Origin of the sequence: Psychrobacter sp. AOP5-GZ1-6 (assembly GCF_052376345.1) — a bacterium.
Taxonomy (GTDB): domain Bacteria; phylum Pseudomonadota; class Gammaproteobacteria; order Pseudomonadales; family Moraxellaceae; genus Psychrobacter.
Window position 1 is genome coordinate 1 of record NZ_JBQSVP010000004.1, and the last position, 57,671, is coordinate 57,671.

The following is a 57,671-nucleotide window of genomic DNA, read 5'->3' on the forward strand; positions in this document are numbered from 1 at the left end:
CTACCTGCAGTCAAACAATTCTAAAATAGATACAAAGCAGCCGACTGCAGATTGCATATCTAAGGAGAATAACACCGTAGCGGTTTGGTAGCTCACTGACTATACAAATTGATTTGGATTCATCAGTCTGCCATATTATGCTCAATTAATAATAACTGTCATAATAAGAACATATTGACTGTTCATGCTTGTTTTAGCATTACCCATCATATAACACCATAAGGATTACGCAATGTACGGCGTCTTAATGATTGATATCGATAGTACCTCACTGACGAATGAAGATGTTAGCCTAATCAAACAAGCACAAGTTGGCGGCGTTATTTTATTTGCCCGAAACGTCGCAGATGCCGCGCAAGTGCGAGCATTGTGTGACGATATACGCTATCACAATCCTGATATATTAATCGGTGTCGACCAAGAAGGTGGTCGGGTCGCTCGGCTACGTAATGGCTTTACGCCATTACCAGCGATGGGCAGACTGGGTGAGTTATTTAACCGAGACCCAAACCGTGCATTGAACTGTGCTTACGATTGTGGTTATTTGATGGCCACAGAAGTGTTGGCTGTTGGGGTGGATTTGAGCTTTGCTCCTGTGCTTGATAGAGATGGTATTAGTCAAGTGATTGGTGACCGTAGCTTTCATCAGGAGCCACAAGCCATTATTGCGTTGGCAACTCAGTTTATGCGCGGCATGAAAGCAGCGGGTATGGCAACTACAGGCAAGCACTTCCCTGGTCATGGCGCCATTGCTCCTGATTCACACGTAGCTGAAGCAGTAGATACACGTAGTTTGGACGAGATTATGCAGAGTGATATGCAGCCTTTTGCACAAACACTGCCATGGCTCGATGCTTTAATGCCTGCTCACGTTATTTTTTCGCAAGTCGATGACCAACCAGCAGGATTCTCCAAGATTTGGCTAAAAGACATTATCCGTGATCAACTCGATTTTAATGGCGTTTTATTCTCTGATGATTTATGTATGGCAGGTGCTCAAGCAGCAGGTGACGTCAGCGCACGTGTAAAAGCCGCTATTGAAGCAGGTTGTGATATCGCACTAGTTTGTAATGATCGAGTCGCCGCCCATGAAGCAGCTGAAGCGGCACAAGAGTTGCCCTACCCCAATCAAAATCGTATCAAAACCATGTGTGGCAATATTCCACTATGGCAAGGAGATCTGGAATCTACCTGCCAGCAATTTGAATATTGGCAACAAGCCAAACAGAATGTGACTCAAACCTTTTTTGACACAAAACCTGAGCCGCAAGCGACAAATAATCATGACAGTGCCAAAGACCCTACGGCATATAAGTAGGGCTTGTGAAATATCCATAAATAATAGAATGGCAAATATAAAAAAACAAAAACCGCACTTTTATAAAGTGCGATTTTTCCATCATGAACTATTTTCACTCAAAATATTATAGATTAGTTTGCTGTGTCTACATCCATATCTTGAGTAACATCATCACTATCTGGTAGCATGTCATCATTATCACTATCAAGAGGATTTAAATCTGGATCAAGCGACTCATTATTGATGGTCATGCCATCATTCGCACTGCTAGGCTCATCATTGACAACAAACTCAATGCGACGATTGTGAAAACGCCCTTGCTCAGTCGAGTTATCAGCGATAGGTTCTGACTCACCCATACCTCTCGTCGTAAGCTTATTGGTATCGACACCTTGCGATACTAAATATTCTTTGACGGCGTTGGCACGCTCACGAGACAGCTCATTATTATGATCATCCGATCCCTGACCATCTGTATGACCGATAATCATCAGCTTGATATCTGGCACTTCGGCGATAATTTTGGTGGCCTGATCAAGTAACTCTTTATTTACCTCCGGCAGCGTTGCGTCATCTACGGAAAAATTAATAATCTGAACACTTAATGCACGAGCCACATCACTTGGATCTGGATTGTCACCAAGATTTTTCATCGCATTAGTTGCAGCGAACAAACTACTCTCTATCTCATCTTTTAAGTCTAATGGCCTCTCAGCCTGCACTTTCATCGCTGGCGCCGCTGCTTTTAAGTCAGCTATTAGCTTGTCCAATGCTAACGCATCAGACGTATTGACAGTGATAGTGTCACCTTCAATAATCATACTAGCATTTGGTACACTTTTTAGAATAGGCAAAACAGTCGTAAGCTGAGCTGCTACTGGCATGTCTACCGTAAAATGATCATCAACATCAGCACGACACTTATTGGCTTCATCACCAAATGCAGCAGTGAGCGCAGCCATTACGTTGGTCTGTAGCGTTTCATCGCCCACACTCATACGACAAGCATACAATTCACTGTTTTCATCTGTGGCCACACGTAATGAAGCCGCTTCTACATTACTTGCACCTGCTATCTGTTGTGACATGGCTGGCGTGGCAACAGGCTCAGGGTTTTCTTGGCAACCACGCAGTAACGCCCAAGCCAATGCACTCAAAATAATCAAACCAATGATTGGCAATAGTGCTTTCAAAAACCCACCTTGTTGCTCTTCTTGCTGTGGCTGTGGTGCTGTAGTGGTACTGACCGTATCAGCAAGAGGTTCTTCAACTGCCGCTGTGCTAGCTGATATAGTTCCCAGTAATACAGTGCTTGCCCATGCAGGTATATGGTGTTGGTAGCTGGCAAGATTATCACTCAAAAATTGCGGCACAGGCGTACTACCTGCCAAACTTTTGATTTCATAAAAGGCAAGTGGTGCGGCCATCGCAATCAATCCACGAGAGGCTGTCGCATCGACATCATGCTTACCCGCCAACTCACGAGCAATTTGATCACGTTGTGAGCCATCGGTCCATACACGGTCATAAAATGCTTGGTCATCACGAGCGATATTTTCATCGGCAAAACGGTTATAAGTACTACTGTCCGCTAAGCGAGCCGCAAAAATAGCATAAAACTGTTCAAGTAAATTTTTCTTAGCTGGACTATGGTCATCTTCTAGTACTGCTGGGCTCACTGTTCTAGTCAAATGACTGGTAATATCCATAATATAACGCCCCTATTTATTAGTGTTTATCGATATAGTTAGACATCATGATGATATAAAGTAAAAGCTTTCATCTTACTTAAACCAACTATACATAAAATTTTCTAAACCAAATTCTATTTTCATTATTATAAAAGTATTAAGTCAGCATCAACAATCAACACGTTGTTGTGCAAATGATACGTTAGATAATATTTTGATTGTCAAACATCCTTATAAATAAAGTGATGTTGATAAGAGAATCTTATATCATCACCTTAAATCAACCACGGTTAGCCTAATCTTTTTATCAAATTGATTATTGTCTTACTTGCGCAGGTTCAGCAATAATCACGGTATTTGCCATTTCATCCACTTCTGATTCTGAAAAAGGACCTGGTGGTGGACTACTCGCCGGTACATTACTAGGAGTATTGTTAGTCGGCTCACTGCGAGTATTGTTGTCAAAACTGTTAGGATTAGGTACAGGTAACATGCGATCATCAGTATCATCATCTGCAGTTTGGAAATCTCTAGGCTCACTATCGTTATAGCCTTCAACATACTGATCATTTGGAGCTGTGCCCTCATTTCCAAATTGATCGTCCATGCCTGCCGTTTCATTATTATTGACGTTTTCAGGTAATGGCAATGGCGCCGTGCTTTCTATATTCATCGCTGGCACCAACGTGCGGATATCCGTAACCAGTCGTTGCAATAACATACTATCTGGCGCGGCCAACGTGAGACGATCATTCTGCAACTCTAAACGTGCAAATGGCACAGCCCTGAGCAGATTAAAAATATTAGGCAGCACCTCCGTAGGTAGGTTCGCCATACTGGTAGCGACGCCTTCCTGTACTGTTAGCTCACAATTACTCGCTTGTTGACCTAAACTGGTATTAAGTGCTTGTTGCAATGCATTCTGTAGCGCTTCATCGCCAACAACAGCACTACAGCTAGATAGCCCTCCACTGTTGTCCATTCCAACGTTGAGCTCGACTGGCGTCAATACTTCTACAGGTGGCATGGGTGCAGCAACGACAGGCTCTGGCACAACAGGCTCTACCGGTGGAACGTTATTAGGCCTAATTAATATGGCCCAAGCCGCCAGTGCTAACGCCATAATAGCTATTATTAATAATATTATTTTGACCAATAAATCATTGCGCTGACTGCGGGTACGTACTTTTCCTCGCGAATTGCTACCACTTTCTGCCAAATGATGATCTGAAGGATTGGCATGAATCGCATCAGTATTCATAGAAAAATCGTCTTCAGATGCTGGTATTTCATCATCTTCTGCCGTGGTATTTTCTATATCAAGCGATGTCGATGTGATAATTGAGCTTGTACCTGCACTGAACTCATCAGGCTTATCTAAAGAAGTAATTGAGGGATTGTCAGTTACTGGCACAGTAATGGTATCTGCGATGCTGCTTGAGGTAGATTGTTTGTCGCTGTCTTGATAAGCATTGATAACCTCTGCCGCCCATACTGGCAAATAATTACGTAACGCTGACTGCTCTCCTTGCAGGAATGCTGGTAAAAACTGGCCATTGGCCAATATTTTAAGCTCGCTATAAACCAATGGTGCTGAGTTTATAAGTAACTGTTCAGTAATCGAATCGTCAATATGATGTGTCGCTGCTAGCTCTTGGATGACAACCTGCTGCATATCATTTTCTGACCATAACTGTTTGAAAAGCGACTGGTCTGTAACTTCCTCTGTGCGAAGTAATTGCGAGTAAATCTCTGGCAACGCGAGGCGCGCTGCTAAAATGGCATAAAACTGCTCAAGTAGACTGACATAAGCCACGCTGTCCTTACTATCACACTCCCCTAATACAGCAGGAGTAACGGTTTTTTCTAATTGGTCGATAATACTCATAAATTATTGCCTCTTGCGGCCTTTGCTTTACATCTGAAAAAGAATGAGGTGGTCATTATTATTTTATATATAGTCAGAAAACCATAAACTGCTACAGTGCTACCTTTTCTAAAGGCACTACTTCTACAATCTGAAGCCGGCTGTCTTATGGCCATTTTAGAGTGCTGTGACTATATTAGAGCCAGTCATAAATCAGCAGTCATCGTTACGGTCATCATACGAAGCATTACGTACTATGTCTGACACATTGCTATATTATTGACTATAAAAGCATAAAAGTGCATTGTTTTGTCGCACAATAGTTTTTTCATAGCATCATAACTACTATTAGTATAACTTTGTTGTTAATATTAGCGCTCAATAATTCACTATTAATTATTTGTCACATCGCCATTTATAGTGCTGCTCCATATCAGGCGTAGCCTAAGGATTTCCCGTTGTTCGATCATACGACCCTGATTATTATCATTACCGTTATTGTCAGCTTATTAGCATGGCAAAACAAAACCTTGTTTAATCGACTAATTTTTTATCCACCAGCGGTAAACAACGGCCAATGGGATCGCTTTGTAACGCATGGCTTTATTCATGCTGACAGTATGCACCTGCTCTTTAATATGTTTACCTTGTATTTTTTTGGACGCGCGATTGAAGGGTTGTATCGGTCATTTTTATTTGGTTATGGCTTTGTGATTTTTTATGTATTGGCCATTATTGTTGCAATGATTCCAAGCTACCTGAAAAATAAAAAAAATGCCAGTTACTTGAGCCTTGGTGCTTCAGGCGGTGTGTCAGCTGTCTTATTTGCTTTTATTCTGCTCGCACCATGGGAAAAAATCTATTTGTTTGCCGTTGTTCCTATTCCAGCCATATTATTTGCTGTCGCTTATGTCGCTTATAGCATCTATGCAGATAAACGTGGTGGTTCAAACATTAATCACATGGCGCATATGTGGGGCGGTGCTTTTGGCGTAATAGCCACGATTATTCTAGATCCGCGCATATTGTTACATTTTATCAATGCTTTGTTGTCGCCTAGTCTTTAGCAGCCACTTTTTAAAATCATGATGCTCGAAAGTCATGATGCTCTCAAGTCATGATACTCTGATACTCTGATACTCTGAAATTCTGAAATTCTGAAATTCTGAAATTCTGAAATTCTGGCAGATAATGACCAACCCTATTGTATTGTTATAAACTACTCACTTTTTTTATATATTAAGATGTAATAGTTAATTATGATTATAGATGTTATCGGTGATATTCACGGTTATGCAGACAAGTTAGTCGGCCTACTACTACAATTAGGCTACGTGCATGATGGTACGTGCTTTATGCCGCCCGCAGGTCATCGTGCACTATTCATCGGTGATTTGGTCGACCGTGGTTCACAGCAGGTAGCGACACTAGAGATTGTCTTTGCCATGCTAGATGCTGGTGTGGCTGATGCGGTGATGGGTAATCATGAGTACAATGCACTGGCTTTTGCCACGCTCGATCCTGATAACCCTACTCAATATCTGCGCTCACACAATGAGGTGCATGTACGCCAGCATGAGGCATTTTTAGCAGAACTACCATTTGATTCCGAAGCTCATCAGTATTGGCTACAACGGTTGTATGAGATTCCATTGTGGATCGAAACTGATTATGCCTGCTTTGTACATGCTTGCTGGGATGTAGATAGTATGACGATGCTAAAACCATTATTGACTGATGCCAACTGCCTAACGCCACAAGGTTTAATCGCTACCGCCAAAGAAGACACCGCACAGTTCGATGCCTTAGAGCGAGTATTAAAAGGTGTAGAAACACCACTACCTGATGGTTTGGTGATGACTGATAAAGAAGGCACTAAACGCTCACGGGTACGGGTACGTTGGTGGCTTGATGAGTTAGAGTCACGCACACTGCATGAGATTGCACGTGCGCCTTCATCCGCCATGGCACAAATCCCCAAAGATGCGATGGCCGAAAACATCAACTTTGCCATAAAGACGCACAAACCTGTCTTTGTTGGTCATTACTGGTTAACGGGTATGCCTGAACCACTTAGCCAAAAGGTTGTCTGTACCGACTATTCAGCTGCAGTAGATAGCGGCTACCTTACTTGTTATCAGCTCGATACTCAGCAGCCTTTACCACTCAAACCTGAAAACTTCGTACAACATCGACATGATGAAAACATTGATATAGGTCGACAATCCCAATAAGATTGTTCATCTATAGTATTAAAAAGTAAACTTGGCTTTACGAAGACGGCAAAATTTTTGTATGATGGTCTTTTTGAGGATATCAAAGCATGAGCACCACATCAGCGACTGTTAACACTGTTGAACAAAACGGACCTATCACTTCTCCTGCTGGTCAACCAAAAGTTGGTATCATCATGGGTTCGCAATCTGATTGGGCAACTATGAGCGGTGCGGCACAACTACTCGCAGACTTTGATATTGCCTTTGAGTGCGAAGTAGTCTCAGCACATCGTACCCCTGATAGATTATTTGATTATGCCAAAAATGCAAAAGGTAAGGGCTTACAAGTGATCATCGCTGGTGCAGGTGGTGCTGCGCATCTACCCGGCATGTGCGCCAGCCAAACGCCGCTACCTGTCTTTGGTGTTCCTGTAAAATCATCGATGCTCAGCGGATGGGATAGCTTACTGTCTATCGTACAAATGCCAAAAGGTGTCGCTGTTGGGACATTAGCGATTGGTACAGCAGGGGCTTATAATGCTGCTTTGCTTGCGATTCAAGTTTTAGCCTTACACGATGAGACCATTGCGACTAAACTAGACAGCTTACGTGAGACGCAAACCGAAACCATTCTAGCCAGCCCAACACCCGGTATCATCAATAACTAATCATCAATAGCTAATTATTCTTAGCTCAAGCAAAGTGACCACCAAACTTATTCACTTGATATTTATTTTTAGATGGGTTTTACTTAATACTAAGATTTATTTAATACAAGGTGCATACAGTGCACCTTTTCCTATTTTAATACACCAATATTTTTTTACTCAAAGAGCTTACCATGACTACAGCAAACGCTTATCCCGTTACCCAAACCATTCGTACCATCGGTATTTTAGGCGGTGGTCAGCTTGGTATGATGCTTGCCGAAGCCGCCTTGCCGCTTGGTTATCAATGTGTTTTTTTAGAAGACAACGCTGACTGCCCTGCCAGCTTATATGGACGCGTCTTTCATAGTGAACAATTAGCAGCATTTATCGAAGCCGCTGATGTTTTTACTCTTGAGTTCGAAAACACACCGACATCTACTGTCGAACAGCTTACTGAGTTATCAAAATCTGGTAAAAAACATGGCATGTCTCCGCCGCTAATGGCTCTTGATATCGCACAAGACCGTCTCAAAGAAAAGCAGATGTTTAATGACCTTGATATCGCCACAGTACCTTTTATGGCTGTCAATTCTGAAGCAGAATTGCAGCAAGCATGTGACAAGCTGGGCTTGCCTATCGTCCTAAAAACCAGTCGCGGTGGTTATGATGGTAAAGGTCAGTTCGTCATCAAACAAGACAGCGATATCAAAGCTGCTTGGCAAGAATTAAAAGATGCGGTCACAGGTAAAGGCTCTCTGACACCAACGCCAGTACCATTGATTGCCGAAGGTTTTATTGACTTTAGCCGCGAGCTATCTATTATCGCTGTACGTGCACAAAGCGGTCAGGTTCGCTGTTATGATTTGGTCGAAAACCATCATCATCAAGGTGTTTTAGCCAAAACCCAAGCCCCTGCTGTTGGTACTAGCCATTTATTTAAGCAAGCTCAAGATGCCATTACCACTGTCATGAACCATCTAAACTATGTTGGTGTGATGGCGCTTGAGCTGTTTGTGACCAAAGATGCACGTGGTCATGACACGTTACTTGCCAATGAAATTGCCCCACGTGTCCATAACTCTGGGCACTGGAGTATCGAAGGCGCAATTACTAGCCAGTTCGAAAATCATATTCGGGCGGTGGTCAATCTGCCATTAGGTGATACAGACAATGTCCATCCAGCGATTATGCTCAATGTCTTGGGGCAATATCCTGACATCAGCGCCGTGCTAAATATCGATGGTGTACACTATCATAGCTATCATAAAGCCGAACGTAACGATCGTAAAATTGCGCATATTACTTTAATGCCCAATGATGTGGCAGATTTAGAACCGGCTCTAGCCAAGCTCGTCGCGACTCTACCCAATAAAATGGGACTTGAGAAAAAATCAGTGGCAGCTGATGAGCAGCCAATAACGTTAGATAATCATGAGCATGCTGATGCTGAAAAACCTGTGGAAAATGCTGAATCAAGCAATGAGACTGCCGCATCCGATAAGACTGTAGCGGCAAAAGAAAATAAGGCTAAGAAATAATGCAGATTTGGGTGGATGCAGACTCAGTACCATTGATCGCCAAAGATTTGATTATCAAAACAGCTGAACGCACACAAACCATGGCGATATTCGTTGCCAATCAGCCAATTAAACTGCGCAAGTCACCACTGCTCACTATGACAGTGGTGCCGTCAGGATTTGACAAAGCAGATGACTATATCGTTGAGCAAATACAACCGGGCGATCTGGCCATTACTAGCGACATACCTTTAGCCAACGATATATTGGACAAAGGTGGCATGGTTTTGACCACTCGCGGTGTGGTCTATGACAAAAACAATATTAAGCAAAAGCTTAATATGCGTGATTTTATGGACACCATGCGTGGTACTGGTGTACTAGAGCTACAAGAGATGAGCGGACAGAAGCCTTACGGTGATCGTGACAAAAAAGCCTTTGCCGATGGATTAAATAAACTGGTACGTTAACTTCTAACATTGTATTTCTTTCAATCTCTATACAGTCTATAACCAAACACTATGTAATCGGCACGCTTCATAACGAAGCGTGCCGATTTTTTTGTTAACCTATAATCAGTTTTTGATATTACTTTCGATATTTATTTTAAAAAATACAGTTTATACGAAAGACAACGCATATAAGAATAGGAATGATTATGAAAATTTTAGTAATTGGTGCAAGCGGTCGAGTGGGTACAGATTTGGTTAAGCAGTTATTGGCTGACAATCATCAAGTGATAGGTACTACTCGTCAAGATAAAAAACTATTTGACGATGAAAAATACAGTCAACTAGACCTAGACATTACTGCTGAAAAAGAAGACATTCAAACGCAAATAGACCAAAATATCGACGCCGTTTATTTTGTTGCAGGCTCTGGTGGTAAAGACGTTTTAGAAGTGGATCTGCATGGTGCAGTCAAAACCATCCAAGCAACGCAAGACAAAGGTATCAAACGTTATATCATGCTCAGCACGGTATTCTCATTAGATACCAGTAAATGGGATAGAATTGCCGACCTAAAAGAATACTATATCTGTAAACACTATGCTGACCAATGGTTAATCAACGACAGCACTTTGGACTACACCATAGTCCAAGCAGGCGCGCTGAAAGAGCGTGAGGCAACTGGCAAAATTACTATTAACAGTGATGACGCAGGTGAGAACTCAATTGAAGATGTCGCTGCTACCTTAGCCACTGTACTAAATGCTGACAACACCATCAAGCAAGTCTTTAGCATGAGCAATGGTGACACGGCTATTAACGATGCTATCGCACAGTTATAATCACTAAAGCAAAAAAAAGCGAGTAGGCCGAAAGGTTTACTCGCTTTTTTATGGCTGTTATTTGAGATTATATTATTAGATGAGTAATAATATTTAGCCTCTAAAGAGTAACTATTAGAGAGTAACTATGCCAAACCACTTGGGAAGGGGATGACTTCTTCTAGACTGCTAGCTCCTGTAATGACCATTAGCAGCCTATCTATACCAACTGCGATACCGCTACTAGGTACCAAATCATCAGACGCCGCTAGTAGATGCTCATCGATTGGCATTTGTGGTAGATTATGACGCTGACGCAACTCATTATCTTGCTCGAAGCGCGCTCTCAACGCTTGTCCATCTGCTAACTCGTCATAAGCGTTAGCAATCTCTACGCCATTAATATACAACTCAAAACGCTTGGCAATACGATTACCTTCTTTATCTAATGCCGTTTTTGCCAAAGCCGCCGTCGCTGGTGGGTACTCAATAATCAAGGTTGGTAAATCATGTCCCAAGTTGGGCTCGACTGCATGACTAAACAATAAGTCCAACCAACTTTGACGTCGATCTTCTTCAGTATCCACGGCTCTACTCGCCTCACTGTTAAAGTCGAAGCCTGTTAAACCCTTATCTTCTGCCACTGCTTGTAATGCGCCAAGACTGGCTGTCAGTGGATGTATACCGACGAAATCCATAAAGGCATCGACATAACGATAGTGACTCATCACTACAGAACTGCCATAAAGCACTTCTAATAACTCGCCAAGCTCAACTGCCATATCATCCAAACTATAATTTGGCTGATACCATTCGAGCATCGTAAATTCAATGTTATGCTGCACGCCTATTTCATTATTTCGAAAAACAGGACAAATCTGATAGATAGGTACCTGCCAGCTAGCCAATAAACGCTTCATCGAAAATTCAGGTGATGTGTGCAAATAATAGGTCTGTGGTTTGTCTTGATAAGTGACTTGTGCCGCGATTGACTGCAAAAAAGTATCGGTATTACCGGCTTGTGACAATAGCGGTGTCTGCACCTCTAACACTTGCTTTTTAGCAAAAAACTGACGGATATTGCCTATAAACCGCGCACGCTGCTGCGCCATAGATAATGCCATGGTCGGTGCGTAGCTAGGCTTAGAACTGATAGACTTAGAAGTAATAGGCTGCGCAGAAATGTTATTTGCTTGAGTCATTTGTGGTCTACTACGATTGATAAATAATCAGTTTGGTAATTGAGTGTTTGATTTTTAAAACTGCCATTCACGACGTAAATGATAATCACGTCTTAATCCATCAAAATCAGTACCATTTACCTGCCCATCGACCTCCTTACTTCTCAAGGAGGCATCGTCTTGCCTAATATCATAAAACTTTATTAGTCTGTCTGGATGCGCCTTTAATTCAGACCATAGAAATAAGTTAAGCGGTAGTAATGCCTGCATTGACTGAACAGGTGTGACTGCTAACTTTTCACATAGCGCATCATAAATAATTTGCGTACCACGCAGCTTACCTTCTAGCGTATAGCCAGCGATATGCGGTGTAGCAAAGATAAGCTTGGATAATAAAGGCTCTGCAATCTGAGGTTCATGCTCAAACACATCAAGCACTACTTGTCGCCCAGTACGCTCAATATCTGCTACCAGCGCATCCGCATTAATTACAGGTCCACGCGCACTATTAATGAGTATTGTATCAGCAGGCATCATGGCCAATGCGTCGGCATCAATGATATGCCGTGTTGGATAATTGCTACCTCCAGGATGCGCATCACCTTTCTCATTTGTCAGAGGTACATGCAAGCTAACCGCATCGCTTTGGCTGAGCACCTGCTCTAAACTCGCATTATTAAGCTTGGATTTTGGTAATAGTGGATCATAACCTAAGACTTGCCAGCCCAAATCACTGGCATACTGAGCAAGTGTACTCCCAATATTTCCCAAGCCAATAATACCAAGGGTCATAGGTTGTTGCCAATACTGTGGACGCAACGTTAGAACCGCTGTCAATACATATTGCGCGACAGAGTGTTTGCTACAACCTGAAGCATTGGCAAAAGTGATACGACGCTGCATTAGGTAATCTTGATCAACGTGATCGGTGCCGATGGTTGCAGAACCAACGAATTGCACACTATTGTTACCAGCCAACAATGCCTCATCTACTTGCGTCACCGAACGGATTAATAAAACATCAGGCTGCACTTCTGCAAGTAATGATGCATTGATATCTCGTCCAGCAACAGTGATGATATCTACAGCCTGCTCTGATGATTGAGCAAGTGTAGATGCGTTAAAAAACTTGTCCAAACTGGCGATATTGCTATCCGCCAAAATAGTAATATGTTTAATAGTATTTACCCTACCCTTCATGGTTTTGCCACATAATTAATAACATAGTCGAACAGCTATAGCTTTTCTATAGAAATAGCTTTATTTAGGTTCATTTACTGGTGGTGATGCTTGGCTATCGGACAACACCATCTCTTGTGGCGCAAATATTTCATTTTTATGCTGCGATATCCATTCACGCCAAACTGCAAGTCCGATGGCCAGTACCACAGGACCAATAAACAAGCCAACAAAGCCAAATGCTGTCAGACCACCTAGTACCCCAATAAAGATAATAATAAATGGGATTTTGGTCGCGCCGCTAATAACAATAGGACGGATTAGATTATCAACCCAGCTAATGATTAATACGCCCCATAATGCTAAGCCAATACCTTCTGCCGTATGCCCTTGACTCATCAACCAAATAGAGACACCGCCCCAAGCGAACGGCGTGCCAAATGGAATTAGTGCAATAATAAAGGTTAATATACTCAATAAAATAGGACTTGGTGCGCCAGAAAAATAATAACCAATGCCCGCAAGCATCGCCTGCGCTAATGCAGTTAGACCAATACCATATACTACAGCACGCGTGGTCGTACCCACAGAGTCGATATATCCATCAATTCGATTACCAATAATATTGCGTAATGCTTGGCGGATTTGGCGAATAAGACTGGTGCCATCACGATAGAAAAAGAATAACGTCATCAGCGCCATACCTAGCTTGGCAAGGCTACTAAACACCACATCAAATGCTACTTTTCCATAATATAAATGTGACTGCACCCAAACACGAAAGGCTTCTAGCGTTCCTTCAGGATTTTTATTAATTCTCCACAGTACATCTTTGACCTGCTGACCTACAATAGGTAAGTCCTTAATAGAGTCCGGCACATCTAAATAGCCAACTTTGATACGATATATCAAGTGACTGATTAAACTTAAAGCTTCTTGTTGTAGAATAAATACGCCAATAACAAGTGGGATACCTATCATTAAAGAGATACTCATCGTCATGATGGCAGCACTAAAATTGGGACTCAGCTTCACCTTTTCATAAAAAAAGTTATAAACTGGAAAAGTCACATACGCTAAAATAGCTGCCCATAGTGCTGGCACGATAAAAAACTGTATCACTTGAAAACACAATACAAACAGCACGACCAATAAAGTAATGGCCAATAAGCGCTGAATAATAAACTCTTTTGTCCAATTTTCAATCATAGCGTATAAACCAATTGCAGACAGCAAAGACCTATTATGACTCCGCTGACGAGTTTATAAATGTGAGATGGAGCGCAACTTATAGACCTTGTCTATTAGTGGCATCCATTAGCGAGGGTTATCAATCAACTAAATAAGAACATGCTTTAAAGCCTACTTTGCAAGTATTAAATCATAGAGTACCGTAACATATTTACCGACTACAATTTTGACCAAAGCAGGATAAACCATAAGTTATTATCAGCACTTATTATGCAATAAAATCCAGTAACTATATAACGCTATGTTGTAATCTTTACTTACAACTTTCTGCGCATTAGCCTACCAGACTAGAACACTAGCAGATAAAAATGAGTACATCGGTTTAATGTATAAAAACAATGCCCTAATAGCCCATTTTACATTGACATGCTATAGCAATATCTTGTGAGCTAATTCACTGGCGCGTTCTATTTGTAGCGACAATTGATGTTATACTAAAGCAATTATTTTAAGCTTTTCAATATAGTTAGGTCTGTATGGTCTTATTTATTTTAACCATTACACTGCCACCGATTTTATCAAACTATATGCCACAACCCTCTTTTATCGACCCTCTATAGACCATCATAAGATATAACCTTTAGAGTGGCTCCATAATTTTGGATATTATGCGTAAGCCTTCGTAAACACTGTATCTCGCAAGCGTTATGTAATAATTTATGCATCATTTAAGCTCATCATATAGATTCACTATTAGAACTCAATATGAAAAAGTGCTATTTTTAGTTAACTTCGGATGACTATGATTTTATTTTAAATCAATACTGACCCACCAAATTTTAAATAATATATCGATAGGAACAATAACAATGTCAAAAGACACTGATAATCCCAATATAAATCCCTCAACCGAGGCCAGTAAGACTAAGAAATCACAAGAAACCGTTACTTTTGCTTTGGCTCAGTCACATTTTTTGGTTGGTGATATCACTACCAATGCCGACAAAATGCGCTCATTAGCATTAGAAGCACGCGATCAAGGCGCGGATGTCATTATCTTCCCAGAGCTCGCACTATTGGGTTATCCTCCACAAGATTTGCTGCTACGCCCAAGCTTATCAGGTCGCGTCAAAAATGCTCTCTCTAGTTTAAGCGATATTGATGATATCGTGATGATTGTTGGCTATCCACATGTCGATCATCATGGCACATTCAACTCTGCTGCTATCCTACACAATGGTCATCAAAAAGGCTTTTACCATAAGCAAATCTTGCCAAACTATGGCGTTTTTGATGAACGTCGTTATTTTGATAAAGGTCGTAATCAAGTTCTATTTGACTATAAAGGTATCACCATCGGTCTACTGATTTGTGAAGACTTATGGGAAAAAGGCCCTGCTGCTGATCTCAAAAAGCAAGGTGCAGATCTAATCGTTAGTTTAAATGCATCTCCTTTTGAAATCGAAAAACAAGAAAATCGTAAAGCAATGCTTGCCAAGCGCAGCCGCGAAAACAACTTACCAATCATTTATGTCAACGCTGTTGGTGGCCAAGATGACTTGGTGTTTGACGGTGGCTCTATGGCAATACAGGCTGATGGCAGTGTTGCACACGAAGCTCCTCGCTTTATGAACCAGTTGACTCTAGCTACTTTAGACGTCAAAACAGCCCAGTTTGATAACCAAGATAAAGAACCGTTGACACTGAGCCGTGAGTCAGAGATGTATCAGGCGCTTGTTGTGGGCCTACGCGACTATGTCAACAACTCAGGATTCAAAGGCATCATCGTCGGTCTATCAGGTGGTATCGACTCAGCCTTAACGCTATGTATCGCCGTGGATGCTTTGGGTGCTGACAAGGTATATGCTGTGATGATGCCTTATGAATACACCTCTCAAATCAGCTTAGAAGACGCACAAGCGCAAGCACGTCGCTTGAATGTATCTTACACGGTTTGTCCTATATTTGATGCCGTAGAAGGCATCCGTCATACCCTAGCACCACTGTTCAATAAATCTCCTGCAGATACCACTGAAGAAAATATCCAAGCGCGTGCACGCGGTGTTGTCTTGATGGCATTATCCAATAAGTTTGGTCATTTAGTGATCACCACTGGTAACAAGTCCGAACTGGCGGTGGGTTACTCAACATTATATGGTGATATGGCAGGTGGTTTTGATGTACTAAAAGATGTTTATAAGTCACAGGTTTATAAATTAGCCAGTTATCGCAATCGTTTAGAAGACACTCCTGTCATCCCTGAGCGCGTCATCACCCGCCCACCATCAGCTGAACTGCGTCCAGATCAAAAAGATCAGGACAGTTTACCTGACTATGATGTACTAGATAATGTCCTCATGTCATACATCGATGAGGACATGGGCTATCAAGATATCGTTGATAAAGGTTTCGATGCTGCAATGGTCGCAAAGGTCATCCAGATGGTAGACAATAGCGAATACAAACGTTTGCAATCACCGATCGGCACCAAAATCAGCCACAAAGCTTTTGGACGTGAGCGCCGCTATCCATTAGTCAATAAATGGTCAATAAAAGGCTAAACAAGATTAAATATCAGTGCTTGTCCAATTTCTATTACCTGAAATTTGGGCAGCACTGATAGCTTACCTTTTTTATAGAAAACCGGATTGCTCTATGACTAGCTGGGTGCTTACCCAGCTTTTTTAGGTTCTATAAGTTGAATTTTTACAAACCATCATTTCCTTTTATCATTCACCACTTTCATTGTTAATTCCTATTTTTACCGAGTATGTCATGAGTTTGCTAACTGCTAGTATTTTTCTTATTTTATTGCTGGCCTTAAGTGCCTTTGTCTCTGCTGCTGAGATTGCCATCGCAGCAGGTCGCAAAATTAAGCTACAAATCATGGCAAAAGAAGGCGATGTCCGTGCACTTGACGTCCTAAAAATGCAGGACAGCCCTGGCAGTTTTATCACGGTCGTACAAGTAGTGTTGAACGCTGTGGCTATTTCGGCTGGTGCAATAGGAGAATCAGCTGTCAGCCCTTACTTACGAATATTGTTTAATAATGAAGCGGTGTCATCGGTTATATCATTTGTGTTGATTACCAGCTTATTTTCTCTACTTGCTGACTTGATGCCTAGACGATTGGCAATGTCAAACACTGAGACAATCGCTGTACGACTCGTACGACCCATGATGCTGTTAATTTTTATCTTTAAACCCGTCATCTGGATATTTGATGGTGCAGCTAATGTTCTCTTTAAAGTGCTTGGTATCTCAACCACACGTCAGGATGATATGACACCAGAAGATATTTATGCCGTGATGGATGCTGGTGCCGAAGCTGGTGTGCTTAAGAAACAAGAGCATCACCTGATAGCAAACATTTTTGATATGCAAGAGCGCACGGTCACCTCGGTGATGAACCCACGCGAAAATATTGTTTACTTTGATACCAAAACGAGCACTGAAAAAGTTGTCGAGGTTATGATTGATCAACCGCATAACAAATTTTTGGTCTGTCATGACGATGACTTAGAGCATATTGTTGGTTATGTCGAGTCACGCAGTTTTTTAGCATTGATTCTCAATCAGCAAGAAGTCAGTTTGACAAGCAAAGAGTTATTGATGCCTGCACTCTTCGTGCCTGATACCTTGTCTTTATTTGAAGTACTAGAGATGTTTAAATCCATGGGGGCTGACTTTGCCGTTATCGTTAACGAGTATGGACTAGTGGTAGGCGTCATCACACTCAAGGACGTAATGAGTATCGTCATGGGTGAGCTTGTGACTCTAGAAGAGCAGCCTATCGTCCAACGTACAGACAATTCATGGTTAATAGATGGTATGACACCCATTGAAGATGTTGTTCGCACTTTAGGCATTGTCAATCTGCCACGCAATCAAAACTACGAAACTATCAGTGGCTTTATGATGTATATGCTCCGCAAAATTCCAAAGAAAACAGATACTATTGAGTATGCCAATTATCGCTTTGAAATTATCGCCACCGATAATCTCAAAATCACTCAAATGCTAGTAACTATCATTGATGATGTTGTCTGATTAAAACAGCATTAAGTATGAGCAAGTAAATTAGGGCCTATCGTCATTTTAAAAATGCTGATAACGATGAGACCAATCACCGTCAAACAAGAAAATAGCGCAGATAATATTAGGGCGTATTGACCAGCTATTGGATGATGTTTAGCAATATCTAACCATTGTTGCTCTATTCAGATGACTATCGATTGAATTGAAGACCTGCCTTAGCCCATGAATCTATAAACACATTCTAGTTTAAGATCTTGCACCAAAGATAGCCGTACCAACACGTACCATCGTCGATCCATCAGCAATTGCTTCTTTCATATCACCACTCATACCCATGCTTAGTGTATCCCAAGCATTGATTTCTGGATGGTTTTGCTTAACCATTTCAAACAACTGCTTGGTACGAGAAAAAGCATCAGTATCTGCCTTAGCAGGAATAATCATTAATCCACGCAACTCTAGCCGCTCATATCCTTTGATGGTAGCAATCAATTCAGATAGCTGGTCTGGCAAACAGCCTGACTTACTTTCTTCGTTATCAATATTTAATTGAATCAAAACGTTCAATGGTGGTAACTCAGCGGGACGTTGGTCATTTAAACGCTTGGCAATAATGTCACGCTCTACTGTCTGCACCCAATCAAAATTTTCAGCAATATCACGGGTCTTATTACGCTGAATACTGCCAATATAGTGCCAAACAATATCTTGGCTTTCAGGTTTTGATGTTAGCGTGTTCATTTTTTCAATGGCTTCTTGTAGATAGTTCTCACCAAAATGACGCTGCCCTTGCTGCGCTAAGACAGCTATCATATCCGCAGGTTTTGTTTTAGAAACAGCCAATAACGTAACGCTCTTGGCTTGTTGTCCCGCATGATCACACGCTTGAGCCATTTGAGTACAGACTTGTCGCCAGTTCTCTATCAAACTTGGCTGATCAATATTGTTGTCACTCTTATTCATATAGCACTCTCAAAGATAATTTGATCATTTTTTAGTCAATGATTCTTAACGTTTTTTCCAATATCATTTATTAGGGCGTGTCCTCATTTAAAAAATGGTGATAAAAATGAGATAAATTGTAGTCAAACAAGGAAAATAGCGCAGATAATATCGAGATATTAGTCAGTTATTTGACGCTGTTTGGCAAGATTTAGCCGTTTTTAACCCATTTAGATGTCTATCGATTGAATTGAGGACACGCCCTAGTCAAGGTGAAACTTGTCACAAGTCTTCTTCAACATAGAACAATATCATAGCCACATCTACATCCATAAAATGTATGAATGGTTAATTTACATTTTCTTAGCCTAGTAGATGGTTAAATGTCGGTAGTCTTGTTATTATATTGTTACATGGTTTAACATATACTACTGAATAGAGTAGTAATGGTAAAAGCCTTGGCTTATTTTCTATTATCATAACTGATTTAAGATAAACCTCTTATTGGTTATTGACCACGCAATTTTATGCTCTTTTGTCCTACCCTTATTGATTGATAGGAATACCTAATTATGGCTGAAAAAAATAATTTAAGCATCGAAGATTTGCTGCGCTTTAGCGTTAAGCACAAAGCATCAGATTTACATATTTCAGCCGGTATGCCTGCTATGATTCGTGTCGATGGTGAAATGACACGCATTAATATGCCAGAGATGACCCATCAGGTCGTGCATCAGCTTATTTATGACATCATGAATGACAAGCAACGTGCTGACTTTGAAGAGTTTTATGAGACGGATTTTTCTTTTGAGATTCCTAACTTAGCACGCTTTCGGGTAAACGCTTTTAACCAAAACCGCGGCGCTGGAGCCGTATTTCGTACCATTCCTTCCAAAGTATTAACGATGGAAGATCTGGGTATGGGTGAAGTATTCAAACGCGTCTCAGATTTTAAGCGTGGTGTTGTATTGGTCACTGGTCCAACAGGTTCTGGTAAATCAACAACGCTAGCAGCCATGATTGATTATATCAACGAAAGCCGTAAAGAACATATTTTGACCATTGAAGACCCGATTGAATTTGTTCATGAATCCAAAAAGAGTCTGATTAACCAGCGTGAAGTTCATCGTGATACTTTAGGCTTCGAACCTGCATTACGTTCAGCACTACGTGAAGATCCAGATATTATTTTGGTTGGTGAGCTCCGTGATCTTGAAACCATTCGCTTGGCATTGACTGCGGCAGAAACTGGTCACTTGGTATTTGGTACCCTACACACCAGCTCAGCGGCTAAAACAATTGACCGTGTCATCGACGTATTCCCTGCAGAAGAAAAAGACATGATTCGTGCCATGTTATCAGAATCACTACAAGCGGTTATCTCGCAAACCCTACTAAAGCGTCAAGCAGGTGGCCGTATTGCTGCACACGAAATCATGCTAGGTACGCCCGCGATTCGTAACTTGATACGTGAAAACAAAATTGCTCAGATGTACTCTGCTATTCAGACAGGTGCAGGCGATGGTATGGTTACACTTGATCAGACGCTAAAAAATCTAGTATCCAAAGGTACTATCAGTAAAGACGTTGCTCGTCCGTACGCCAAACAGCCTGATGCATTCTTGTAGGCCTATTTTTATTATTCGTTATTAGCGATCTTTCAAACATGACTTTAGATCTTTTCTTAATCGATTTATATCCAGTACAGGTACGATATGGACATTGATAAACTATTACAGTTAATGATCAATAAAAATGGCTCTGACCTTTTTATTACCGCTGATGTAGCACCTTCCATGAAAGTAAATGGAAAAATTCTACCTGTCGGCAAAACCCCCTTGACCTCAGAGCAAACCATGCGCTTGGTGAAAGGTGTCATGACGCCAAGCCAAGTAAAAGAGTTTGAAGAAACAAATGAGTGTCAGTTTGCCATTGCTGATAAGGCACAGCAAGCACGATTTCGTGTCAGCGCCTTTATACAGCGTGATATGGCAGGAATGATTTTACGGAAAATCGAAAATAAAATCCCAACCGTCGAAGAACTGCGTTTACCACCAGCTTTAAAAGAACTGGCCATGAAAAAACGCGGTATTATTCTACTAGTGGGCGCAACGGGTACTGGTAAATCTACGACCCTAGCTGCCATGATAGGACACCGTAATCAAAACTCTCATGGTCATATTATTACCATCGAAGACCCTATTGAATTTGTCCATCAGCATCGCGGCTGTATTGTGACGCAGCGTGAAGTCGGTATTGATACTCACTCATTTGAAGCAGGGCTAAAAAATACCTTGCGCCAAGCACCGGATGTTATCTTGATTGGTGAGATTCGTAACCGTGAAGTTATGAGCTACGCCATTCAATATGCGGAAACAGGGCATTTAGTATTTGCAACCTTACATGCTAACAATGCTAACCAAGCCATTGATCGTATCATTCACTTCTTTGAAACCAATCGCCACAATCAGCTCTTCATGGATTTGTCACTTAACTTACAAGCTATTATCGCTCAGCAACTCATCCCAACACCTGATGGTAAAGGACGACGTGCAGCTATTGAGATTTTATTAAACTCACAGCTTATCAGTGATTATATTCGTAAAGGTGAAGTTCATGAAATTAAAGATGTCATGACACGCTCAAGAGATAGTGGCATGCAGACCTTCGACCAAGCCTTATTTGACTTGTATGAGCAAGGAGAAATTACTTATAAAGAAGCCATTCTTCATGCTGACTCTCCTAACGATTTGCGCCTAAAAATTAAGCTTAGTAGCAAAAATGGTACAGCCAATCTAGATGAAGGTGCCGATAGCTTATCATTAGATATCACGTAGATAGCTATCAATTAAATAATGCTTAGCTCAAATAAAAAAGCCCTCATTATGAATAATGAGGGCTTTTTTATTTGAGCTAATACTTTCAAGTAGCCATCAAAAATTGGAGATAACTATTGAAATATAACTACTTTACACTATCCTGACATTCCTGCTCATCACAGATACCGTATAGTACTAAGGAATGACCTGATAATTTAAAGCCATGCTCGGCGGCTACTTTTAATTGCTCTGCCTCAATTACCTCATTATGAAACTCTACGATTTTTCCACACACATCACAGACTAAGTGATCATGATGTCCTTCTTGGGTAATTTCAAATACCGACAAATTATTTTCAAAGTTGTGACGCTCGACGATTCCAGCTTGTTCAAACTGCGTTAGCACTCGGTAAACAGTCGCAAGCCCTACATCCTCACCTTGTTCTATCAACGCCTTATAGACCTCTTCTGCACTCATGTGATGCAACGCTGCACTTTCGAGTAGCTCTAAAATTTTGATACGAGGTAGCGTGACCTTTAATCCAGCTTTACGTAAATCTTGATTGGTAAAAGAAGCCATAATATCCCTTCTGACTGTGACAGTCTTAGCAAATAAAGAACCAAAAATATAAAATAAATAAGCATCAGCGGTTATTTTTATTGTATATAAAGCATTGGAACAATAACAAACTGACTTATTCTGAGTGAATTCCTAACTTATTATTCTGCAAACATTCTATCTGCAAGTATATGAATTTAAAATATAAATGATATCATTACTCAGTTAGCGTTTGGTAAATAATGTCGTAAGTGGTAGGAAATTGCAAGTAAATGACGTATCATTTGTCCAAGATTATCGGCCAAACGAGCACTAAGCAACTTTGGCTGCGCCTAATTCATTTCTTATGAGTCATCTTACCATGATAAAGACATTAACTTTTCGTTCGTTAAGCCTTACAAGCACATTACGCAAGATTGTCATCACCAGCATGCTTAGCGCTACTGTTGCTATGTCTGGCTGCTCATTATTGAGTGTTTATAAGATTGATTTGCCACAAGGCACTGCCATTACTCAGGCGCAAGCGCAAAACCTGCAAGTAGGTATGAGTCAAAATCAAGTACTCTATATCCTTGGTAGCCCAGCCATTAAAGACACCCTTGAGCCTAAACGTTGGGACTATATTTACGACTATAAAGCAGGGACAGAAGGCAGCCGCAATGGTATCGCTGACGTCAAAAATGCCAGTCAGCATTTAATTATTTATTTTGATGACAACGGTCTGGTCAGTCGCATCGAAGGCATAGAAAGTCTTCCAGCTTCATAAAAATAACAGCCAACTGGTTTTGCCAGCTAAGCACTTAACCTTGAGATTTATTCTTGCGCTGAGACATAGGATCAGCGCTTAGGCTACGATATACTTCGATACGGTCAAACGGCTGTAGGCGATAGCTGAGCGGTTGTTTTTGTGAATAAACACCTATATGCCAACGCCTCGCTGCCGGTGTAGCCACATCCATTACCTCATCACACCACCTGGCTAAATCTGGAAACTGAACCAACCAACCTGCTTGCTTCAGTGCCTCATACAAACTGGCATCATGATTAATTTGTAAAACTAAATAATGCTGACGCGTTTCATCTTCAGCATAGGCCAAATACACTGTCATCAGCTCAGACTGCCAAACCTCATTTTTAGTATCAATGCTATTTTTATCAACACTACTGCTTTCTGCTATTAGCTTATCCACTGCATCATCCAACCTATTAAAGCTAGCAACAATGAGACTGGTACTACCAAACGTATCGCTATCCGCCATAAGTTATAAAAGGCTTCATTGCCAAAGTTCAACGATTTTCTCAGATGACTGATTTTCATCTGCCAACCAGCAAATATTGATAACAATAATACTGTCACGCTACTAATAACGACCAAAATACTAACCAACCACATAGTTGGAATAGCAACTACTAACACTAATGCGAGCACTAAGGTTAAGCCTAAGCTGATCAACAACCCAAACTTATGCGCTAACTGTTGAGTACTATAGTGTAGCAAATAGCTAACCACGAATAGCACGCCTATCCAATATAGCAGCTTGCCAATCGGTGGCAACGCCACGCCACTGATAAACAGCGCAATCACCCCAACGGCCAACTGCAATATCCAAATCGGTAATACCAATCTGGTTGCACGATACTCACGCTTTGCATGACTGCGCACAGGATTTTGCGCATTATAACTGTCTACGTCTACCGCTGTGACCGTCTTTTTGGTTACTAGGTTTTGACCAAACCAGTATAAACCCGTTCCTGCGCCAACACTGACGAGTGCTAATGCGACTGCACGTGCCCATTCACTCAAACTGATATCGGTCATAGCAAAGTCAATATTGGGCAAACCACCTGCCACACCCAAGACCAAACCGACAACCATCAAACCCAATCCAATCGGCAAAGGTGCAACACCAAGTAAGCTTAACAGTAAAGCGATAACCATCAAACCTGCAGCAACTGCAAAATCAGGCACAGCCGGTGAGCTATTAAGTTCAGTCAATGCAGCCAATATACCAGTACTAGCACCAGATACGACTAATGCAGCAATAACAATAGAGACCAATGCTGCCAACCAGCCAAAACTCCGCCATATTGGACTGGCATCTGCTTCACGAGTCAGCTTTTGCATCCCAGCTAATGGCGCTTCGATACTACGGTAGGCCAACGCTATTTCAGCATAAACGACTGGCAATGATACCAACACCATTGCTAATAGCCAAAGTAACCAAAAATCAATCTCACCGATGGATGCAGGAGCAAACCAGCGAAACAAAAGTAACGGTAACAAGGCTGCGATAAAATAAGAAGCATAACGGATCATCATAATCTAAATCCAAACGATCTAACACCATTCACGAAGGTTGCAGCGACAAGCGACACAAGTATAAGTACCACACACATTAGACTGAACGAGTTTGGTACCGCTTATCGTACTTTTCGGACTTGGTATAAAGTGAATAACGACAACTTATAACGATATTGATCACCTATAAGCAAGCTTATGGCGATACTCTCTCTACAATATAAGGGGCAAACAGTTATAAAAAAACCCCGAAATCGGGGTTTAATAATCAAACAATGAAAGACATACAATTTAGTACTCAGTAATACCCTTTACAAAGTAAGTATTACGCTCTCATGTATAGCATTAATAAATTAATGAATAGCGCTGATATAATCTGACAAAATACGAATATCAGTATCTGATAGTTTCGATGCAACCGTCTGCATCATACCCATCTCACCTTCTTTCGCTGCATCATTGACCCGTTTTTGCTCATCACTATCGATATCATCAACACGACCAGCGGCACGGAAAAGTTTCAACTGAGTCGAGATATATGCTGCGTGTTGGCCACCAAGCTTTGGAAATGCAGCCCAAGTATTACCTGCCGCATCTGGACCGTGACAACCAGCACAACCGATGACACCACGCGATTTATCACCACCTAAAAATAATTTAGAGGCCTCTTCGTTGGTTACAGGATTACCATAACCTACGCCCCAAGGCGCTTGACTGGCATAATAACCTGCAACATTGGCCAAATCTTGCTGAGACAAAGCAGCAATTTGTGATTGCATGATGCCGTTTTTACGGTAACCCGTTTTAAAGTTGACTAACTGTTTGTAAAGATATTTTACGTTTTGGCCACCTAGGTTAGGCTGGGCAGGGACAACGCTAACACCCGTCAAACCATGGCAAGCAGCACAGACAGTTTCTGCGATTTCCTTACCAGCATTAACATCGTATTCAGGAACAACAATAGCAGCTTGTACGCTGAAACTTGCAACGCATAAGCTGGCAGCAGCGATTAACTTTTTCATTGATACAAATCCTACTAGCTCGGCGTAAGCATTATTAAGAGTGATTGCACTGATAAGACGCCTGATACAAACCGTCCTATAATTAGCACAGTAGGTATATAATTTAAGGTCTTGGACACAAACAGTCTGAAAGTACTTACTAACATCAGGGTTTATTTTCGATTATTATAGCAAGACTTTGTAGCATTTGCCTACTTAATCGTTACATCGTCAGTTTTTCTAACCATATGAGCTTCCAAGTAATCTGAGCAAACTCACCTCACTACAAAAAATAAAAAGCGCAAAAAGGTAAAAACCTAGCGCTTTTTATTTTTATAATCAAACTATCTCATTGAAACCACAAACCTACTATTCACTCATGTATTCAATAAGCTTGCGATAGTCGTCGTCACTGCAGTTGTCACACAGTCCACCCGCAGGCATTTGGATCATACCACCTTTAACGGAATTGATGAGCGTTGGCATGCTTTTTTGCTCGATAAGCTGCTGCCATTTAGCACTATCACCTTTTTTAATGGCATTTAGCGCCCCACTATCGTGACAGGCTGCACATGAGTTATCATAGGTAGTGGCAATATCAGCAGCATTAGCTCCTGTCATAATGATACTGCTTAATAATAATACAGCACTGCGACCTATTAAATGACAATAAGTCTTGCTTAAAAGTGTGGTGATTGAAGACATAGAACACCTCCTTTTGACATTTCTTAGTAAAGATTGTAACAATGTATGTCATTTAAATACAGATAAATATAGTTGAGCTTTGGTAATGCGTTTTCTGAGGACACTACTCACTTACGGTTATGATTTATTAACCTTAAAACCTTTTATGATTTATATAATGCTGCTAATCACAGTTATTTCAATAAGTAAGACCACTAATAGTATAGAATGGTCAGTAACGTAAAACGACTGCCTTCACATCTAATTAACTGAAAATTTACGACCATATTCAACTTTTTGAAGAGTAATGAGCCATTTATGAGTACCCCGTTTACAGACGTCGCCACCGAACATACATTGTTCAATACCAAATCCCGTCAAAAAATTCAACAAACTGAGTTTATGATGTCAGCACCTACTTTTCGTCTCTGTCCACCTGACATGGGGTTAGAGGTTGCCTTTGCTGGACGTTCAAACGCTGGCAAATCCTCTGCCATTAACGCTTTGACCAATCAGCGCCAATTGGCACGTTCGTCTAAGACACCTGGACGTACGCAGATGATTAACTTTTTTAGTATCGGTGATGCCGATAGACGCTTAGTTGATTTACCTGGTTATGGCTACGCAGCGGTGCCGCTTGAGATGAAAAAAGAATGGCAGGTTGAGCTAGAAGAATATTTGGTATCACGCACCAGCCTTGCAGGTTTGGTACTTATGACGGATATTCGTCATCCACTAAAATTCTTTGATGAGCAAATGCTACGTTGGGCCAATGATGGCGAACTACCTGTCCATATCTTGTTGACTAAAGCAGATAAGCTAAAGTACGGTGCATCTAAAAACGCCTTGCTAAATACTCGTAAAAGGCTAAAAGAACTTGGCTTGAATTGCACTATTCAACTATTTTCGGCATTAAGAAAAGAAGGTCTTGATGAATTAGCTGGTATTATGGGCAAATGGTATGAGTATCAGCTTGATGCAGACAAAATTATTGAGTCCTCTTTTGCCTTACTTGAAGGCGAAGAGCTAGAAGAGGCCATTGAAAAAGATAGCTCTCAAAAAGAAAACACTCAAAAACCAAGCAAATAGTTATTATAATCTTTCATAAAAAAAGGGCTTATCATCGTTATTTATGATAGGCCCTTTTTTGTTGTCATAGACAATCATATTGCCGCTGCACTCTCAAATCACTAAAACACTCAAACTGACATTATCCGCATAGAATCTCGGCCAGCGCTGCTGGTGTGTCGACCTGATAAGTAGGTTGCTGCGCGGCGAGCTCAGCACTAGAAGCTGTGCCGTAATTGACCGCTATACTGGTCATACCAAGTTGCGTTGCCATTTGAATATCATAAACACTGTCACCGATAAAAACCGCATCAGACACTTGTTGCTGCGTATTATCTAAAATATCTATCAGCATTTGCGGATCAGGTTTCGACCCTGCTTCATCAGCACAGCGCGTCATCACAAAATAATCATGGCTTTTAGAAGCATCTAATACCCGGTCTAAGCCTTTGCGCTTCTTGCCTGTAGCAACCGCCAGCTTTTTACCTTGCGCTTGCAAGGTCTGTAACATATTTTTTGTAGGAGCGAAAAGTGGCGTACTGTGGCTGTTGGCAACATAGTGATCTGCATAGCTTTGTTGAATGGCAAGCTTTTGTGATGTATCTGCCTCAGGATATAAAATATCAATCCCATTCATTAGACTAAGACCAATGATGTCTTTTACTTCTTTATCTGTCGTTTGGAATCCATGCGCCTCTCCTGCGATATGCATAGATTCAACGATTAAGCCGATGGAGTCCATCAGGGTTCCATCCCAATCAAAGATAACCAGTGTCTTATCTGATAAACGATGATTGATTGATAGCGGAGAAGTTGTAGCCGATGCTAGCGTACTGGCAGCAGATTGTTCACTCATGAATAAGCCTTAGCGAATAGCGATGATAAATAGCGCATATGAATGCGGATACAAAAACGTCACGGCGACTTATTAGAAAAATAAGAGTTCGTGACGTTTAAAGTTAATGCTCAAAAAATTTGGCTTGTCATTTTATTCGGGCAGTTTGGTTTGCTCTGGTAGCCAGTCTGCCATGTCATCTGGTAGTGGTGCGGTAATGGTTTCATAACCTGGGATATCTAAGCGCCACGCATGTAGACACAGACGATGAACACCTGACTTGTCATGCACGTTATATTTATCATCACCTAAGATTGCATGGCCAATATGAGCTAAATGCACACGTATTTGGTGAGTGCGCCCTGTCAGAGGTTTGGCTTCGATTAAGCTCACTGGCTGATCAGCAATCGTAAAACGATTATGAACGATAATATCTGTCTGGCTTTCTTTGGCTTGTGGGTCTTGCGCATCGACTTTGACTCGGCGTTCACCACTAGCGACTGTATAGCGTAATAATGACGCATCGATACGTTGTTCGTTTAGCGCAGGCTGCCCTTTTGCGATACATAAATAATGCTTTTGGATGGTTTTGTCTACCAGATGCTGCTGCAATGCCTTTAGCGCTGAACGCTTTTTAGAAATCATCAATAGACCCGACGTATCTTTATCAATGCGATGTATCAGCTCTAGGTATTTTTTACCAGTGACTTCACGCATGGCTTCAATAACACCAAAGTCCAAACCACTACCACCATGAACAGCAATACCAGAGGGTTTATTTAGCACTAATAAACCGTCATCTTCATAGACCACGCGCGCTAGTAGGCTTTTGGCAAACTCTTCACTAATAATGGGCTTTTCGCGGGTAGCGAGTACCACTGGCGCGATACGTACCACGTCTTCACGCTGTAGTCTATCATGCGCTTTACAGCGTTTATTATTAACCCGAACCTCATCAGAGCGAATCATTTTGTAGATATGCGATTTTGGTAAACCTTTCAACCGGTTCAGCAAAAAGTTATCCAAGCGTTGATCGTGCTGATGGCGAGTTACTTCGAGATAATTCACCTTGCCAAAGTTACTGATTTCGTCATCAGCGCTTTGCGGGCGTGTTTTGCTATTAAAAATAGCAGGTGCTTCGTGGATAGGTACATCTTCAGTCATTTTTGAGTTCGCATTTTTAGTTAGGTATTTACACAAAGATTTGCTATAGTTTAACATGTTGAACGACGATTAAGCAGAGACTGCGGCAATAATCATTGTTGTTTCAGAGAGTTCATTACCATTTTTGCTACTTGCTAGCAACAAGGTATAGGCTGTATGCCCTGCCAAGATTGTCCCTTTCATCTAATTTTCGGGCGCATTATGTATTTAGGACGATCATTTACAGATACTTCTAGATATTGCCCCATAAATTGAAAAACTGCACTGATGTTATTCAGTGCCACAAAATAAATAGTGACACTAACTAAATACCTTTGTGTTCGTAAATTCAACGCTTATAAAATTGGCAGAACGCCTTTTTATTAAGCTCGAATACTATTAAACGCAAATGACACTTAAACGCAAATGACACTAAATTGACTCACAACCTGCATGACAACGACTTTTTTGATAATTATTCATTATTTAATGACTGATTATCTGATGATTCTTTAGACAAGCATAGTTGAGCAAGTATGGGTGATTTAGTATTAGGGTCGATAAATATATCGATAGCTGCCCAAGTATTAGTGGTCAAACAGATAACGATAAGCAAGATATAAATACAGCACCACACCAATAGTTTGGTCATTTATTCTGTTTGCCAAGTACGCCCCGCTGATAATGAGAGCCGCGAGACCTAACTTTACAACTAAAACACCCAAGATATTATTGACGTTATACCAGTCAGAACGACAAATACAGAGTGACCAATTGCTTTACCTAGAGAAATAACTGCTGACCACTACTACTTAATCATAGTACTGATAACAGCGATATTATTGTTAGACTTTGAGAGATTGATTGCAACAGCCAGATTTTTTCGATATCAAGATGTTAAGTCAGTAACTGACCGTCGCCCACTCTTACAAAGTGCGCTGACATAGCTACCAACTAAACCTAATGATACTGAAACTTTAATCACAAGCTGGGCTATTAACATTTAGACCAAACCTATCAATAATAGGATATAAACACATAGCCTTACACCCTATAAAATTTATATTTACATTAGCACTGCTAAAAAATTTAGGTAAAAATAAGCCATTGAAAAGCCTACGTGCTTTCTTAAATACCTCAGTGACGTTCTACTGTTAACTAACATCTACAAATGCTAATTTAAAATACTAGCCACACTTGCCATTATGCTCTAAAGCCCATCTTGTCGTTGTTGTGCGTACTCATAGGATATAAATATGAAACGCATTTTGATCAACGCAACTCAAAACGAAGAGATTCGTGTCGCCTTATGTAAAGGCAATCATCTGTATGATTTCGACTTAGAAAATCGTACGCGTGAACAGAAAAAATCTAACATCTATAAAGGTCACGTAACTCGTGTCGAACCATCACTCGAAGCGGTTTTTGTAGAGTATGGCTCACAGCGCCAAGGGTTTTTGCCAATTCGCGAAATCTCTACCGAATATCTAAGCGGCAACCCACGTGATGAAAATATCAAAAAACTGATTAAAGAAGGCGACGAACTCATCGTTCAAGTCGAAAAAGAAGAGCGCGGCAATAAAGGCGCTGCCCTATCGACTTACGTATCATTAGCAGGACGTTATCTGGTATTGATGCCAAACAATCCTCGTGGCGGCGGTATCTCACGTCAAATCTCAGGCAAGCTACGTGAAGACATGAAACGCATGCTGGGTAATCTTGATTTACCCAAAGGCATGAGTGTCATCATTCGTACTGCAGGTATTGGTAAAACTCAAGAAGACTTGCAACACGATTTGAACCACTTGCTCAATATCTGGCAAGCCATCCAAGAACAAAACCAAAAATATCCATCACCGCGCTTGGTTCACCAAGAAGCAGGCGTCGTCACACGTGCTGTTCGTGACTATCTGCGTGATGACATTGCTGAGATTTGGATTGATAACGAAAACGCATACGTCGAAGCGGCAGGGTTTATCGATGCAGTGATGCCAAAACAAGCCGAAAAACTGCGCAAATATACCGATTATGAGCCAATGTTTTCGCGCTTTAATATCGAAAAACAAATCGAAACAGCTTATCAGCGTGAAGTTCGTTTGCCATCAGGTGGTTCAATCGTCATCGACCAGACTGAAGCACTAGTATCTATCGATATCAACTCAGCCAAGTCTACCAAAGGTTCAGATGTTGCTGAGACTGCTTACCATACCAATCTCGAAGCAGCCGATGAGATTGCTCGTCAGCTACGTTTGCGTGATATGGGTGGTTTGATTGTTATTGATTTTATTGACATGAATGACAACAAGCATCAAAAAGAAGTCGAAAAACGTCTCATTGATGCCACCAAGTACGATCGTGCCCGCGTACAGTTTGGTGATATTTCTAAGTTTGGTTTGATGGAGATGAGCCGTCAGCGTTTGCGTCCTTCATTAGAAGAGTCAACTGGCTATATCTGCCCACGTTGTCACGGTAACGGTATGATTCGTGATCTGCGCTCATTATCGCTATCGATCATGCGTCAAATCGAGCAAATCGCGCTAAAAGAACGTCAAGGTGAAGTACAAGCAGAAGTGCCAACTGACATCGCCGCATTCTTATTAAATGAAAAACGCGATAGCTTAGTCTATCTTGAACAGGACAGTGGTACTCGTATCACTATCTTGCCACATGCGCATTTAGAGTCACCAAACTTCAAACTGCACTTTAACCGTGACGGATTTGCTCCTTCAAGCTATGAGCGTATTACAGATACTCAGCAACAAGAACATAGCGATCTTGGCTACAACGTGGACTGGCAAACTGCTGAAAAAGAGCGCCCAGAACAGCAGCCAACTCGCCAGCCTCGCCAAACGGCAGCCAATAAAGCCACTAATAAACCAACCACAACGGTTGAGCACAGTAATGATCGTCGCAACAATAAAAGTGCTAGCAATGTTTCATCTGCACGTGCACCGCAAGCCAGTAAAAGCCAAAGCGTTGCAGCGCCAACGACTACTCCAGTAGCCACACAACCTGCAAAGGTTGAAATAACAGCCCAACCACAAGCAGTCGCCTGGTTATCCAACCTATTTGCTCAAGCGCCTCAAGCAACGACAACGACTAATGTCAGCAGTCGTGATGCAGCAGAAGCCATTGAAGCACTGGTGAATAACGGCGCACAAAGCTTAGGTTCATTTGGTCAAGTTGATAACAGTGCTTTGACTAATGCGGCAGATAACGCGCAAGCGACTCAGCAAGACCGTCATCAGACAAATGATAGTCAATCATCAAATAACAACACCAATAATCAACAGGCGCGTCGCAACTCAGACAACAACACTGAGGACGGTCATAACGAAGACAGAAGAAGACGTAAGCCTCGCAAGTCTAGATCATCTAAGCCGCGTCAAAGAAAAGAGCAGACAGATGAGACAAACAACAACACAGGCAAGGATACAGATAATAATACGTCAAATGATGCCGCAAACAACACTGAGGACAAACAATCTAGCAATCAAGACAAACGTCAACAGGGCAATAAACGCACGAACGATCGCAATCGTAACAGTCGTCAAGATAGCAATGCTCAAAACGGCAACCGTCAACACAGTAACCGTAATGCAAGCGAACGCAATGAGACTACTGATAAAGACAGCAGCCCAACAGATGAGCAAGCTCGTAATAAGCGTAAATCGCATAGCCAGCGCGGCTCACGTGGAAAGTTAGAGCGCGGTGAAACACTCACGGCTGATAATATCAAACAGCAAGCAGCTTCAGGTAATAATGGCAGCAAAAACCAAGCGAATACACGCCGCAATCAAAACCCTAACGAAGTGGTTCTACAGGTCAACGAAGCACCTGCTGCGCTTAAACCATCAGAAGTTGTGCATTTGTCTTTAGATGATAGTAAATCGACTCAGACAAAGTCTCAAGCTACTGAAAAGCAAAGCTCAACAGATGAGGTTGCGAAAGACAAGGTAGCAAAAGCGTCTAATGCTCAAGCGCAGTCTAATCACAGAAACACTAATAAAAAAGTGACTGATGATAAGGTTGCGGCTGAAAAAGCGACTGCTAACAACGCTGTAGAAATCAGTGAAGATAAGGTTGATAGCACGGCTAAAGACGATAGTCAGAACAATACCGTGAAAGCCAATGCTAATACTGATGTCAAGGAACCTGTTGCAGGTGAACCGTCCGTATCTAAAAGTGATAAGGACAGCGCATCTGACGACACTGTGAAGCCAGTAGTTGCCCAAGCAAATAGCACGCCAGTAGCAGATAAGCATCAGGAAGCTACTACTAAGGGTGATGATGAGGATGACAATGCTCAAAAGGCTGATAATAGCGTAAAATCTAGCAATGATAGTGACAATACCAAGAGCAAATCCGCACTTGATCTGACACATGAAGCATTGTTTGCCACACGTTATGTGACTGCTGAGAAGTTTGGTAAGGCCAGTAACGACCCTCGTGTTGTGCTTAGTCAACAGGCGCAATCACAGGTGATGCCAGAGCCTAAAGTCAACGAGCAAGCAGTAGCAAGCATACCTGCTATTCACGGTACGGTTGGCGAGTTTATTCGTGCAACGTTGCCAGAAGCACAGACTCGATTGACAGCAGATGGCGTGATTAATTGCTTTATCGAGACCGTTGCTTTACACATAGAGCAAGCACAACGTGCTGATAGTGATGCAAATGTGAGCGCCAATAATGGCAGCGAGCTTGCGAGTCAGAGCTTTGACTTTAGCAACTACGGCTATCAACCATTAACAGCTGATTATCTATCACGCTTCGAGATGATGACCCAAGCTGTCAATCAATTTGCAGCAGCCCCAGGGAAGACAGACGTTGAGCCTCGCACCGTTAGCAAGCGTGCCAGTAATGATCCACGTGGTCAGCATCCTGACTATCAGCAGCCAGCCGTATTAGATGCCCATCAAGTTGAGGCAACGGCCCTATCGAATCAAGATCAAACTGATGATATCAGTGCTGATAGTAAGCAGCTGCTAGCCACCGATAAAGCACTATCAGAAGTTGACAGCCAGCAACCTGATGTAGAGAGCGCTACTGAAAACGTAGATGCCAAAAATGCTGCTGAAGCGACCGCTGATACTGCTATCGAACAAGCACTTGAATCTAAAGTAGAAGAACCTACTAAAGAGGAGATTCAGGCGGAAAAGTCAAAAACGACAATAGCCAGTTACAAAAACATGATCGAAAACGTAGCTGAGCAACTGCTACCACAGACTGGTATGTTTAATCTGACCACGCCAAAAGTACCAAAGGCTCGCACTCGTAAGCCTAAAGCAGATCATAAGAAGCCAACGCAAGCAGAACAGTTGGATGCTGATGATTCAGACAGCTAATTGCAATACATTACTGTAAGCATAAAAAAAACCCGCATATTCTATAATATGCGGGGTTTTTATTAAGTAGCATTTCATCTATAGCAATACTAGTGAGCCGCAGAAGCGTTATCACCACGCATGTTATTAATAGTAGTGATGATAGCCAAAACAATCGCACCAACCACAAAACCAATAATGCCCTGCAATAGCATAAGAACTAAACCCTCTAATATTCCTATTTTACCCGCAATGTCCTCTAAAAAATGCTCTAAAGGCGCAATACCATGAGAGAGAATACCTCCCCCCACTAAGAACATCGCTATCGTGCCAGCAACAGATAAAAACTTCATTAGCTTTGGCGCAGCAGATAGCATAAACTGACCGAGCTTGCGGCTGCTAGCACTAGCATCTGGCTTCTCAATCAAGTGCAAACCTGCATCATCAATTTTGACAATACCTGCAACCAAACCATAAATACCAACAGTCACAACAAATGCAACAATAGAGAGCACAATACCTTTTTCTAAAATATCTGCTCCTGCGGCGGTTACCGCACCTAAAGAGATGACTAATATCTCAGCTGATAAAATAAAATCAGTACGAATAGCGCCTTTAACTTTCTCTTTTTCAAATTCGACCATATCGACATTATCATCTGCATTTGCCGCCCTTCGTGCTTCATGCGCTTCATCATGCGGCAATAACCTTGGCCAAAACTTATGAATGACCTTCTCAGCACCTTCATAACTCAAATATAGGCCACCAATCATCAATAAAGGCGTGATTAACCAAGGTATAAAATAACTAATAAGCAGTGCAGCTGGTACTAATATAAGCTTGTTGACAAACGAGCCTTTAGCAACTGCCCAAATAACAGGCAGTTCACGGCTTGGCCTAACGCCAGTTACTTGTTCAGCATTGAGTGCTAAATCATCCCCCACCAAACCAGCTGTTTTTTTAGCTGCTATCTTAGTCATGACAGATACATCGTCCATCAATAGGCTAATATCATCAAGTAATAATAATAAACTGGCACCTGCCATGTGTAGTCCTTATCTGCATTTTTTGAGGTAAATAGTTCTATACAAAGGATTATTATATAGAATCTTATAGAATAATGTTAAATACTATAAAGCGTATTAAATACCCTAGCGATACGAGCATAAATATTAAATAGTACAAATGTATCCTATTTTTAAGACTCACTTGTTTCTATACGACTATTGTCATGCCTTTTATTTACCGATATAGCTTACTAGCCCGTGGCTATTATTTATTATAAATATGTTAATATAGTCGGAATTACCGTTTACTTGACATTATCAATATTTCTCTATATCTCCTTAATATTCAAAATCTTAAGGAGTTTTGCATTCATTATCATACGTATACTATTATTAGCTCCATTCTCAAAACAAATTTATGATTAGGCACGATGCCTATAGGAAACCCGTATGTCGCTTCCCTCTATCAAAAGCACCACCTCGCAAAGTCGCTTTTCTCGTACTCTTTTCTCTCGTTTTATGATGAGTACTCTACTGGTTGGCATCGCTGCTGGCTGCTCAAACAATGCTGCCGATGCCACCAATAATACCAGTATTGTCAGCAACGCAGAGAGCAACGTCAGTGCTGATAAAACGTCAACGGATAGCGATGCTACAGTGGTAGAAGCATTACAAGCCAACTTAAATGCTTCTGGTATCGAGGAAAACATCATTTCAGCAGTACCAACGGATATGGATGGGATTTATTGGGTAACGGCTGAAGGTCTGCCACCTTTCTTTACTGACAAAGTAGGTAAGCACATCATTCAAGGGCAAATCATTGCAGTCGGTGAACAAACTCCTGTAGATATTAGTGCGGCACTGGTTGCTAGCACGGCCCAAGAAGCGTTAAAGGCAGTCGACAAAAAAGACATGGTTATTTACCCAGCAAAAGGTGAAACAAAATCAATTATCTATGCCTTTACTGATGCAGACTGTGGTTACTGCCGTAAGCTGCATTCAGAAATAGACGATATCAATGCGCGCGGTGTCGAAGTGCGTTACTTAGCATGGCCACGTAGCCAACAGTCAATACCAAAAATGGAAGCGATTTGGTGCAGTGAAGATCGCAAAGCGGCAATGAATCAAGCAAAAACAGGCGCCAATGTGCAAGCGCCTAGCTGTGCAAACCCTGTACAAGAGCATATGGCCTTGGGTGCAAAACTCGGTGTGCGTGGTACCCCAGCTATCTTTACTGAAGCAGGACAACAAATTGGTGGCTATCTACCTGCCGCACAATTGGCAGAAGCCGCTGGCGCTAACTAAGATTCATTGTATGCGTTAATCATTATTGATATCTATACTTGCTAGCAGATAGTTTTAGAGATAAGAACGATGAGCGGTATTACTATAAATAGTAAACTAGGTCATGTTTTCATTTTAAAAATGGAAACATAACGGTGGCGATATTGTGTAGACGTCAGAACTGCTTGTCGGTATGATACGATAAAACGCTATGAAAAATCTGCAGCATACTACTTTTATTTGAGTACTTTTTATTCAACTATAATGAAGTCACGATAGCACTACTACTGTCAAAGTACGCTTATTACTATTAGTAAATTTGACCTGTAATAGTTTTGCACTTGATTCATTATATTTAACCTCTTGAGGATACTGTGAGCAATTCCATCAAACTAGCGATACTTGGTCTGGGCACTGTCGGCACTGGCGTGATCAATCTTATTAATGACAACTTAGCTGAGCTAAAGCGCCGTAGCGGCCATGATATTATTATTACCGAAGTTGGTACGCGCCGTCAGCGTGATGATATTGATCCTAATATTATTCAAAACAGTGACTTGATGGCAGTGGCTGCAAGCGATAATGTCGACATTGTTATCGAAGTGATCGGTGGTACTACTTTAGCTAAAGATGTCATCATGCACGCTATTAAAAATGGCAAACATGTCGTCACTGCAAACAAAGCACTATTGGCTGAACATGGCAATGAAATTTTTGCATTTGCAGAAGACAATAACGTCCATGTCGCCTATGAAGCAGCAGTGGCAGGCGGTATTCCCATCATTAAAGTAATGCGTGAAGCGTTAGCGGCCAATAAAGTCAATTGGCTTGCAGGTATCATCAACGGAACTGGCAACTTCATCATGACCGAAATGCGTGATAAAGGTCGTCCGTTCTCCGATGTGCTGAGCGAAGCACAAGAGCTAGGTTATGCTGAAGCAGATCCAACGTTTGATGTGGAAGGTATCGATGCGGCGCATAAACTCGCCCTACTCGCCTCTATTGCATTTGGTATCCCATTACAGTTTGATAAGGTCTACTGTGAGGGCATCACTGGTATTACCTTGCAAGATGTGAACTATGCTGAAGAGCTTGGCTACCGTATCAAGCATTTAGGCTTTGCTGTACGCCGTGATGGTCAGGGTGACAATGCCGCCGCTGGCATCGAGTTACGTGTACATCCAACGCTTATCCCGCAAAATGCGCTATTGGCTAATGTCAATGGCGTAAAAAATGCAGTCTTGGTCAACTCTCATCCACTTGGACAAACGCTCTATTGCGGGGATGGCGCTGGCGCTGGGGCGACGGCTTCTGCAGTCATGGCCGATGTCATGGATTTGGTTCGCGTGTTAGGTAACAAAGATGGCGATGAGCAAGACAGCAACAATCAAAACAACCACGGGCATCATGTACCGCATCTGGCATTTATCCCTGAGCAATTATCAGACACACCAATATTACGCGCTGAGCAGATGACGACTGGTTACTATCTGCGTGTACATGCCAGTGACAACCCTGGGGTATTGGCCGATATCACTCGCATCCTAAGCGATGCTGGTATCAATATCGATGCGATTTTACAAAAGCCTGCACATAAAGTTGGTCAAGTCCCAGTAATTATTCTGACCTTACCTGTGGTTGAGAGTCAGATGAACTTAGCGATTGAAAAAATTGAAAACTTAGAAACCATTACTGATAAAGTAGTACGCATTCGCTTAGATGAGCTAGCATAAAACTAAGTAACTGAAACTGCTGCTCACCTATCTGCGTTTGATAATGAATAAATGTTTGATTTTACTCAGCGTAAAATACTCTCATTTAAAATACGTAAAAGGGAATAATAAAAATGTCAAATGATGCAATTGTAATTTTAAACGGCGCACGTACTCCAATGGGCGGCTTCCAAGGTGCCTTAAAAGATATGAGTGCGACAGATCTTGGAGCCGCTGCCATTAAAGCTGCGGTCGAGCGCTCAGGTGTTAGTAGTGATAACATTGATGAAGTTATCATGGGCTGTATCTTGACTGCAGGTCTGGGTCAAGGTCCTGCCCGTCAAGCAATGCGTAAAGCAGGTTTGTCTGATGCAACTGGTGCTCTCACTATTAACAAACTGTGTGGCTCAGGCCTAAAAGCAGTCATGCAAGCACATGACGGTATCAAAGCAGGTAGCTTCAATGTCGCGGTTGCAGGTGGTATGGAATCAATGACCAACGCACCCTATATCCTGCCAGGCTCACGTGGCGGCTATCGTATGGGACATAAAGAGGTCAAAGACCATATGTTCTTGGATGGTTTAGAAGATGCTGAAACTGGCAAGCTGATGGGTAGTTTCGCTCAAGAAATGGCGAATGAAAAAGGCTATACGCGCGAGCAAATGGATGAGTTTGCTATCGAATCTCTCAATCGTGCACTAACAGCTATCAAAGATGGTCACTTTGCAGATGAAATCGAAGCGGTTACCTTTAAAACTCGTAAAGGTGAGCAAACGATTGATACTGATGAGCAACCACCTCTTGCCAATGCCGATCGTATTCCTACCTTACGCCCAGCATTTGCCAAAGATGGTACCATCACTGCGGCAAACGCTAGCTCGATATCTGATGGTGCTGCCGCCGTGGTCGTCATGAAAGAATCGCAAGCGCAAGCTGAAGGTTTGGATTACCAAGCACGTATCATCGCTACAGCATCCAACTCTCGTCATCCAAGCGAATTTACCATTGCACCAATCGGTGCGATTGAAAAAGTACTGGCTAGTGCTGGTTGGTCGGTGGCCGATGTCGACCTATGGGAAATCAACGAAGCTTTTGCGATGGTTACCATGGCTGCGATGGACGAGCTAAAAATTGACCATGCCAAAGTCAACGTAGAAGGTGGTGCTTGTGCACTGGGTCATCCAGTAGGCTGTTCTGGTGCTCGTATTTTAGTCACGCTGATTAACTCTCTAAAACGCACTGGCGGTAAAAAAGGCGTTGCCACCTTATGTATCGGTGGCGGTGAAGCAGTGGCAGTTGCCATAGAACTGGCTTAAGGCGGATTTGTTAAATATAGAATTGCTTTGAGCATTAGAAAATTCTTAACATTCAAAAACCCGCAGTGTATCAAACACTGCGGGTTTTTTATGTCTATCTACTCTCAATACCCTCAAAACATTACTCTCTGTAAAAACACGTTAATGTATACCCCCACCTATGTTATGCCATTTACAGCCTATTACACGCAATTACTTCAAGTGCACACTTTGCTACCTTGCTCATATATCTCATCAGAAATCCTGATGTTAGGATTATTACAAGTCGATATAGAGTTTTCTTATGACTTATTAAGTAATTGATTATAAAAATATTTTTCTTGAAGATGTACTATTATTCAAATAACTATTAATAATTATCCCATAAAATAATTAACTCATAAAAAAGGAAGACAACAATGAGCCAACTAATCCGTTTAAAAGATATCCAAGCAACTCACCATGACCTTATTGGTGACGACTATTATGATCCAACAGGCAAAACTGCATATGGTGTCAATGAAGACAAAGTCGGTAAAATTGAAGGTGCGTTGGTAGAAGATACCACTGGCCGTATCCGTTATCTCATTGTCGATGCAGGTGGCTGGTTCAGCTCAAAAGAAGTACTAGTACCAGCAGGTCTCGCTCGTATCGTTGGTGATGATGTATTCTTTGATAGCTTAACCAAAGCTCAAGTAGAAGCTATGGAAGTATATGATCATGACTATCAGTATAGTTATAAAGATCAACATCAAAAAGATCGCCAAGCCTTTGTCGCTGATAGTGTTCCTGCTGCAGAGCGCATGGAAATCGCTGATCATGCCTATGAAGCACCAAATACCCTAGAGTTACTAGAAGAGCGTCTAACTGTCAATAAAGACCGTATCGTCGCTGGCTTAGTTAAAGTCGGTAAGCATGTGGTCACTGAAGAGCGTAATGTCGATGTCGAGCTAGAAGAAGAGCATGCCAATATTCAACGTACCAATGTCGACCGTCCGACAGACCGCCGTATCGGTGATGTAAATGGTGATGAAACAGTTGAAGTCGAGTTACAAGCGGAACGTGCACGCGTTGGTAAAGATACCTATGTGTCAGAAGAGGTCAATGTTGGTAAAACAACCGACCGTCATACCGAAACTATCGTTGAAACCATTCAGCGTGAAGAGTTAGACGTTGATCGTGACGGAAATGTGGTCGACCGTGAAGGCAATGTCATAGATCGCGAGGGAATCACTGCAGAAGACGTACGCCGCGCACGTGATCTGTAATACACTACACCACCACATTATTTGACTGTCATTACAACTAAATGAAATCTAGATAAAGATAACAGTCACAAGTAGCTAAGTTTAGCTATTTAGGTTTTTCTATTTAGATTTTCGCTTAGAAAATTAAGATCAGGGTATAACTCTGGTCTTTTTTTTGCTCAGCTTTTACTCATTCATATAGTTGAGTCCAAATAATTTCGATACAAAAAAAAACCGAGTGCAAGCTATACATTAGTATGGTCAGCGAGGATGACGATGTAGCAGATTTATATGGGTTTGACTATCTAAGCCATGTTAAACATTGCTGATAAAACGCCCGCAAAAAATAATAACGTTAAATGAACCAAATTTTTCAATACTCGCCCTCCATTCCTGTATAACTATAAATATTGCTCAATTATAAGGAAACGATGATGACCACTAATAACAATAAAGACAAGCGCCTAGACAGATCAGACAAAAATCAAGTTTTACCACCTGATCAACAAACTGACAAGAAAGACATCAGTGATGAAAAAAAAACTGGTTATTTAGAATTGCTAGAAGAACGTCCAGTCATTAACAAAGAACGCTTGGATGTCGGAAAAGTCACGGTCACTAAGCATGCGCGCACTAGAACCGTTGATGTACCCATCGAGCTAGTAGAAGAATACCTTACCATTCGCACTGAGTTCAATGATGCAGAAAGTCAGGACCTATTGTCTGGTGATTATGACAAACAGGATATATTGCGTCATGTTGAACCATCATTGGACAGTAAAGCCGTTATCACCATTAATGGTAAGCAAATACAAATCGGTGATGACCCTATCGAAATGGTCTTGTCTCGCCAAGTAGCTACCATTATGAAGGAAACCTATACTGTCCAAGAAATAGATATCAGTAAAACCACGCATACTCATACCGATACCATTCAAGTAGCGCTGAAACATGAAGAATTGGATGTACGAGAAGAAGGGTTTTTAGATCATGAGGATAGTAATACCATGCACAAAAATTAGAGTAGCAAGGAAAACGAGTGCAAGTACTATTCACTGTAGACTAAGCAAGTTTGACACTGCTAATCGTATTTTTTGGGATTGGTATAATACGCATAAGTAAGCCAAAAGTTGGTAATAAAAAAAGCAACGATAACGTTGCTTTTTTTTATTGCTTAGACCATAGTGAATGTTTTAGGGTGTGTCCTCATCAGCATCGCTATCTTCAGCAGCACTATCCATCGAGATAGCCGCATCACCTTCTACTTCATCGACCGATGTATCTGTAGTATCAATGATCACTTCAGTCGGTTCAGCAGGTTCAGCAGACATTGGTACTGTTTCTTCAGTATTAATATCGTCTTCTATATCACCCTCTGTCTCTGACTGTTGCTGACAGGCGCTGATAGACAACACACCAGCAAGCAGTGCCGTCAACGCCATTGAACGACGTAACCCTTTTGCTAACTCTAAACTCATAACACTCTCCAAATAAATCTGTTAAATACTATAGCCTGTCAATAAATACACGCCTACGCTGAATTTGTAAGAAATCAATACAGCATATAGTCAAAGAACTCTAAAATGAGTATAAGGCAGCCAACTGTAGATTGTACAAGTAGTACATCTAAGAAGGATAACGCCGTAGTGACTTAGTAGTTCAGCGACTATATCTGAGAGTATTAGGGCGTGTCTTAATAAATACCAAAAAACCCCTATCCACTTTAGATAAGGGCTTTTCCTATAGTATTGCTAATATATCTTTACTAACGATTCAGTACCTAGCGTCCACACCTACTTATTAGAGCTAAATTTTACCATGACACTGCTTGTACTTGAGACCTGAGCCACAAGGACAAGGGGCATTACGGCTAATATTCATACCAGCATATGGATTTGGCTCATTGGCACCGCCTGTATTACCTGCCGTAGCGGCACCGACAGCAGCCGCAGCTGCACCACTGCCATTACGGTTTTGCGGTTGCGGCTGAGCGGCTGGGCTTGCACTGCTATCTAAGTTATCCACGTTATCATGCTCAAACTGCATTTGCATATGAGCCGCATTCTCACGCTGCTGGGCTTCTAACGCTTCTAGCTCTTCTTTGGTTGGGATATGAACACGTGACAAGTCTTGTACGGTCTCAGACTTAATCGCACCAAGCATCATTTGGAACAATTCAAACGACTCACGCTTGTATTCTTGCTCAGGGTTTTTCTGTGCATAACCACGTAAATGAATCCCTTTACGTAGCTGATCCATCTGCGTTAAGTGCTCTTTCCAGTGCTTGTCTAGGCTCTGTAACATAAAGTGACGCTCAAGCTGAGCGGCGTCTTTTTCACCCATCTGCTCACGGCGACTGTGATAACGATCTATCGCCGTTTGAACGATTTTCTCACGCAGCCCTTCTTCATCCAGACGACGATCCTCATCCAACCAATCGTTAATCGGCATTGAAATTTTGAACTCGTCTTCTAACTCATCTTCTAAGCCGTCAATATTCCACTGATCATCAATAGAGCCAGGCGGAATAAACTGATTTATCATCGCGTTATACACTTCATGATGCATCACTTCGATGGCTTCTAATAAGTCCATCTCTGCTAATAAATCATCACGCTGACCATAGATAACTTTACGCTGCTCATTGGCAACATCATCGTATTTCAATAGGTTTTTACGGGCATCAAAATCGCGACTCTCAACTTTGCCTTGCGCATTTTCGATCGATTTAGAGACCATTTTATGTTCGATGGCTTCATCTTCTTTGAGACCCATCGCACGCATCATATTGACCACACGATCGCCTGCGAAGATACGCATCAGATCATCTTCGAGCGATAGGAAAAAGCGTGACATACCAGGGTCACCTTGACGACCAGCACGACCACGTAGCTGGTTATCGATACGGCGTGACTCATGGCGCTCAGAGCCAATGATATGTAAACCACCAGCTGCTACGACTTGGTCATGTTTGACTTGCCATTGAGACTTTAAACGCTGCATCTCCTCTGGACTCACCGCATCGATATCTTCGATAAACGACTGCCAGTTACCACCAAGGATAATATCCGTACCACGGCCCGCCATGTTGGTGGCGATCGTGACTGACTTTGGACTGCCTGCCTGTGCAATAATTTCTGCTTCACGCTCATGCTGCTTGGCGTTTAGAACGTTATGCTTAACGCCTTCTTGGTCGAGCAAGTAAGACAACTCTTCACTGGCCTCAATCGTCGCTGTACCAACCAGTACTGGCGCGCCTTTGGCTTGAATTTCTTTAATTTCGCGAATGATGCCTTTATATTTGCCTAACTTGGTTAAGAAAATCTGGTCATCCATATCGATACGAGCAATTGGCTCATGCGTTGGAATCACGATGACATCTAGATCGTAAGTAGATTTGAATTCTGCCGCTTCGGTATCAGCGGTACCCGTCATACCAGATAACTTGTCATATAGACGGAAGTAATTCTGGAAGGTCGTTGTGGCAAGCGTTTGGTTTTCTGCTTGGATCTCAACGTTTTCTTTCGCTTCTACTGCTTGATGCAAGCCTTCTGACCAACGACGACCAGGCATGGTACGGCCTGTATTTTCATCAACGATGACCACTTCGCCTTCATCGACGATATAGTGAACGTTTTTGACAAATACGTGATGCGCACGAATGGCAGCTTGAACGTGAGCCAAAAGTGGCAAACGACTTGGGCTATATAAACTTTCGTTCTCACCAAGCTCGCCTACTTCGATTAAGAAGCGCTCGATTTTTTCATAGCCTTTTTCGCTGATCTCAATCTGGCGATTCTTTTCATCAATCCAGAAGTCTTCTTCTTCGTTATTCTTGTTTGCTTCTTCGTCTTTTGAACGAATCAACACAGGAATAATCGTATTAATCAACGCGTACATGCGTGATGAATCTTCAGCTTGACCCGAAATAATAAGCGGCGTACGAGCCTCATCAATCAAGATGGAGTCAATTTCATCGATAATACAAAAGTTTAACGGGCGCTGTTTTTTCTCAGCAAGGCTAAAGACCATGTTATCGCGCAGATAATCGAAGCCGTATTCGTTATTGGTACCATAGGTAATGTCGGCTTGATAAGCTTCGATTTTTTCTTGTGGCGGCTGCTGTGAGTAAATCACGCCAACAGTCATACCTAAAAACCCAAACAACGGACGGTTTAGCTCAGCATCACGCGCAGCCAAATAATCGTTGACCGTGACCAGATGAACCCCTTTACCGCTGATCGCATTTAGGTACATGGCCAAGGTTCCCATTAGGGTTTTACCTTCACCAGTTTTCATCTCAGCGATTTTACCTTCGTGCAAGGTGATACCACCGATCAGCTGCACGTCATAGTGACGCATACCGTTGACACGTAATGATGCTTCGCGGCAGACAGCAAATGCTTCTGGCAATAATGCATCTAAGCTTTCGCCTTTTTGATGTCTAGCTTTGAATTCTTCAGTTTTTTGTTGTAGTTGCTCATCAGACAGGGCTTGTATTTCAGCCTCTCGTGCGTTGATCTTGCTGACCACTTTACGCATGCGTTTTAATTCGCGGTCATTTTTGGTGCCAACCACACTGCCTATAATCTTTGATAACATAATTTTTTGACCTATGGAATATTCGATAATTAGTGCGCATTAGCCAAAGCTTAGCTCTCTGCCTTGTCATCACCCGACTAAGTACTACCTAATTTAGTATCGCCCAATTAAGTGTGCCGTCATTATATATGGTTATGACGCTGATGGATACAAGGGCAGCGAGTAGATATTTGCCGCAGTAAAAACCTAGTAGGACGTGTTAAAATAGCGAATACCTTCTTAAATTTCTTAGCTTTTTCAGCGACTTTATTATTTTTCACATTTTTATTTTTATACGCTTGCTACCACTGCGTCTTGGCTCATAATTTATCGATATGCCATTTATCTATAAGTAACTGGCTTATTGATAAAGCCAAAGCTATATATCAAACTCATACATAAGACAAATGACCCTTTAGCACCCTTATCACAAAATACTCATTACAACCTATTAAAGCACTATAAGAGACTCTGCATGACCGTAAAGCCATCTGGACAAAATCAATCGTCAAATCCTAATTCATCAGAAAAACCCTTATCAAAAAAAGAGAGCTCTGACTGCTTAAGTATAGGCGATGCCGTCTATAACCTAGCAGACCATACGCCGATGATGGTGCAATATCTAACCATGAAAGCCAACTATCCACAAGCATTGCTCTTGTACCGGATGGGTGACTTCTATGAGCTGTTCTTTGACGATGCTAAGCGAGCGGCGCAAATATTAGATATCACATTGACGCGCCGTGGTACGGATAAAGCAGGCAACACGATAGCCATGGCGGGCGTACCGTTTCATGCAGCCGATAGCTATATGGCACGCTTGATCGCTGCTGGGCAGACAGTAGTCGTATGCGAACAAATTGACGAATCGACAACTGGTAACGCTGATAATAAGTCCAATGTCCCTGCGATGGGCGACAAGCAAAAGAAAGATAAAAGCAAATCTGCCGCTGGTAGCATCATGCGCCGTGAAGTAGTTAAAACGCTTACCGCAGGTACTATTACTGATGACGCATTGATTGCCCCTAATCATACGCCGACTGTGGTTGCCATCGATATTGCGACTATGAAAACGCAAGACAATAGCCAGACGTTACAAGCAGCCGTTAGCCAGATGGATTTGGCTGCGGGTACACTGACTACCCAGACATTGATAGCAGATAAAAACGATATAGATGGTCTGCAAACTCAAATGCTGACTGTATTAGCACGTTTTGCGCCTAGTGAGTGCATCATTAGTGAAGCACTCAGCGATAGTATTGGTGGCAGCATTGGAAGCAATGATTCAGAGTGGCTACTGTGGTTACGACAAAATCTGGACTGCCCTATTATAGAAGTCGCTGCCAATGACTTTCATCGTGAGCATGCTAGTGACACGCTTTGTCAGCAGTTCGAGGTTCAGCGTCTCGATGGGTTGGGCATTGCTGAGGCTCCACTTGCGCAAACCAGCTGCGCTGCGCTTATCCACTATGCGCGTCAAACGCAGCAACGCCACGTGCCACAAGTGAACCAACTCATCGTCGAGTACAGCGATGACTACCTAATTATCGATGCTAACAGCCAACAAAACCTCGAGCTATTTACCCCTGTTAGTAGCAATGGCACTTCTTTGATATCTGTGCTGAATCACTGTCAGACTCCGATGGGTAAACGCCTAATTGTGCAGCAAATGAAGCGTCCACTGCGTCAACATTCACGTATCAATATGCGTCTAGATGCGATAACTTGTTTGCTAAGCCCAGAGAATGACTCAATTGAATCAAACCAAGATATAAAAGAGAGCTTACTGGTTACACGTTTACGAGAAACGCTGAATACTATTGGCGATATTGAACGAATCAGCAGTCGAATCGGGCTAATGAGTGCCAAACCTCGTGACTTACGCAAGCTCGCCGATGGTATCGCTAGTGGTGCTCAGCTTACTACTCTATTGACAGCATCGGGTATCAGTCATGAAGACGCTGGCCTATTACCAATGTTGATGCAGCAATTGCCAGATCAACTACCTGCTGTTCAATCCGTCGCCGAATTAATCGAACGCGCTATTGTCATTGAACCGCCTGCGCATATCCGCGATGGAGGAATGATAGCAGCGGGCTTTGATGAAGAGTTTGATCGCCTTACTCATTTGCATGACAATATTCAATCGACGCTAGACGAGATGGTCGAGCGTGCCCGTCAAGACAATCAATTACCGAGTCTAAAAGTTGGCTTTAATAAAGTTAGCGGCTTCTATTTCGAACTGCCCAAAATGCAGGCGAAGAATGCCCCTGCCCACTTTATCCGTCGGCAAACGCTCAAAAGTAGTGAGCGCTTTATCACTGATGAGCTAAAGGAAGTCGAGACAGAATATCTAAGTGCCCAGTCCTTAGCGTTAGCTCGTGAAAAGCAGCTGTATCAAGAGCTGCTAAATCAATTAAACCAACATTTGGCTGATCTACAACAGCTTAGCGCTGCTATCGCACAACTAGATGTGGTAAGCAATTGGGCCCAACTTGCCATGATGTATAACTGGCAGCGTCCAATCATGGGCTTACATACGGAAGACCAAAGCAAAACAGTAACCAAAAATCAAACCAACATTGATATTCGTCAAGGTCGTCATGTTGTGGTTGAAGCAGCATTAAATCAAACAAATGCGAACAATAGGAATAGTAATTTATTAAGTACAAACCACTTTGTCGCCAATGACTGTGCATTAGGTGGTGATGAACATCCTGAAAGACTGCTTCTGATTACCGGCCCTAATATGGGTGGTAAGTCTACCTATATGCGCCAGACCGCGCTGATTGTACTGCTCGCGCATTGCGGCAGCTTTGTGCCAGCAACTAGTGCTCATATTGGTGATATCGGTCGCATTTTTACGCGTATTGGTTCAGCTGATGACTTGGCTGGTGGCAAATCGACCTTTATGGTGGAAATGATTGAGACGGCCAATATCTTAAATCAAGCAACGAATAAATCACTGGTATTAATGGACGAAGTCGGTCGCGGTACTGCTACCACCGATGGCCTTGCCATTGCCCATGCCTGTGTCAATCGCCTAGTCGAGATTGGCTGCCTGACATTATTTGCCACTCACTATTTTGAACTGACACAATTAACGAATGATATTGGCAAGCATCATGCTAATATCCGTAATGTCCATGTAGCAGCCAGTGAGGTTGATGGTCAATTATTGCTATTGCACCAAATTAAAGACGGTGCAGCGAGTTCTAGCTTTGGGCTGCATGTCGCAAAGATGGCTGGTATTCCCACCCAAGTGCTAGAGGATGCTAAGCGCTATTTAGCAGACAACTTACAGTTAGACCATTTAACCGTAGATAAAGCAAAAACTGTTGATGATAAAAATGAATTAGCTAAGTCAGTAAAGGATAAACGGGAAGAGAGTTATAATGATCCTACTCTCAATCAAGAAGTAAGTCATACCGCTCAGATATCGGACACATTAGACAATCCGAAACAAAATCAGTTATTTAGCCTAAAAGATGAGCTAAGCATGATTGATCCTGATAGCTTAACACCTAAGCAAGCGCATGATTTACTTTATCATCTGAAGAAAATCATTAGTCATTAAAGGGAATTGTCAAAGCGTAGTAAAGGCGCTAAAATACGCTTTATTTTCCAACTATTCTATGTAGCCCTTATAGTTGATTTAATTTAAAAGAATTACACTGCAGCTGAGCGCAGAGGTATAAATCATACTTCAAGCAAGGTTGACACAATAACTCTTTTGAAAGAGATTGACTATATCAGCCAATCCAATAACAGGTAGACATCACTATGACCTTTGTCGTTACAGATAACTGCATTCTTTGCAAATACACCGACTGTGTAGAAGTCTGTCCTGTGGACTGCTTTTATGAAGGCCCAAATTTCCTAGTCATCGATCCTGATGAGTGCATCGACTGCGCGCTATGCGAGCCTGAATGTCCTGCCAATGCGATTTTCTCAGAAGATGAAGTACCGAAAGACCAAGAAATGTTTACCCAACTAAATGAAGAGCTGGCGCAAAAATGGCCGAACATTACTGAGATGAAAGGGCAAATGCCAGAAGCTGAAAAGTGGGATGGTGTGGAAGGTAAGATTCAGTATTTAGAGAAGTAGTATCCTTCTCGAAGTGCCAAGATATTGTAAAAATAAAAACCACCTAATAGCAATATGCTGTTGGGTGGTTTTTTTGCTTAGAAGATCGATATCAGACTAACCAAACAAACTATAGGTTAGCATTGTGACTACAAGAATTGGGTAGATATATTGCTTCTATGTTACTACTACAGCTCCACGATCCGCTACTAGTACGCAACCATTCTATTTTTTTACCGGTCAATTTTGGGTTAACTTGATTGGATACGATCGCAGTGATACTAGTAGTCAGAGTCAGCGGGCTTGTCATCTGTGCCACACCTGTATTATTAGGTAAGACTAGGCCCACTTGTGAGCCACCTACTACTAAATTAGAAGCTGACGCTCTCGGATCACAATCCTCTGTACCTAACCCGATAACAGTTCTACCTGTTTGCAAGCACTCTTCTAACGATAACCGCAGTTGCCCTACCTCATTTATTACTCTCATTACTTGCGTTTTACCAACATGAATCTGATACTGTGGTATCGCAATCGTTGCTAACACTCCAATGATGGTCACAACTATCATTAACTCAATAAGAGCAAAGCCAATCTGAAAGCGATACGTAGTCATCTTAAGCTCATTTTGAAATGCTATACCTGTAACAAGTATAATTTATGCCATTATAAACATAACCATTCGAACTATCGCTAACTCACTGATTTTTTGCTAACTGATCGTATATCATTATCTTCACCTTATCATTACCTACTTTGCCATTATCTGGCGTTCCATTACTGAGTAATGCTACGACTCCACCCCTCTCGTCTATAGCAATCAATGATGACAATCCTAATAGACTACCATCTCTATAATGTACGGCAATAGATTTCGGATTTGGCTGATAAGTTAACATTGCATAGCCATAACATTCTTCTATTTTCGTAGTATCACATTCTACTTTAGCATTATCTGTTAGTATGTTTGGCTTCGGCTTAGCAGACATAATACGTACTTGATAAGCTAAATCTATTGCATTACCTGATAATCCAGCAGCAGAAGCAAGTCCATCATAGTCAAACGCGGTATAAATATCAGCAATACCTGTTAGACCTGTTTCCACATAATTGTAAATTACTTCATCATCCATCGTGGCGTTCGATACAAAGCGTAAATTAGTATCCGAAAAATTATACTGTTGCGCAATGATATCTTTGTAGGTCTTATTTCCGTTCAGTTTACTAACCACTTCACCTAATAGACAATACCCTAAATTAGAATAGCTAGTTTTGCTACCTGGCTCAAAGCCAAGCTCAATATCATTCAAACCCTCTAAATGATTGGGACAAATATTCTTGCCAATACCAAACATATCCTGTCCAAAGATACTATAGCGATCGAATCCTGCACTGTGTGATAACAGCTGTTCAATAGTGATGTCATTAATGCGTAAATCTTTTGGAATATCAATTTCAGGCAAAACACCTGAAAGCTTAGTATCAAGGGATAATTTTTTCTGCTTAATAAGTGATAAAATCATATCCGCTGTCCATAATTTAGTAACACTAGCATAACGAAAGCGCGTTTTCTCAGTAATAGGAGCAGATAAAATAGGGTATTGTCCAATATAACCATTATAGCAATAGTACAAGATTCCTTTCGGATTTATATAAGCAATTTGGTTGGCTGGAGCGCTATTGTAGCGAGTTTGATACTCTAAAACATTTGCTAGCCATGAAGGGCTATCCTCACTACAACTGGTTTGTCGAACAGATAATTCAGCACGTATCGGATAAGTTTTTAACCAAAATAAGTTGCGTGCTTGAGAGTTAACATAATAGTAACTAAAAATAGATATAAAAACTATTATTACTGTTACTGTTATAAGGTCACGTTTACTAATATTTTGGAACATAGATTATTTCTTTAGTTGTTCTGCTCGTCATATGTAAATTATATTATGTATAAATAAAAAAGAGACTATAGAAGTCTCTTTTTGTAACAATTTAAAAAATACTATTTCTTATGCATCTTCACCTGAATCATCGGTCGCATCGTCTTCAGATGACTCTTCTACTGTACCTAAACTAGCATCACATCCAGATGGACGATATTTCGCGAGTGTGTTTGTACTACACGTCCAAGTACCATCTACACTACGTGCCCATTGCAATTTGTTCTGGCCATCTTGGGTAAGCGTTGCCGCTGCATTGCCACTGAAAGTAGCAACAAGAGTGGCAGCTCCTGTATCTTCAAAAGTTGCAACCAGACCTGTATCTTGTAATTTTTTAGTAGTTGCACCTAATAAGTTACTATTAGTCCAACCAAAATCGCATTCATCTGCTGCTTTGCCGTCATTTAGACATGTTTCAGTAGCAGTTTTCATAGATCCAACTTCGCCCATAACACGACTAACTTGTGACTTAGCGATATAGTTCTGATACTGAGGAATAGCGATGGCCGCTAGGATACCGATGATCGCAACAACGATCATTAGCTCGATTAAGGTAAAACCTTTTTGTGCAGTGTTCATAAGAACTCCTTTAGAGGGGATAAAGATAACGGATATTTGCTCGCGCTATCTCTCGTTATATAATGTATTGGATATAGTGTATTGGTCTTTCGTGCCCTAGTAGATGCATATAGCGTGCCAATATCATTAGTCATAGTAGGTATATGTGCTAAGTGCTCGATTGTTATCGCTATTTATCGATACTTTGATGTAGATACTTACCATACTGCTATCTACTGACACTAATTGTTACGCTAAGCATACCTAAAAGTGTCAGTTTATGTCAATGGCAGCTACTCTGGCTCACGATAACTGACAATAATTGTCAGTTGTCAGACTATTTTTTAGTCATTCCATTCGCTACCAGTGCCGCATTTTTTTTCAGTACCGATAGTACGGCATTTAATGTTTTGATAATTAAGGCTCAAGACGCCATCACTTGCCATTTGCGTACCAGACTTCGGCGTTGCCGTGATTACCCATTTATTGGTCAAGGTGTTGTCAGGAGGCGTCAGGGTAGTTGGCTCGATACTGACATCGTATAGCGCTGTCCCTTGCTGAGGATAGGCGGTCGCAAAGTCTGCTTTGATCTGCGCACTGATAGCACGGTAGCTACCCTGTGCCAGCTTGCGACTCTCAATCTCTGAGGCGATATTTTGCATCTCTGTCATCATATCGACCCGTTTGGTCTTGATGACATAGCGCTGATAGCTGGGATAAGCGATAGCCGCGAGCACACCGATGATAGCGACGACGATCATTAGCTCGATCAACGTAAAGCCCTGCTGCCGGATTGACGAGTATTTAGACATTTTATTAAGGCCTGACATTACCAACTCTCCTCGCCAGTACCACAGTCAGTCGAAGCGCTTGTAATCGTTCTATCAGTGCTTTTGCACTGCACACCTGTACTTGTAGTCATAAGAATACTGGCATCTGAATTTTCAAACGCTTCATTTGGTTCCGCCAACATACGCCATGAGTTACCAGCAGTTGAGTAAGCAGTACTTGCAGGTGTCAAGCTATTGCCTGTACTGCCATCTACAAGGGTAATCTGATAATCATAGTTTGTATCATCACTACCTGCTGGGACATATATTATTGTATTAGTAGCTGTATCATCATAGCCATGGCTTACTGACCCATCATTCGCTAGTTTTCTTGGCTGAAAACCCTTATACGTAAGCGCAGTAGCGCGCCAGCGGTTCAGCTCTATCTGTAGCTGCTGCATGCTTGCTTGCGCTTGTGCTTCAGCGTTTCGAACTACATACTGACGATAAGAAGGAACCGCAATCGCTGCCAATACCGCCACGATCATAATAACTATCATTAGCTCAATCAGCGTAAAGCCTGAGTGTTGTTTTGAGGTTTTCATGCCCATGCGACCACCTTATCAGTCTACTTCATACCATACTTTTGGCTGCAGCGTATAACGCTCGTTAAATATCAACTCAGGCGCCGTGCCGTTGCCTATGATGCTATCATTCGCGCTTAAGTTCCCTTGGTTTAACCCTTTGGGGTTTGTGAGCGCATTAAATAGACCTTTACCGCTATCAGAACCAAAATCGACTCGGTCATTGGCGCGTTCAGCCAATGTTCGCGTGCCGATCAGCAGTCGCTGATTTGAGAGGGTTGAGCTGCGTGGTCCAAGCGTGAGTTCTTGAATGCCCTTACCTGCCTGTACATAACCTGCAGTCCCGTTCTTGGAGGCTTCATCGGTACAGATACCATAAGGTAAGCAGTAGAGCTGTCTCTCTGAGCCGCCTGTCACTTTGGCAGAACAAGAGTCCACGGCATTATAGCTCATATCTGGGTTGTAGACCGTTGTATACAAATAACTGTCTACTACTTCAGATTTGCCAACACCTTTGGTATATCTGACATTGCCATAGCCGTCAAAGCGCGTTAATGGATAATACCAACCGTTTTTCCTTCCTTGTCTTAAGGTATTTATCACGGCGTTTTTTTGTGCCAAGGTGTATCCAGCTCCCGTCAAGTTACCAATACTTGATGGCAGCTCGGCGAGATCCGTACTGTTGGCTTCAAGCTCTACGATTTCTTGACCATTTGTGGTCCCTGCAGTGGTAAAGTTGCTCGCATAAAACACATGGTCTGCCTTGGTAATATCACTATCGATAATGCCATATAATCTGTCAGCCTTATCATTGTCTCGTATTTTTGATAGCGGCGAGCTACGATCCCCTGAGATGACATTTACGAGTGCAAATAATGAGTTGGTTAAATCGTTACGATAAAAACTGACAACTGGCCGCTCGTAGAAACGGTGATTGTATTTTTTGTTACTGCCTGAATAGGCAGGTTTGAGTACGCGTGTGACTCTGGTGTTACTAAAAGAAGTTTCTGGTGAAGCAGTGCCGGATGCCACTGGCTTCACAAAACCTGCATTGGTAAAGTCAGCACGGAACAGCTGACCACCCAGATCGGCAAAGTAGATATGATCCATAAAGCCGTCATTATCACGGTCTAAGGTAGTGACACCAGCGACAATACTATTGGTCATACTATCGACCGTCTTAGTCGGCGAGCCTTCAGCAGACGCCGACCATATCAAAGCGCCTGTTTTGGCATTGATAATATAGACGGCATTGCCTTCGGCATTGCTCTTGCCCGAGCAACTACTACCCAATTCGCTATCAGTCACGCCCACTTGGAAGCCTTCGTACTCGTAGCACATATCGTAGCCACCGCCAAATACCAATACATCGGTACCTGTATCGGTGATACTGGTTTTTATTTTGGCCTTAGTAGGTTTTGACCATATTTGCCCCATACGGCTAAAGCCTGAAGTATCTGGTGTAATCGCAAACATCATACTAGGGCTTTCATTATCGGCTAGGTCTAAACCGTATAAAGCCTTACCGCCCATACGTAGACCACCGTATGCGAATACACCTTTGCCGCTTCCTGTTTCGACATTTACTTGTCCGTTGCTCAGATCATATCTGTAGTCGGCCGTGACTAGCCACGGGGCATCTACACCAAAGTTGGGCGCACCTATTTCAGGTTTCGTTGCACCTTTGATCAGCGCGTCAGACTTGCTACTATCCATGAGCATCTCTTTTGGAATGATCACGAATTTTTCTGCACCGCCATCACCCACTCCATAATTATCGGCGTCCACTAAGTGCAAACCACCTTCGGATGAACCAAATAACACATAATCATCACGTGTACCAGTCACTCTACCTGTGGTGATATCTAAGTTGGCTGAATACGAAACTGCGGCTGGCGTGGAGTGCACCGTTGCACCCAGCACCCTGATTGCTTCAGGCGCATTGGCACTACTAAGCGTCATGTCTTTTACCGCTGTGGCAGTGCTTGGAAGAGAGGTAAACCCTAAGAAATTCAATATCTTTCTTAATGTCACTTCGTTATAGGTAGCTGTATCTTTAAATGTATTGTTGGTCAGTACGGCACCATCTACCACGACTTTGCCCGAAGCATTTACGCCTACTTTTCTCAATACAGGTTTTTTGTTGGTAGCGTTATCCCAATCCTCTACATACAGTGTTCTAACAGAGGCAACCCCTGTCGCTGGTGTCTTTAATTGCGCAAAAAACCCACCACTTTCTACCTTATCATTTGCACCAGCGTAGTTTTTATCAGACCAAAGATCTTGCGTTGCAGGATCTAAGTCGCCGGCGATACTCTTAAATAGCTTAGAGCCACCTTTCCCAAATAAGGTACCCTCATTTAAGGTGTATTTTTTTAAATTACCTTCCCAAATAACTGCGTTTTCCGCTACTTTAGGTTGTAATGTCGGATAATAAGCAACAGCGAGCTGACTATCAGCACGATATGGGTCATCAGGAATAACAATCGTACCTGAAGGTACCGAAGGTAAAGTTTGATTTAAATCAGCAACGAAGGTGACAATACTTTTAACAATATCTTCTGTAGATTGTGCTGAATAGAAACCGCCTTCTCCAAACCCCCCTACTCCTGGTAAGTCCTCATGAGCTTTTTCTCCCCAATTACAAGCATTTTTTGCATCTATACCTGTGATATTTTCACAGTTATAAAAATCGCGATCTGCTGTCACACCAGTTTTCGGATTGGTATAAGGTAATCTACGAATAACTCTCTGAGCTAGAGGTTTTCTTGCATCTGCTACTTTATCTACATCAAACACTGAACCAAAACCCACAACTGCTGTAAAGATTTCCCTGTCAGTACCTAGTGGATTTTTTGTTGGATCACGTAAAGCTTTTGCAAATGCGCCCACTGCAGGTGTACCACTATCGTAGTAGTTATAATATCCATATCTTCCTATACTAGTACCTTGTGGCAAGCTATTAGATGCTGTTACATCAAAAGCATTGCCTTTAGTTCCTAAAGCAGCTTTCATTAAAGGAACAGGATCAGGGGCAGTATTGGGCTCACCATCCGTTAAGAAATATATACCACGTCCGTCGCAAGAAGAAGGAGATGTCAACGGACTGATATAATTACCACCACTTTTAGAAGAAGTAACAGAGTCATTAAAACCGCTATAAGTAGAACTAGTGGGAGTATTGGTACCTAACATATAAGCGCCAACTTCTGCATAAGCATTCGCTGAAGGGGTACCATTATAGGCAGTCAAAACTCTTACAGCGTTTTTAATTGCTGCGCGTTGCGTACTATCTACTAATGCAGCAGGCACCAGTATTTTTCCACTCTTACCATCAGCAGTTTTAGCATCGTTATATTTATCACTCTGTGTAGAGTATTGGCCAATTCCGATAGATACCTTTTTTGGATCTAGCTGGCTATTATCCATTAAGGCGAAAATAGCATCTTTAAGGCGAGTCAAGCGATCGTCATATTTTGTTGATGTATAGAAATATCTGTTGTTACTACTAGAGGTTACATAGCTATAGTTTTCAACTGAAGGGATATCATATATTCTTGTACCACAGTCGCTAAAACCATAATCTGTAGTACCAGAACCATTACTACTACCACAACGGTACCATACGTTGCTGTAGTCTCTATCTTGGCGATAAAAGTATCGTTTACTACTATTTAGCTCACAATATCGTCTAGTATAACTAGGCGTGGTAATAGATTTTTGAGTACCAACTCCAACTTGATTGTAAGATATACCCGAAGGTAGGTCACAGGCTTCTTTAGTGACGTTTGCACCCATACTACCCGAAGTATCGAGCATCATAGTGATGGTAGTCT

44 protein-coding genes (1 of these 44 running past the window's edge) are annotated in these 57,671 nt (G+C 41.9%); 21 read left to right on the top strand and 23 right to left on the bottom strand.

Annotated features, from left to right (window positions below; all coding sequences use genetic code 11):
- Positions 1 to 232 precede the first annotated feature (232 nt).
- The gene (gene nagZ, locus ACT3RN_RS01220; RefSeq protein ID WP_192519165.1) at positions 233 to 1,318 is read left to right on the top strand and encodes a beta-N-acetylhexosaminidase; all 1,086 of its coding nucleotides are present in this window, start codon (positions 233 to 235) and stop codon (positions 1,316 to 1,318) included.
- A gap of 113 nt (positions 1,319 to 1,431) precedes the next feature.
- Here the strand turns inward: nagZ and ACT3RN_RS01225 are convergent, their stop codons facing one another.
- Positions 1,432 to 3,009: an OmpA family protein gene (locus ACT3RN_RS01225; protein ID WP_192519164.1), complete on the bottom strand. Its 1,578-nt coding sequence runs from the start codon at positions 3,007 to 3,009 to the stop codon at positions 1,432 to 1,434.
- Between the two features lie 298 nt (positions 3,010 to 3,307).
- The gene (locus ACT3RN_RS01230) at positions 3,308 to 4,879 is read right to left on the bottom strand and encodes a hypothetical protein (protein ID WP_444518396.1); all 1,572 of its coding nucleotides are present in this window, start codon (positions 4,877 to 4,879) and stop codon (positions 3,308 to 3,310) included.
- Between the two features lie 437 nt (positions 4,880 to 5,316).
- Here ACT3RN_RS01230 and ACT3RN_RS01235 point away from each other — a divergent pair, with 437 nt between their 5' ends.
- The 6 genes from ACT3RN_RS01235 (at position 5,317) to ACT3RN_RS01260 (ending at position 10,532) form a co-directional block, all read left to right on the top strand.
- Positions 5,317 to 5,925, top strand: coding sequence for a rhomboid family intramembrane serine protease (locus ACT3RN_RS01235; RefSeq protein WP_192519162.1), 609 nt, complete (start codon positions 5,317 to 5,319; stop codon positions 5,923 to 5,925).
- 192 nt (positions 5,926 to 6,117) lie between these two features.
- Complete coding sequence (locus ACT3RN_RS01240; protein ID WP_192519161.1) at positions 6,118 to 7,092, top strand: metallophosphoesterase; 975 nt, start codon at positions 6,118 to 6,120, stop codon at positions 7,090 to 7,092.
- 89 nt (positions 7,093 to 7,181) lie between these two features.
- Entirely contained in the window at positions 7,182 to 7,742 is a 561-nt protein-coding gene (gene purE / locus ACT3RN_RS01245) for a 5-(carboxyamino)imidazole ribonucleotide mutase (RefSeq protein ID WP_192519160.1), read from the top strand.
- A gap of 173 nt (positions 7,743 to 7,915) precedes the next feature.
- On the top strand, positions 7,916 to 9,262 hold the full coding sequence (locus ACT3RN_RS01250; protein WP_192519159.1) for a 5-(carboxyamino)imidazole ribonucleotide synthase: 1,347 nt from the start codon (positions 7,916 to 7,918) through the stop codon (positions 9,260 to 9,262).
- Positions 9,262 to 9,711, top strand: coding sequence for a YaiI/YqxD family protein (locus ACT3RN_RS01255; RefSeq protein WP_192519158.1), 450 nt, complete (start codon positions 9,262 to 9,264; stop codon positions 9,709 to 9,711). The genes ACT3RN_RS01250 and ACT3RN_RS01255 overlap by 1 nt, the downstream gene beginning before the upstream one ends.
- Positions 9,712 to 9,899: 188 nt before the next feature.
- On the top strand, positions 9,900 to 10,532 hold the full coding sequence (locus ACT3RN_RS01260; RefSeq protein WP_192519157.1) for an NAD(P)H-binding protein: 633 nt from the start codon (positions 9,900 to 9,902) through the stop codon (positions 10,530 to 10,532).
- A 125-nt stretch (positions 10,533 to 10,657) separates the two neighbouring features.
- Here ACT3RN_RS01260 and epmA read toward each other — a convergent pair whose 3' ends face one another.
- From epmA to ACT3RN_RS01275, 3 genes are all read right to left on the bottom strand, one after another.
- Positions 10,658 to 11,713 carry an EF-P lysine aminoacylase EpmA gene (epmA, locus tag ACT3RN_RS01265; protein ID WP_192519156.1) on the bottom strand — a complete coding sequence of 352 codons (1,056 nt, stop codon included), beginning with the start codon at positions 11,711 to 11,713 and terminating at the stop codon, positions 10,658 to 10,660.
- A 54-nt stretch (positions 11,714 to 11,767) separates the two neighbouring features.
- Positions 11,768 to 12,871 (bottom strand): 4-phosphoerythronate dehydrogenase, encoded by a 1,104-nt coding sequence (locus tag ACT3RN_RS01270; protein WP_192519167.1) that lies wholly within the window; start codon positions 12,869 to 12,871, stop codon positions 11,768 to 11,770.
- 81 nt (positions 12,872 to 12,952) lie between these two features.
- Positions 12,953 to 14,080: an AI-2E family transporter gene (locus ACT3RN_RS01275; RefSeq protein WP_192519155.1), complete on the bottom strand. Its 1,128-nt coding sequence runs from the start codon at positions 14,078 to 14,080 to the stop codon at positions 12,953 to 12,955.
- Between the two features lie 851 nt (positions 14,081 to 14,931).
- Between ACT3RN_RS01275 and ACT3RN_RS01280 the strand changes: the two genes are divergently transcribed.
- Both ACT3RN_RS01280 and ACT3RN_RS01285 read left to right on the top strand, forming a co-directional pair.
- Positions 14,932 to 16,623, top strand: coding sequence for an NAD+ synthase (locus ACT3RN_RS01280; protein ID WP_192519154.1), 1,692 nt, complete (start codon positions 14,932 to 14,934; stop codon positions 16,621 to 16,623).
- Positions 16,624 to 16,837: 214 nt separating this feature from the next.
- Positions 16,838 to 18,112 carry a hemolysin family protein gene (locus ACT3RN_RS01285; RefSeq protein WP_192519153.1) on the top strand — a complete coding sequence of 425 codons (1,275 nt, stop codon included), beginning with the start codon at positions 16,838 to 16,840 and terminating at the stop codon, positions 18,110 to 18,112.
- Between the two features lie 234 nt (positions 18,113 to 18,346).
- On the opposite strand, the gene ACT3RN_RS01290 is transcribed toward ACT3RN_RS01285, so the two are convergent.
- Positions 18,347 to 19,063, bottom strand: a complete 717-nt coding sequence (locus ACT3RN_RS01290) for a YggS family pyridoxal phosphate-dependent enzyme (protein WP_442063160.1) — start codon at positions 19,061 to 19,063, stop codon at positions 18,347 to 18,349.
- Between the two features lie 551 nt (positions 19,064 to 19,614).
- Between ACT3RN_RS01290 and ACT3RN_RS01295 the strand changes: the two genes are divergently transcribed.
- Positions 19,615 to 20,670 (top strand): type IV pilus twitching motility protein PilT, encoded by a 1,056-nt coding sequence (locus ACT3RN_RS01295; RefSeq protein ID WP_442062923.1) that lies wholly within the window; start codon positions 19,615 to 19,617, stop codon positions 20,668 to 20,670.
- An 87-nt stretch (positions 20,671 to 20,757) separates the two neighbouring features.
- Positions 20,758 to 21,879 carry a PilT/PilU family type 4a pilus ATPase gene (locus tag ACT3RN_RS01300; protein ID WP_442062926.1) on the top strand — a complete coding sequence of 374 codons (1,122 nt, stop codon included), beginning with the start codon at positions 20,758 to 20,760 and terminating at the stop codon, positions 21,877 to 21,879.
- A 127-nt stretch (positions 21,880 to 22,006) separates the two neighbouring features.
- On the opposite strand, the gene fur is transcribed toward ACT3RN_RS01300, so the two are convergent.
- Positions 22,007 to 22,441 carry a ferric iron uptake transcriptional regulator gene (fur, locus tag ACT3RN_RS01305; RefSeq protein ID WP_442062929.1) on the bottom strand — a complete coding sequence of 145 codons (435 nt, stop codon included), beginning with the start codon at positions 22,439 to 22,441 and terminating at the stop codon, positions 22,007 to 22,009.
- A 325-nt stretch (positions 22,442 to 22,766) separates the two neighbouring features.
- On the opposite strand from fur, the gene ACT3RN_RS01310 reads away from it, so the two are divergent.
- Positions 22,767 to 23,186, top strand: coding sequence for an outer membrane protein assembly factor BamE (locus tag ACT3RN_RS01310; protein ID WP_442062932.1), 420 nt, complete (start codon positions 22,767 to 22,769; stop codon positions 23,184 to 23,186).
- Between the two features lie 34 nt (positions 23,187 to 23,220).
- Here ACT3RN_RS01310 and ACT3RN_RS01315 read toward each other — a convergent pair whose 3' ends face one another.
- The 4 genes from ACT3RN_RS01315 to ACT3RN_RS01330 all read right to left on the bottom strand — a co-directional run bounded on the left by ACT3RN_RS01315 (position 23,221) and on the right by ACT3RN_RS01330 (position 26,425).
- Positions 23,221 to 23,610 (bottom strand): RnfH family protein, encoded by a 390-nt coding sequence (locus ACT3RN_RS01315; RefSeq protein WP_442062935.1) that lies wholly within the window; start codon positions 23,608 to 23,610, stop codon positions 23,221 to 23,223.
- Positions 23,598 to 24,740, bottom strand: coding sequence for a hypothetical protein (locus tag ACT3RN_RS01320; RefSeq protein WP_442072918.1), 1,143 nt, complete (start codon positions 24,738 to 24,740; stop codon positions 23,598 to 23,600). The genes ACT3RN_RS01315 and ACT3RN_RS01320 overlap by 13 nt, the downstream gene beginning before the upstream one ends.
- Positions 24,741 to 25,072: 332 nt before the next feature.
- Entirely contained in the window at positions 25,073 to 25,741 is a 669-nt protein-coding gene (locus tag ACT3RN_RS01325; protein ID WP_442072919.1) for a c-type cytochrome, read from the bottom strand.
- Between the two features lie 348 nt (positions 25,742 to 26,089).
- Positions 26,090 to 26,425, bottom strand: a complete 336-nt coding sequence (locus ACT3RN_RS01330; protein WP_192519144.1) for a c-type cytochrome — start codon at positions 26,423 to 26,425, stop codon at positions 26,090 to 26,092.
- Between the two features lie 297 nt (positions 26,426 to 26,722).
- On the opposite strand from ACT3RN_RS01330, the gene yihA reads away from it, so the two are divergent.
- A complete protein-coding gene (yihA, locus tag ACT3RN_RS01335; RefSeq protein ID WP_442072920.1) occupies positions 26,723 to 27,493 on the top strand; it encodes a ribosome biogenesis GTP-binding protein YihA/YsxC in 771 nt (256 codons plus the stop codon).
- 121 nt (positions 27,494 to 27,614) lie between these two features.
- On the opposite strand, the gene ACT3RN_RS01340 is transcribed toward yihA, so the two are convergent.
- The 3 genes from ACT3RN_RS01340 to ACT3RN_RS01350 form a co-directional block, all read right to left on the bottom strand.
- Positions 27,615 to 28,328 (bottom strand): HAD family hydrolase, encoded by a 714-nt coding sequence (locus ACT3RN_RS01340; protein WP_442072921.1) that lies wholly within the window; start codon positions 28,326 to 28,328, stop codon positions 27,615 to 27,617.
- A 132-nt stretch (positions 28,329 to 28,460) separates the two neighbouring features.
- The gene (locus ACT3RN_RS01345) at positions 28,461 to 29,471 is read right to left on the bottom strand and encodes an RluA family pseudouridine synthase (protein WP_442072922.1); all 1,011 of its coding nucleotides are present in this window, start codon (positions 29,469 to 29,471) and stop codon (positions 28,461 to 28,463) included.
- Between the two features lie 454 nt (positions 29,472 to 29,925).
- Complete coding sequence (locus tag ACT3RN_RS01350; RefSeq protein WP_444518397.1) at positions 29,926 to 30,102, bottom strand: hypothetical protein; 177 nt, start codon at positions 30,100 to 30,102, stop codon at positions 29,926 to 29,928.
- A gap of 604 nt (positions 30,103 to 30,706) precedes the next feature.
- On the opposite strand from ACT3RN_RS01350, the gene ACT3RN_RS01355 reads away from it, so the two are divergent.
- Positions 30,707 to 34,795 carry an Rne/Rng family ribonuclease gene (locus ACT3RN_RS01355; RefSeq protein ID WP_444518398.1) on the top strand — a complete coding sequence of 1,363 codons (4,089 nt, stop codon included), beginning with the start codon at positions 30,707 to 30,709 and terminating at the stop codon, positions 34,793 to 34,795.
- Positions 34,796 to 34,884: 89 nt separating this feature from the next.
- Here the strand turns inward: ACT3RN_RS01355 and ACT3RN_RS01360 are convergent, their stop codons facing one another.
- Entirely contained in the window at positions 34,885 to 35,820 is a 936-nt protein-coding gene (locus tag ACT3RN_RS01360; protein ID WP_192518131.1) for a DUF808 domain-containing protein, read from the bottom strand.
- 480 nt (positions 35,821 to 36,300) lie between these two features.
- Between ACT3RN_RS01360 and ACT3RN_RS01365 the strand changes: the two genes are divergently transcribed.
- The 5 genes from ACT3RN_RS01365 to ACT3RN_RS01385 all read left to right on the top strand — a co-directional run bounded on the left by ACT3RN_RS01365 (position 36,301) and on the right by ACT3RN_RS01385 (position 42,341).
- Positions 36,301 to 37,086 carry a DsbC family protein gene (locus tag ACT3RN_RS01365; RefSeq protein ID WP_413038418.1) on the top strand — a complete coding sequence of 262 codons (786 nt, stop codon included), beginning with the start codon at positions 36,301 to 36,303 and terminating at the stop codon, positions 37,084 to 37,086.
- A 353-nt stretch (positions 37,087 to 37,439) separates the two neighbouring features.
- On the top strand, positions 37,440 to 38,798 hold the full coding sequence (locus tag ACT3RN_RS01370) for a homoserine dehydrogenase (RefSeq protein ID WP_442063384.1): 1,359 nt from the start codon (positions 37,440 to 37,442) through the stop codon (positions 38,796 to 38,798).
- Between the two features lie 113 nt (positions 38,799 to 38,911).
- Positions 38,912 to 40,093 carry a thiolase family protein gene (locus ACT3RN_RS01375; RefSeq protein WP_192991856.1) on the top strand — a complete coding sequence of 394 codons (1,182 nt, stop codon included), beginning with the start codon at positions 38,912 to 38,914 and terminating at the stop codon, positions 40,091 to 40,093.
- A 398-nt stretch (positions 40,094 to 40,491) separates the two neighbouring features.
- A complete protein-coding gene (locus ACT3RN_RS01380; RefSeq protein ID WP_444518399.1) occupies positions 40,492 to 41,340 on the top strand; it encodes a DUF2382 domain-containing protein in 849 nt (282 codons plus the stop codon).
- A 413-nt stretch (positions 41,341 to 41,753) separates the two neighbouring features.
- A complete protein-coding gene (locus tag ACT3RN_RS01385; protein ID WP_444518400.1) occupies positions 41,754 to 42,341 on the top strand; it encodes a YsnF/AvaK domain-containing protein in 588 nt (195 codons plus the stop codon).
- Positions 42,342 to 42,512: 171 nt separating this feature from the next.
- On the opposite strand, the gene ACT3RN_RS01390 is transcribed toward ACT3RN_RS01385, so the two are convergent.
- Positions 42,513 to 42,797 carry a hypothetical protein gene (locus ACT3RN_RS01390; RefSeq protein WP_442072926.1) on the bottom strand — a complete coding sequence of 95 codons (285 nt, stop codon included), beginning with the start codon at positions 42,795 to 42,797 and terminating at the stop codon, positions 42,513 to 42,515.
- 328 nt (positions 42,798 to 43,125) lie between these two features.
- A complete protein-coding gene (gene secA / locus ACT3RN_RS01395) occupies positions 43,126 to 45,921 on the bottom strand; it encodes a preprotein translocase subunit SecA (RefSeq protein WP_444518401.1) in 2,796 nt (931 codons plus the stop codon).
- A gap of 454 nt (positions 45,922 to 46,375) precedes the next feature.
- On the opposite strand from secA, the gene mutS reads away from it, so the two are divergent.
- Positions 46,376 to 49,477 (top strand): DNA mismatch repair protein MutS, encoded by a 3,102-nt coding sequence (mutS, locus tag ACT3RN_RS01400; protein ID WP_444518402.1) that lies wholly within the window; start codon positions 46,376 to 46,378, stop codon positions 49,475 to 49,477.
- A 206-nt stretch (positions 49,478 to 49,683) separates the two neighbouring features.
- Positions 49,684 to 50,007: a ferredoxin FdxA gene (fdxA, locus tag ACT3RN_RS01405; RefSeq protein WP_010195798.1), complete on the top strand. Its 324-nt coding sequence runs from the start codon at positions 49,684 to 49,686 to the stop codon at positions 50,005 to 50,007.
- Positions 50,008 to 50,116: 109 nt separating this feature from the next.
- Here the strand turns inward: fdxA and ACT3RN_RS01410 are convergent, their stop codons facing one another.
- The 6 genes from ACT3RN_RS01410 to ACT3RN_RS01435 all read right to left on the bottom strand — a co-directional run.
- The gene (locus ACT3RN_RS01410) at positions 50,117 to 50,602 is read right to left on the bottom strand and encodes a pilin (protein ID WP_444518403.1); all 486 of its coding nucleotides are present in this window, start codon (positions 50,600 to 50,602) and stop codon (positions 50,117 to 50,119) included.
- Between the two features lie 82 nt (positions 50,603 to 50,684).
- Entirely contained in the window at positions 50,685 to 51,884 is a 1,200-nt protein-coding gene (locus tag ACT3RN_RS01415) for a serine hydrolase domain-containing protein (RefSeq protein WP_444518404.1), read from the bottom strand.
- Positions 51,885 to 51,992: 108 nt separating this feature from the next.
- A complete protein-coding gene (locus ACT3RN_RS01420; protein WP_444518405.1) occupies positions 51,993 to 52,502 on the bottom strand; it encodes a pilin in 510 nt (169 codons plus the stop codon).
- 323 nt (positions 52,503 to 52,825) lie between these two features.
- Positions 52,826 to 53,311, bottom strand: a complete 486-nt coding sequence (locus ACT3RN_RS01425; RefSeq protein WP_444518406.1) for a type IV pilin protein — start codon at positions 53,309 to 53,311, stop codon at positions 52,826 to 52,828.
- Positions 53,311 to 53,862: a type IV pilin protein gene (locus ACT3RN_RS01430; protein WP_444518407.1), complete on the bottom strand. Its 552-nt coding sequence runs from the start codon at positions 53,860 to 53,862 to the stop codon at positions 53,311 to 53,313. Before ACT3RN_RS01430 ends, ACT3RN_RS01425 begins: the two co-directional genes overlap by 1 nt.
- A 12-nt stretch (positions 53,863 to 53,874) precedes the next feature.
- On the bottom strand, positions 53,875 to 57,671 hold the 3' portion of the coding sequence (locus tag ACT3RN_RS01435) for a pilus assembly protein PilY (RefSeq protein WP_444518408.1). The gene runs 166 nt beyond the window's last position; only the last 3,797 of its 3,963 coding nucleotides appear in the window; the start codon falls outside the window, past its right edge; its stop codon occupies positions 53,875 to 53,877.

Coding starts and splice junctions, on each gene's coding strand:
- nagZ (WP_192519165.1), top strand. CDS start 233: ATGTACGGCGTCTTAATGATTGATATCGATAGTACCTCACTGACGAAT.
- ACT3RN_RS01225 (WP_192519164.1), bottom strand. CDS start 3,009: ATGGATATTACCAGTCATTTGACTAGAACAGTGAGCCCAGCAGTACTA.
- ACT3RN_RS01230 (WP_444518396.1), bottom strand. CDS start 4,879: ATGAGTATTATCGACCAATTAGAAAAAACCGTTACTCCTGCTGTATTA.
- ACT3RN_RS01240 (WP_192519161.1), top strand. CDS start 6,118: ATGATTATAGATGTTATCGGTGATATTCACGGTTATGCAGACAAGTTA.
- purE (WP_192519160.1), top strand. CDS start 7,182: ATGAGCACCACATCAGCGACTGTTAACACTGTTGAACAAAACGGACCT.
- ACT3RN_RS01250 (WP_192519159.1), top strand. CDS start 7,916: ATGACTACAGCAAACGCTTATCCCGTTACCCAAACCATTCGTACCATC.
- ACT3RN_RS01255 (WP_192519158.1), top strand. CDS start 9,262: ATGCAGATTTGGGTGGATGCAGACTCAGTACCATTGATCGCCAAAGAT.
- ACT3RN_RS01260 (WP_192519157.1), top strand. CDS start 9,900: ATGAAAATTTTAGTAATTGGTGCAAGCGGTCGAGTGGGTACAGATTTG.
- epmA (WP_192519156.1), bottom strand. CDS start 11,713: ATGACTCAAGCAAATAACATTTCTGCGCAGCCTATTACTTCTAAGTCT.
- ACT3RN_RS01275 (WP_192519155.1), bottom strand. CDS start 14,080: ATGATTGAAAATTGGACAAAAGAGTTTATTATTCAGCGCTTATTGGCC.
- ACT3RN_RS01280 (WP_192519154.1), top strand. CDS start 14,932: ATGTCAAAAGACACTGATAATCCCAATATAAATCCCTCAACCGAGGCC.
- ACT3RN_RS01285 (WP_192519153.1), top strand. CDS start 16,838: ATGAGTTTGCTAACTGCTAGTATTTTTCTTATTTTATTGCTGGCCTTA.
- ACT3RN_RS01290 (WP_442063160.1), bottom strand. CDS start 19,063: ATGAATAAGAGTGACAACAATATTGATCAGCCAAGTTTGATAGAGAAC.
- ACT3RN_RS01295 (WP_442062923.1), top strand. CDS start 19,615: ATGGCTGAAAAAAATAATTTAAGCATCGAAGATTTGCTGCGCTTTAGC.
- ACT3RN_RS01300 (WP_442062926.1), top strand. CDS start 20,758: ATGGACATTGATAAACTATTACAGTTAATGATCAATAAAAATGGCTCT.
- fur (WP_442062929.1), bottom strand. CDS start 22,441: ATGGCTTCTTTTACCAATCAAGATTTACGTAAAGCTGGATTAAAGGTC.
- ACT3RN_RS01310 (WP_442062932.1), top strand. CDS start 22,767: ATGAGTCATCTTACCATGATAAAGACATTAACTTTTCGTTCGTTAAGC.
- ACT3RN_RS01320 (WP_442072918.1), bottom strand. CDS start 24,740: ATGATGATCCGTTATGCTTCTTATTTTATCGCAGCCTTGTTACCGTTA.
- ACT3RN_RS01325 (WP_442072919.1), bottom strand. CDS start 25,741: ATGAAAAAGTTAATCGCTGCTGCCAGCTTATGCGTTGCAAGTTTCAGC.
- ACT3RN_RS01330 (WP_192519144.1), bottom strand. CDS start 26,425: ATGTCTTCAATCACCACACTTTTAAGCAAGACTTATTGTCATTTAATA.
- yihA (WP_442072920.1), top strand. CDS start 26,723: ATGAGTACCCCGTTTACAGACGTCGCCACCGAACATACATTGTTCAAT.
- ACT3RN_RS01340 (WP_442072921.1), bottom strand. CDS start 28,328: ATGAGTGAACAATCTGCTGCCAGTACGCTAGCATCGGCTACAACTTCT.
- ACT3RN_RS01345 (WP_442072922.1), bottom strand. CDS start 29,471: ATGACTGAAGATGTACCTATCCACGAAGCACCTGCTATTTTTAATAGC.
- ACT3RN_RS01350 (WP_444518397.1), bottom strand. CDS start 30,102: ATGACCAAACTATTGGTGTGGTGCTGTATTTATATCTTGCTTATCGTT.
- ACT3RN_RS01355 (WP_444518398.1), top strand. CDS start 30,707: ATGAAACGCATTTTGATCAACGCAACTCAAAACGAAGAGATTCGTGTC.
- ACT3RN_RS01360 (WP_192518131.1), bottom strand. CDS start 35,820: ATGGCAGGTGCCAGTTTATTATTATTACTTGATGATATTAGCCTATTG.
- ACT3RN_RS01365 (WP_413038418.1), top strand. CDS start 36,301: ATGATGAGTACTCTACTGGTTGGCATCGCTGCTGGCTGCTCAAACAAT.
- ACT3RN_RS01375 (WP_192991856.1), top strand. CDS start 38,912: ATGTCAAATGATGCAATTGTAATTTTAAACGGCGCACGTACTCCAATG.
- ACT3RN_RS01380 (WP_444518399.1), top strand. CDS start 40,492: ATGAGCCAACTAATCCGTTTAAAAGATATCCAAGCAACTCACCATGAC.
- ACT3RN_RS01385 (WP_444518400.1), top strand. CDS start 41,754: ATGACCACTAATAACAATAAAGACAAGCGCCTAGACAGATCAGACAAA.
- ACT3RN_RS01390 (WP_442072926.1), bottom strand. CDS start 42,797: ATGAGTTTAGAGTTAGCAAAAGGGTTACGTCGTTCAATGGCGTTGACG.
- secA (WP_444518401.1), bottom strand. CDS start 45,921: ATGTTATCAAAGATTATAGGCAGTGTGGTTGGCACCAAAAATGACCGC.
- mutS (WP_444518402.1), top strand. CDS start 46,376: ATGACCGTAAAGCCATCTGGACAAAATCAATCGTCAAATCCTAATTCA.
- fdxA (WP_010195798.1), top strand. CDS start 49,684: ATGACCTTTGTCGTTACAGATAACTGCATTCTTTGCAAATACACCGAC.
- ACT3RN_RS01410 (WP_444518403.1), bottom strand. CDS start 50,602: ATGACTACGTATCGCTTTCAGATTGGCTTTGCTCTTATTGAGTTAATG.
- ACT3RN_RS01415 (WP_444518404.1), bottom strand. CDS start 51,884: ATGTTCCAAAATATTAGTAAACGTGACCTTATAACAGTAACAGTAATA.
- ACT3RN_RS01420 (WP_444518405.1), bottom strand. CDS start 52,502: ATGAACACTGCACAAAAAGGTTTTACCTTAATCGAGCTAATGATCGTT.
- ACT3RN_RS01425 (WP_444518406.1), bottom strand. CDS start 53,311: ATGTCAGGCCTTAATAAAATGTCTAAATACTCGTCAATCCGGCAGCAG.
- ACT3RN_RS01430 (WP_444518407.1), bottom strand. CDS start 53,862: ATGGGCATGAAAACCTCAAAACAACACTCAGGCTTTACGCTGATTGAG.